This is a genomic window from Pseudomonas sp. P4_D7 (assembly GCF_056401755.1).
The window spans coordinates 57,672-115,342 of the sequence record NZ_JBFUIR010000017.1 but is presented as its reverse complement, the minus strand read 5'-3'; the positions used below and the strand labels follow the sequence as shown (position 1 = coordinate 115,342).

Here is a 57,671-nt window from a genome sequence, read left to right as displayed (position 1 = left end):
CTTCCGCTCAAGCCATGGCCGTTACCGGTGGTGGTGCAACGCTGCCTGCCGCTCTGTACAAAGGCTCTGCCGACAGCATCCTGCCAGCCAACTTCTCCTACGCCGCTGTAGGTAGCGGCGCTGGTAAAACGGCGTTCCTGACCAACGTTGCCACTGGCTTTGGCGCCACCGGCACCGTGCACTTCGCCGGTAGCGACTCGGTACTCAGCGCTTCGGACATCAGCACCTACAACAGCGCTTTCGGTGCTTCGTACGGTCCGCTGATCCAACTGCCGTCGGTGGCCACTTCGGTTGCCATCCCTTACAAAAAATCCGGTCAGACGGCTCTGAACCTGACCAGCGCGCAACTGTGCGACGCCTTCTCGGGCACCGTGACCACTTGGGGCGGCCTGCTGGGCACTGCTGACACCACGCCGATCCGCATCGTTTATCGCAACGTTTCCAGCGGCACTTCGGAAATCCTCACCCGTCACCTGAACGCTGTGTGCCCAACCAAGTTCACCACCAACTCGACGTTCGTCAACGCCCGTCCAGCCGGTTCGACCCTGCCGTCGAACTGGGTCGGCGTCGCTGGCACTGCTGACGTGGCGCCTACCGTTGCAGCCGTTGATGGTTCGCTCGGTTATGTYGGTCCGGACGGCGTGGACGCCACCAGCAACGCCCTGGTTTCGCGCATCAACAACGTACAGCCGACCTCGGCCAACGTTGCCCTGGCACTGGCTTCGGTAACTCCACCGGCGACCGCTGCTCTGGCCGCTGACCCGACTCGCTGGTCGCCAGTGGTGGCTAACCCGGCCATCGGTTACAAACTGGCTGCCTACACCAACCTCATCGTCGGTCAGTGCTACAAGGATGCAGCCGTGGCCAACGACGTGAAGGCGTTCCTGACCACTCACTACAACACCACCACCAACGACCTGGCCGTCAAGAACCACGGTTTCGTGACTGTGCCATCGGCCTGGAAAACCAAGGTGTATGAGACCTTCGTTTCCAACGCTACCGGTTACAACCTGAACATCAACAACACCAGCGTCTGCAACACCATCGGTCGTCCTTTGTAAGGCGCCCGATTCACACCGCAACACGAATGGCAGCCCCTCGGGGTTGCCATTTTTTTTGCCTCCCGGTTTACGGGGCATTCGATAAGGAGATTGAACATGTACAAACACATTGCAAAGGTTGCGCTGCTGTCGGCGGCGCTGATGTCGGGTCACGCGTTGGCGGTGACCGGTGGCGGGGCGACGTTGCCTGCCGCGCTGTACAAGGGCTCGGCCGACAGCATTCTGCCGGCCAACTTCAGCTACGCCGGTGTTGGCAGCGGTGCAGGCAAAGTGGCGTTTTTGAGCAACAACGCTGCGCCGTTCGGTACTACAGGCACTGTGCATTTCACTGGCAGCGATTCGATCCTGACGGCAAGCGAAATCAGCCAATACCAGAGCGCTTTTAACGCCAGTTATGGCCCGCTGATTCAACTACCATCCGTTGGCACCGCAATCGCCGTGTCCTATAAGAAAAGCGGTATCAGCAATCTCAATCTGACGAGCAGCCAGTTGTGCAGGGCGCTGTCGGGTGAGGCTCCAACGTGGGGGCTGCTACTGGGGACTGCCGACACCACACCGATTCGCGTGGTCTACCGGAACAACGCCAGCGGCACCTCGGAAATCCTCACTCGCCATCTCAACTCTGTTTGCCCGGTTAAGTTCTCGACCAATTCCCTGTTCACTGCGGCGCGCCAGCCGTCAGGTTCGACAGTGCCGAGCAACTGGGTCGGCGTGTCGAGCGACAGTGATGTCCTGCCTACGATCAATCAGGTCGACGGCTCAATCGGTTACTCCGGCCCGGACGGTGTACTGGTGAGCGATAACACTGTCGTTGCGCGTCTTAATGGTGTGTTGCCAACCCTGATCAACGTCGCGCTCGGACTGTCGTCGGTTGCGCCACCGGCGTCAGCGTCTCAGGCAGCCAATCCCGCCAATTGGTCGCCCGTGGTGGCGAACCCTGTCAACGGCTACAAAATGGTCGCCTACAGCAATTTGATCATCGGGCAGTGCTACAGGGATGCCAACGTGGCCAACGAGATTCGTGCCTTCCTGACCACCCACTACAGCAATCCTGGCAACAATGCCGCGGTGGTGGCGCACAAGTTACTGGTGATGCCACTGAGCTGGAAAAACGCCGTCACTGCCAACTTCATCACCAACACCACCGGCAACAACCTCGACATCAACAACCCGGCCGTGTGCAACGGCATCGGTCGTCCTCTTTAAAAGTGACTGCCGCCAAACCGATGGCAGCCCCATATAGGGCTGCCATTTTTTTTGAAGGCGCAGAACGGCCCGGCGCGAATACTCCCCCAACATGAAGTTTGTGTGACATCCGTTCGGTCGCGACCGCCGCCAACTGCCTATGACGTAACAGCAGGTTTTTGCACGCCTGCGGCATGTGTGGCAACCAAAGTGTGGCAACCAAAAAGGATCTCGTAGTGATGCTCGCTCGCCCATCCCGTCGTACCAACGTCCAGTCGTTCAAACGTGAAGCCGTGGAGCCGGCGCTGTGGTTGCTCAAACCGCTGGCGCAAGCGGTGGCGTTGTGTCTGGTGGCGGGCAATGCGCACGCGGCAACGGCGTTCAGCTCCAACTGGTTCGCCGCCAAGGGTGCCGCGCAGCAAGCCGCTGCCGCACGGCCGAGCACTGGCGGCTTGCCGGGGATGACGCCACCCCTGGCGCAGCAGCAAAAAGCCAATCAGCAATTGCAGCGCTCGATCCAGACCTTGAACAACACGGTCGCCGCGATTGCCGCGCAGCAGGCGGCTCAGGCGGCCGGTCGTGCCGCTGCGCTGGGTTCGGTGCAGTTTGTCCCGGACGGTCTGGGCGAGGGCGGTCTGAAGGTCGATAACAGCCTCACCCAAGGTTGGCAGAACGCCAAAGGCCCGCAGCAAACCAAGGCTGACGGCAAGACCACGGTGACGATCGAGCAGACCGCCGACAAGGCCATCCTCAACTGGGAAACCTTCAACGTCGGGCGCAACACCAGCGTTGAGTTCGCCCAGCAGGCGAACTGGGCGGTGCTCAACCGGGTCAACGACCCGAACGCACGGGCCAGTCAGATTCAGGGCCAGATCAAGGGCGACGGCACGGTAATGCTGATCAACCGCAACGGCATCGTCTTCAGTGGCAGCAGTCAGGTCAATGTACGCAACCTGGTGGCCGCGGCTGCCAACATCACCGATATCCAGTTCCGCGACCGTGGCCTGTATTTCGACAGCAGCGCCACTCAGCCGACCTTCACCGATGCCGCCGGCAAGGTGTTGGTGGAGCGCGGCGCGAGCATCACGACGCACAAACCGGCGACGTCGACCGATGCCGGTGGTTATGCCTTGCTGCTCGGCAGCGAAGTGCAGAACGATGGCAATATCAGCACCGCCAAGGGCCAGACCGTGCTCGGCGCCGGTGACCGCTTCTACATCCGCAAAGGCGCGGGCACCGAGGGCAATGCGCTGTCGACCACGTTCGGCAACGAAGTCACGCCGGGCTTCAAGGCCGGCGATGTCAGCGGCAAGGTCAGCAACAACGGCTTGATTCAGGCCGCCACTGGCGACATCACTCTGACCGGCCACGAAGTCGTGCAGAACGGCGTATTGCTCGCCAGCACCTCAGTGGCGTCTCGCGGCACGATTCACTTGTCCAATCCCGCGAGCGACAGCGGCGGCAGTGTCACCCTGGCGCAAGGCAGTGCCACGGCGATCATGCTCGACAGCAGCGATCTGACGGCGCTCGACAGTCAGCATCAGGCCGCCCTCAGCGCGGTCACTGCGAACAACCGCATTCGTGGCGATCAGTCGCGCATCGAGATGCAGAGCGGCGGCAGCGTCGAGTTCCAGAATGGCTCCATCACTCTCGCCACCGGTGGCCAGGTGGCAGTGAGCGCGCAGCGTCGCAGTCTGGTGCGCGACGGCGCGATGATCGATGTCTCGGGTGCCCTCGGCGTCAAAGTGGCGATGGAAAACAACAACATCAAGATCAACGTGCAAGGCAACGAGCAGCGCGACGCCTCGGTCAACCGCGACAAAGGCGCGCTCAACAGCAACGATATCTGGGTCGATGTGCGTGAGCTGGTTTACGTGCCGGCGGGCACCAACGGTTATGCCACGGATCGCTGGTACACCGCTGGCGGATTGCTTGAAGTCGGCGGTTATCTCGGCACCCAGGCGCACAGCGTCGGCGAGTGGATGGCGCAGGGCGGTACGGTGAGCTTTGCCGGCAACGATGTGGTCACCGAGAAGGGCTCGTTGATCAATTTGTCCGGCGGCACCCTGGATGTGCAAAGCGGCGAAATCCGCCAGAGCTGGCTGCGCGGTGCGGACGGCAAGCTGTATGAAGTGTCGCGTGCGCCGGGTGATGTGCTTTACACCGGGCTGTACAAAGGTTTCGAGGACAGTAGCGAACGCTGGGGCCAGACCCGCTATTTCTACAACCCGCTGATTGCCCCGCGTTCGCGTTTCGAGTCGGGTTACACCGTGGGCCGTGACGCCGGGCAACTGGTGATTGCCACGGCCAACGCCGCGCTCGACGGGCAGATGCTCGGCGAGGTGTATCAGGGCGAGCGGCAGAACCAGGCGCCGAAGCCGGTGCTCGACGGTTATGAGCAGAGCCAGACCGCACTGGCACGCCGCGCGCAATTGATTGTTGGCAGTTATGACCCGGCGTATGTGGCGGCAGCGGGCGGGGTGTTGTATGCGCTCAATCCGTTGCTGGACCAGGTGCAGATCGGCGGCGAACGACCGGTGGCCAACAATGATCAGGATCTGGCCGGCGCCGTGTCGCAGGCGCGCAAGGGCACGTTGTATCTCGATAACCAGCAGCTCAACGGTTTCCGTCTCGGCGCGCTTAAAGTGGCGGCCAGGGATCAGGTTGTCGTTGACGGCGCGCTCATCGTCGATGCCGGTGGCGATATCACCTTGTATGCCCCGGATGTGCAGGTCGGCGCCGACCTGACGACGCGTGGCGGCAGTCTGCGACTGGGCAACGTTCTCAATCAGTTCACCGGCTCCGAGAGCAGCGACACTCGGCTCACGGCGAAAGCCGACAAGGCGACGCAAGTCCTCGTGGCTGCCGGCGTGCAACTGGATACCCGTGGAGTGTGGAGCAATCTGCGCACCGACCCGGATGATGGCGCGAGCCTGGCCTCCCTCAACGGTGGTTTGATCTCGATCCGTAGCAGTGGCGATATCGATATCGGTGCTGGCAGTCTGCTCGACGTTTCTTCCGGCGGCGCGGTACTCGCCAACGGCAAGACCCGGGGCGGCAAGGGTGGCGATCTGACGCTGGAGTCCAGCGCGATTTCCGCGCCGGGCCAATCGCATTTGCGCCTCGATGGCGATCTGCGTGGCTACGGCGTGACCGGTGGCGGCACCCTTACGGTACAGGCCAACAAGATCCTCATTGGCCAGACCGACAAGCTGCTGGCCGACACCACGCTGCAGCTGTCCGCCGATCTGTTCAAAAAAGGCTTCTCCGCATACAACCTGATTGGCCTTAGTGGTCTGGACGTGGCCGAAGGCACCGCCGTCGAGGTGACGATGCCGGTTTACCGTTTTGCCGACGCTGCGCCAGGCATGGCCAGCGGTGTCGATCCGCAAGCGGCGCTGGAGCTGTGGACGCCAACGCTGTTTCAGGAAAATCCGACCCAAGGCGTGCTGACGCAACGCGCCGGTGCCAGCCTGACGTTGCAAGGCGGCGCCAGCCTGATCAACCTGATCGACGCGGCCAACAGCACGCTGACCCTGGGCCGCGATTCGCGTATCAGCGTCGATCCGGGTCAGAGCATCAAGCTGCGCGGCGCCGGACAGATCACCGTTGACGGTGCACTCAACGCCTGGGGCGGCACGATCGATATTCGCCAGCAACAGTTCGGCTCGATCAAACCGGCCACCTCCAATCAGTTGGCCGACCCGAACGCGCATGACCGTTCGATCTGGGTCGGCGAGCATGCGGTGCTGGACGTGGCCGGGCGAGCCAACACGGCAGTCGATGCCTTGGGTCGCACCTATGGGCAGGTCGGCAAGGGCGGCAGCATCATTCTCGGCGGTGAGATCGACGCGAGACTCGCCACGGCCACCGCCGCCGATGCTTACGTGATTGTGCGGCAAGGTGCGCGGCTGGATGCCTCCGGTGCCGAGGCACTGCTGGATATCGCTGGCCAGGGACCGACGCGCGTGGCGACTGACGGCGGGCGCATTGGCATCGGCTCTTACAAGGGTCTGTTTATCGAGGGTGACCTGCGTGCAGCAGCGGGCGGTGTCGGCGCGGCGGGCGGTCGTCTGGAGGTGGCGCTGGAGACGCCGTTGTACCTCGAATCGGCGGACAACAACGTTCGCGCACCTCGAGAGTTGATCATTGATCAGCGCGCGACGGAGCAGATACTTGCAGCCGGTTTGCGTCCGGGCGAGAGCGATACCGGTCTGCGTTATGGTCAGGCGCGGCTGCATGCCGACAGCCTGATGTCCGGCGGTTTCGACATCCTGAGCTTGTTGAGCAACGGCTTGTTGTCGTTCGACGGTGACGTCAATCTGCACATGAATCAAAGTCTGAGCCTGTATGCCGGTGCGCTGTCCCTTGCCGAGTCTTCCAAAGGCACCGCACGGGTCGATTTGCAGGCGCCGTACCTGCGCTTGTCCGGTGTCGGCAGCTATTACAGTGTGGTCGGCACCGTGCGCCCACGCCCGACCAACAACCCGACCGGTAAACTGTCGGACGCTCGCTTCAGCGCGACGGCGAACCTGCTGGATGTGGGCAACAGCCTGTCGTTCGGCACGCAAGGTTCGATCCTGCAACTCAAGGCGCCGGCCGCCGAATACAGTCGCCGCGCATTTGCTGACGTCAGCCTCGATAGCCGTGGTGATCTGCGCTTCCTGGCGCCAACCGATGGCGATCAGAAAAGCCGACTGTGGACGCCGGGCGATTTGAACTTGAGTGCGGCGCAGATTTACCCCGCTACTGATGTGCAGGCTGAAGTGCGTGTCGGGTATCAGGGCGCGCAGGCGGTGGCCGAGCATACCCTGCGGATCGGCGGTCACGGCCCGGCGCCGGCGGCCGCGCCGTACTCAGCGTTTGGCCAGTTGACGTTCTCGGCCGCGCACATTGAACAGGGGGGCGTGTTGCGTGCGCCGCTGGGCAAGATTGTCCTCGGCGATGACCTGCTGACCACCACCCGCGAAGTGCGGTTGCTGCCGGGCAGTCTGACGTCGGTCAGCGGCGCCGGGCTGGTCATGCCGTACGGTGGCACCACGGACGGTATCGACTACCGCTTTGGCGGCAAATCGGTGGTGTTGAATGGCATCACCGGTGAAACATCGGGTGTGTCGATGAGCACCCAGTTCATTGATGTGCAGAGCGGTGCGGTCATCGATCTGTCCGGCGGTGGCGATTTGCGCGGCGCCGGTTTTGTTTCCGGGCGCGGTGGTTCCACGGATGCGCGGTTCAACCCGCTAGTGCGCAATGCCACCGACGGCACCTTCAGCCTGCCGGGGCTGGCCAGCAATCCCGTGTATGCCATCGTGCCGGGTAATCAAAGCGCCTACGCGCCAGTGCTGGCCGAGGCGGGCGCGGTGGATCCGCGCATTGGCCAGCAGATCACCCTCGGCGCCGGGGTTCCGGGGCTGGCAGCGGGTACTTATACGTTGTTGCCGTCGACGTTCGCGTTGCTGCCGGGCGCCTTCCGGGTCGAGGTCAATGGTCAGGCGACAGCGGGCACAACCACGGGCGCGCTGCCACTGCGTAACGGTTCATGGACCGGCAGCGGACAGTTGTCGATTGCCAACACCGGCCAGCGGGACAGTCTGGCCAAACAGGTCATTCTGACCTCGGCCGATGTACTGCGCCGTTACTCGCAATACAACGAAACCAGTCTCAGCCAATTCATCCAGAGCGATGCGGTGCGGCGCGGGGTGCCTCGAGCGTTGGCACCGCAGGACGGCAAGACGCTGGATCTGCGCCTGGTTGACGGTGGCGAGCAGGATGTCGCGTTGTTGTTCAAGGGCCAGGCGCGGTTCGACGCTGCGGCGGGCGGGCTGGTCGGAACGGCCGTGGTGCGCAGCGGCAACGCGCGCAGCAGTTTTGAAATTCTCGGCACCGGGCAGGCGCCCACCGAGGGCTTCAGCGGCATTTCGCTGTATGCCGACACGCTCAATAACCTCAACGCCGGGCGTTTGACCATCGGTGCGATGCCGACCGTCAGCTACAGCACGGCGGGCAATATCATTGGCTTCACCGGCGACACCGCCAGCATCGTCCTGCGTGACGGTGCGCAGTTGGCGGCACCGGAAGTGTTGTTGCGTACCAACTCGATCAATGGCGGCATCACCGTTGAAGCGGGCGCTGGGATCAACGCTCTGGGGCGCGGCAACGTGGCGTATGACTCGACGGTCGGGTACATCTATCAACCGGGCGCGTCCAGCGTGGTGGTGGTGTCGAACGGCTGGACCAATGTCCTGGCGCCGGAGGCGGGCGGCGGTTTCACCGGCGCCGGCAGCATTCGCATCGGCACCTGCGCCGTGGCGGTTTGCAGCAGTCCGGCGCTGTTGTATTCCAATGGCAGCATCACCGCCGCGACGGACAACCAGTTCGAACTCGGTGAAGCCGTGCGTTTCGGCACGCGTCATCTGGCTCTGGCAGTCGGCGCGGTCAACGCCGGTAGTGCCGAGGCCTTGGCCGCCGCAGGCAACCGTGTGCCGGCCGGTCTGACCTTGAACCAGAATGTGCTGGATCGTTTGCTGCGCGGCGATAATCAGTTTGGTGCGCCAGCCCTGGAGACGCTGAGCCTGACCACGCGCGATGCCTTCAATCTGTACGGCAGCGTGACCCTCGATACGTTCGATGCGCAGACCGGTCAGAGCAAATTGCAGAACCTGGTGCTCGCCACCCCGGCGATTTACGGCGCGGGCGATGCCGACGATGTGGCGACGATCCGCACCGCCCAACTGATCTGGAACGGCGCCACTCAGGATCCGGGCAGTGTGATCAACGGCGGCGCCGGTACTGGTAGCGGCACGCTGGATATTCAGGCACAACGCATCGAATTGGGTTACGGCCCGATGCCACAAGCCAACGGCCTCGATCAGAACAACCGGTTGGCGCTGGGTTTTGCCAACGTCAATCTGAGCGCCAGCGAGCGCATCACCGCTAATCACAAGGGCAGCCTGGCGGTGTATCAACAGCAGGGCGCCTTCGATCCGGTCAAAGGCTATGCCTACAGCGGCGGCAATCTCACGCTGCGCACACCGTTGCTCACCGGTGAAGCGGCGTCGGTCAACCTGCTCAAGGCTGGCAACAGGCTCACGCTCAGCGGTGCCGGTGCTGCTGGCGTGGCCGATGCCCTCGGCGCAGAACTCAATCTGCAAGCCCGCGACATTGTGCTCGACAGCCGCATCGCGTTGGCCAGCGGCAAGCTCACGGCCAAGGCCGAGCACGACTTGACCCTGGCCGGCGGCGCGCAACTGGACATGGCCGGACGCACTTTGCCGTTCAACGACGTGAGCAAGTACAGCTGGGGAGGCGATGTGTCGCTGTTGAGCGCCGCAGGCGATATACGCCAGCTCGCTGGCTCGCGCATCGATCTGTCGGCGAAAAACAATCAGGCCGGCAACCTCAGCGCCGTTGCCTTGGCAGCGGATGCCGGCATCGTCGATCTGCAGGGCGAGATTCTCGGTGCCAGCAGCGGTTATTACGATGCCGGCGGCACGCTGGTGCCGTACAAGGCCGGTGGCGTGGACATTCGCGCGCAGCAACTGGGCGGTGAGGCGAGCGCCCAGTTCGCGGCACTCAACCAACGCTTGAACGCAGGCAAAGTGTTCGGCAGTCGCAGTCTGCAACTCAAGCAAGGTGATCTGTTGATCGGTGACGGGCTCAAGGCCGGCGAGGTCAATGTCTCGGTGGACAATGGCAGCCTGACGGTCAATGGCTTGATCGATGCCAGTGGCGAACGGGTCGGCAGCATTCGTCTGGCGGCGCAGAACGGCCTGACCCTGGCCGGCGACAGTGTGCTCGATGCCCACGGCCGCGTACTGCGGGTCGACAGTTACGGCAAGATCATCGACGCGCCAAACCGGGCCATGGTCGAGCTGAATTCCGGGGCCGGGGTGTTGACCCTGGCGTCCGGTACGCGCATCGACTTGCGCCATGGCACCGATGCAGTGCCGGGCTTTCTCGCCGGGCAGAATGATCAGATGTTGCGCGGCACCCTGGAGCTCAACGCGCCGCGTCTGGGCGCCGGCGACATCGCCATCGATGCCAGCGGCACGGTCAATATTCAGGGCGCGCGTTCCATCGGCCTCAATGGCACGCGCCGTTACACCGATGCGCGTGATGGTGTCGATCCGGCGGTCAGTGGCCGGCCGTATCAGGTGATCGATCAGGCGCTGTTGACCCGCATCGACGGCGACAACACCACGTTCATCGACGCCGCGCTGACAAACGCCGATCTGTTGCAACGCAAGCTGGCGGGTCTGAACAACGCGACCTACGCCGATGCCTTCCACCTGCGCCCCGGCGTGGAGATCGCCAGCAAGACAGCGGACGGCGACCTGGTGGTGGAGGGTGATATCGATCTGTCGCGCTACCGCTACGCCAGCCTCAATCGGCACACGGGCAAAGTCGATGGCGTCTACGGTTCCGGTGAATCCGCCAGCCTGGTGATCCGTGCCGGCGGCAATCTTGATATTTACGGCAGCATCAACGACGGTTTCGCGCCGCCACCGGAGACCGTCGACGACGCTGGCTGGAAACTGTTGCCAGGCGTGCAGCCATTCGGCGGCGATCTGGTTGTACCGGGGAGCGGGGTGACGCTGGCGCCGGGCACGCAATTCCCGTCGGGCGTGACCCTCAATTACGATTTGCCGATTCAGGACACGACGTTGGTCAGCGGTACGCTGTTGCCGGTTCAGGTGGAGCTGGCCGCGCCGTACACCTTCAGTGCCGGCACCGTGCTCGCGGGGGCGGTGCATGACGCCTCGGGCAATCTTTTGTATGCCGCCGGAACACTGCTCGACAGTGACCTGACCGTGCCGGCCAGCAGCCGACTGGGTGCCGGGATTCGCTTGAATCGCAACACCGCGTTGAAGGCGATGAACTGGCCCAAAGGTGTGCCGTTGCCGGGCGCCTTCGATGCCGACACCGGCAGCAGCAAGAATTTGATGTTGAGCAGTTCTCTGGCGCTGTTGCGCGGTTCGTTGATTCCGTCGATGACCAATGTGGTGCTCGCTGACGGCGCCGCGTTTGTCGAGTTGCGTGGATTCAATGGCACACAGCAGGGCGCCAACTGGGCACTGGCGAGCATGTTGCCGTCGGGCAGTTCGTCGTGGTCGATCCGCGCGGTGGCGGGGGCGGATCTTTCCGCCGCCGATAGTCGTGCGGTGAAACCGCTCACCACCGAGGGCAATTTGCGTCTGGCGGACACTCATTACGGTGCGAAGATCACCGAAGGCAATCCACGCGCGGTGTGGTCGGAAACCAACCAGTACGGTTTCCCCGCCTTCGAACCGGTGCCCGAGGAATACCTGATTCTCTGCGAAACCGATCCCGGTGCCTGCGCCCCGATGGCGCGCTGGACCTGGGCCCCCGGCAACCAGTTCGGCTTTCAGGATTACGCGCCGATTCCCGAGGAATACCTGACGCTGTGCGACAGTTACCCCGAGGTGTGCGTCGAGAGCAATCCGGCGAAAAGCGCCAGCATCCACAGCCAGATGTTCAGTGTCCTGCGTACCGGTACCGGCGATCTTGATTTGCTCGCTGCCGGCAATCTGAGCATGGCTTCGCCGTTTGGTGTGTACACCGCTGGCACCCAGTCGGCCGATGTCGATCCGCGCTTCAAGCAGATGCGCGGACGCTTGTCGGACAAGGATTCGGTATTGGGCAGTGCCGGTGGCGACGTGGAAAAATGGGTCAACGGTGGCACCGACAGTCTCTATCAAGCCTGGTATCCGCAGCTCGGCGGCAACCTGACGATCAATGCCGGCGGCTCTGTCTCCGGTGACACTCTTGGGCGAAAAACCGCCAATACCGGCGGTTACCGTGAACAGGTGCCTGGCGTGGCGGTGGGCAACTGGTTATGGCGTCAGGGCACCGGCAGTGATGACGTGCCGACCGCCTGGTGGATCAATTTCGGCAGCTATGCGACGCAGCCGCTGCCCGACGCCGACATGGACGCGGCGCCGTACCTGGTGGGCTTCACCGGTTTTGGCACTTTGGGCGGTGGCAACATCAGCCTGCGCGCCGGAGAAGATGCCGGCATGCTCAGGCCGATGGGGGATGCGCGGACCAACCCACGCAGCCAGGGCCTGATCGTGGCGGTGGGTAGCACCGGTCGTGTCGGCAGCGACGGTAGTCTGCAATTGACCGGTGGCGGCGACATGGACATTCGCATCGGTGGTTCGCTCAATCCGTCCCTGCAAGCGCGCGCCGGCAACAATGGGATCACGCCACCCAAGCATGATCTGCAAGGCGCGCTGATCAACCTGCGCGGCGCGGCACAGGTGAGTGGCAGTGCGGTCGGCGGCATCAATCTGCAATATGGCGCCAACAGCGTGTTGCATGATGCTCGGGAAACCCGCGCGCTGGACCCGTTTACCGCGACCACCGGCAATGCCTCCGGCGGGCTGGTGCTGATCCCCGGCGATTCGGGCATGCGCATCAACACCCGTGGCGATCTGGTCCTGGGCGGCGCGGCGGACCCGGGCCGCGTGCGTTTGCAGAACGCCACGCCGCTGTTTGACGAGGCGGGGAACGTCAGCCAGGGCGGGATTTTGAGTGGCTTCTCGCTGTGGACCGAGCACACGGCCATCGATCTGTTCTCGGCGGGTGGCAACCTCACGCCGAGTACCCAGTTGGCCGAGACGGACACCAACGGGCCCATCAAAGGGCAGAACACTTCACCGACTGACAGTCGTTTTGTTTATCCGTCGATTCTGCGCGCCGTCGCCGGTCAAGGCTCGATCTACGCAGGTTCATCGGCGGCTTACAGCGTCGGCAATACCGCTCCCGCCACCGCTTACTCGCTGCTGTTGGCGCCTTCGGCTTCAGGTCAGCTGGAGCTGTTGGCCGGTGATTCGATTTATGCCGGCGGCTATGCGATCAACCAGTCCGGGGCCAGTCCACTGGCGATTGCCACGCCGTTTGCGCCGGCATTCAACGGCTATGCCAGCAACTCGGCGCAAATCCCGTTCATCTCCAACAGCGGCAGCGATGGTGTCGCCGCAGAACCGAATCTGCGCTTCCCATTGTTCGCCTTCGGCAGCAACTCGTACTCCGGCCTCAGCGATGTCATGGGGCCGGCGCGAATCTACGCGTTGACCGGCGATCTGGTCGGCATCCGCAGTGGCGAGTCACTGCGTGCAAGCGATTCGCAGCGAACCTGGTACGAAGCAGCCGGGCCGGTGTGGATGATGGCCGGTCGCGACATCGTCGCCTCTGGCACCAACCTGGGCCAACCGACGATTTCGCCGAAAGATGGCGTCGGCACCACCAAGGACACGATTTACTCCACCGGCAACCTGTTCGTGCATAACGACCCGAGGGATGTGTCGAGAGTGTCGGCCGGGCGCGACATCCTTTACAGCAGCTTCGACGTCGCCGGTCCCGGCACGCTGGAGATCAATGCCGGGCGCAATATTCTGATGGAGGACCGTGCCAGCATCACCAGCCTTGGCTCGTTGCTGGCCGGTGATCAGCGTCCGGGGGCCAGCGTGGTCTTGCAGGCCGGCGCGGGCGCGCAGGGGCCGGATTATTCGCGGTTTATCGCGCACTACCTGAACCCGCAGAACGTGGCGAGCGCGGACGCAGCCCTCAGCGCGCAACCGGGCAAAGTGGTCAAGAGTTACCAGGACGAATTGCAGAGCTGGCTGACCTTGGGCTACGGCTTCAGCGGCAACGCCGAACAGGCACAGGCGTTCTACGCCGCGCTGCCAAGTGGCGAGCAGGCGATCTTTGCCCGCCAGGTGTACTTCGCCGAACTGCGCGCCGGTGGCCTGGAATACAACGATGTCGATGGCCCGCGCAAAGGCAGTTACCTGCGTGGTCGCAACGCCATTGCTTCGCTGTTCCCGACCACCGATGTGGCCGGCAATCCGATCCGCTACGACGGCGACATCACGCTGTACGGCGGCGCCGGGGTCAAGACCCTGTTCGGCGGCGATATCCAGATGCTCACCCCGGGCGGCGGTCAGGTGTTCGGCATCGAAGGTGCGGCACCACCGTCGACGGCGGGGATCATCACCCAAGGTTCGGGCAACATTCAGCTCTATTCGCAGGGCAGCATTCTGCTCGGCCAGAGCCGGATCATGACCACGTTCGGCGGTTCAATCCTCGGCTGGTCGGCCGAGGGCGACATCAACGCCGGTCGCGGTTCGAAAACCACCGTGGTCTACACCCCGCCGAAACGGGTTTACGACACTTGGGGCAACGTCACCCTGTCGCCGTCGGTGCCAAGCACCGGCGCCGGTATCGCCACGCTCAACCCGATTGCCGAAGTGAAGCCCGGCGACATCGACCTGATCGCGCCGCTGGGCACCATCGATGCCGGCGAGGCGGGGATCCGCGTGTCGGGTAACGTCAACATCGCCGCGCTGACGGTGGTCAACGCCGCGAACATCTCGGTGCAGGGCAAGGCAACGGGTGTGCCGGTGGTGTCGGCGGTGAACACCGGGGCGATCACCTCGGCCAGTTCCGCCGCATCGTCGGCCACGCAAGCGGCGGAAGATGTCGCGCGTCAGCAGCAAGCAGCGTCGCGGCAGAATCAGGCGTCGGTGTTTACCGTGCAGGTGTTGAGTTTCGGCAACGAACAACTCGCGCCGACCCGCGATGGCGCCAGCCGCGCACCGGCCCCGGGTTACAACCCGAACAGCCCGGTGCAGGTGTTGGGGGCAGGGGCGCTGGATGAACAGGCGAAGCAGCAGTTGACCGAGGAGGAGCGTGGGCAACTGACGCTGTAAAAGACTCTCGTGTAGTACGTTTGGGCGGCCGGTTGGTCGCCCTTTTTTTATGTTGATGAAGTTGAAGGGTATTTTTGTCGGGCGTGAAGCACCCTCAGTATTCTGATGCGCCCATTCACTCGATAGACCAGCAGATAGTTCGGATGAATCACCATCTCACGAGTACCAGGCACTCGGCCAGGTCGGTAACCGTAAGGTATTGATGAAAGCCGTTGTGCTGCCGCACCAACCTTGTGTCTTAGCGAAATTGAAGCGTTGGTGTTGTGTTGCTCGATGTACTTGAAAATGTCAGCCAGTTGACGCGAGGACTTGCTGCTCCATTCAAGCAGCAGAGCGGCGCTTCCTGCGCATCTCTTCCAGCATCTGGTCGAGCATCGCCATAGCCTCATCATGGGGAATACCAGGACTAGGATCATCGAGTGCATCCTGTACCTCTGCCCGAAACCAGCGATCGTAGCTCTCGGCCTCTTCTTCGGATTCGAAGTCAGAGTAAAACGGGGAAAGTAATATGCTCATAGTGATCTCCGTGATCAATCTCAGCAGTTTAAGGGGGGAATGGCCCATTGTCGTCACTGGCAGACGATGCACCCCATGAGCCCTTGAAGATCCATGGGATAACGGAGCCCAGTATCTGCAAGCGCACCCTTTAAATCTGCCAGACGTTTCCCCCTGTTGTCCGGTAATCTCGACCGCCGCTGTAGGCGTATTCCTCCCCTCCGTTTTTCAGGTTTTCAGGCTACAAAACCGGGTGTTCTTTCCTACAAATACACTCAGAACGCATAGGGAATACTCACCTTCGCCCACAACATTTCCCCTTCCGGCCGGTTCTCCACATCAAACTCTTTGGCCCAGCGAATCTCCGCACTGGCGTACTTGAGAAAGGTGAAGTGCAGCGCCGGGCCAATCGCGAACACCTTGCCGCGCACGCCATCATCAACGTCCTGCCCGGCAAACTGCACGGTGTGGCCGAACTGTTTGTCGTCGGTGGCCTGCTTGAGGAAGTAGCCGTTGACGCCGAGCATCAGGTCGTCGGTGATCTTGTAGCTGGCGGAATAATCGAAGTGGAAAATCTGCCCGGACTTGTAATCGGTGTCCTTGTTCTTTTCGTTGAAGCTGTAAGTGGTCTTCATCGAGACTTCGGTGCGTTCAGTCGGCAGCCAGGTGAACGAGAACAGCGGCTTGTAGGTGTAGAAATTGTTGCTGGTGTTGGCCAGCCGATCGACGCTGTATTCGCCGGTGGGCACGGTGACTTCCACGGCGGCGCCAAGGGTCAGGTTTTTGCCCATGTCCCACAGAATGATCGGCGCGAAGGTGGTATCGCCCATGCCTTCGCGGGTGTCGCTCAGGCCGAACACCGAGACTTCCTGCTTCAACCACGGCTGGGCGATGTAGCCGGCCAGGCGTCCGCCGAACACGCGCACGGGGCTTAAATAATCGAAACGCGGAATCACCGCGGTGGATTCGATTTCGACATTCGGCACCTTGCCGCCCAGCGAGCTGATGTTGAGCTTGGTCGATTTGTAATGGTTGTAGTAGAGGTTGAACGCGACCATGTTCTGCGGAAGGCTGTCGACTTCCAGCGGCAGCATGAAGAAACCGTCGGTGCCGGTGCCGATGTTGTCGACCCCGGCTTCGGTGGCCAGGGCGGGCAACGTCAGAGTGCAACCTGCGATGAAAAGGGCGCGGGGCAAGAAGGATTTCACGCGGTTCGGGCTCATGACTGTCCTCATTATTATTGTGATTGGGACCCGGTATCGGTCGCTCGGAGCGCCGGTACGCTAGAAATAAGCGTTTGGCGTACGTTGGGGCAGGGTATTGGCGGACACTGAGGGGGGCATCTGCGGACAGTCCGTAAACCTTGTGCTAACTTCCATCGACACAACCGGTTACAAAAATAACAATCAAGCGTGATCCGGAATGTCAGCCCCCATGAACGTAAAAGTCCAAGACCCGACCTTTGAATTGGCGCTGGTCTCGCCGTTTCTCCTGCAAACCCTCGCCGAAGTCGTGCAGAACAGAGGAGTCGATTCCCAGAGCCTGTGCCGTGGTCTGGGTTTCACCCTTGAGGATCTGCAGGATCCGGCGCAGCGGATTTCCTATCGCCAGGCCGTAGCGATGATTCAGCGCGCACTCAAAGTGCTGCCCAATCAGGGTTTGGGGCTGTGGGTCGGGGCGCAGAACGTACTCGGCACACTGGGCCTGCTCGGGCACGTGTTGTCACTGTGCAAGACCTTGCGCGATGCCTTTGCCCTCGGCATTCGTCACCAGCACACGTCGGGCGGCATCGTCGTGTCCAGCGTCGATGTGGTCGGTGGGCAGGTGCATCTCGATGCTGAATGCCGCCTGCCATTTGCCGACGTGCAGGTGTTTGCGGTCGAGGAGTTCTTCGCCAGTTTGCTGGTGTATGGCCGCGCACTGGTGGGGGCTGAGTTCAAGGCGATTGCCGTGGAATTTGTGCATGCCGCGCCGGATTACCTGGCCGAATATCACCGCCTGCTCGGGCCGGATGTGCGCTTCGGTTGCCTGCACAATCGCATGCTGATCGATGCGCAGTGGTTGGACGTGCACCTGCCTAATCATCATTCGCTGGCGTTGCGTCAGGCCGTTGCATTGCTGGAGCTGGAAGCAGCGCAGGTGCATCAGAAGCTCGATCTGATTCAGGCCGTGGAGCGGGCGATCGCCCGGGACCTGAGCAGCGGCAGTCACATTGAAAAGATTGCCGGTGATTTGAATATGAGCAGCCGCACGTTGCGCCGGCGTTTGACTGAGCATGCGTTGACGTTTGAGGCGTTGCTGGAGCAAGTGCGGCAGGCACGGACCTTGAGTCTGCTGGCCAATCCCGATATGCCGATTGAACGGATTACCGAAGAGGTGGGCTACAGCGATGTGCGCAGTTTTCGGCGGGCGTTCAAGCGCTGGACGGGGCTGAGCCCTAGCGCTTGGCGTAATGACGCTAACCCTCACCCCAGCCCTCCCGAAACGTCGGACCGCCCGTAGGGAGAGGGAGCCGACCGGGGTGTCTTGCGAGTTACATCGACCTGAAAGATTTTTGTCGATTATGGATTCACCGATGCACGCTCAATTCAGTGTCTTACCTCGATCATCCCCTCACCCCAGCCCTCTCCCGGAGGGAGAGGGGGCCGACCGAGGTGTCTTGCGAGTTGCATCGACCTGAAAGATCTTGGTCGATTATGGATTCACCGATGCACGTTCAAGTCGGTGTAGATCTCTAATATCCCCGAATCAGTTCCCTCTCCCCCCGGGAGAGGGCTAGGGTGAGGGTGCTTTTGACTTCCATCCAAACCCACACAAACCCTCCGGCCACAGGTAAACTCCCGCGCACTTTCCCAAGGAGTTCACATGAGTTACTACCAGCCGGGCATTCTCGCCACCCCTGTTCCTGCGCAAGCGCGTCACCTGTTTTTCGCCCTTGAGTCGGTTGAAGCCCTGCCGCAGGCGCTCGACAGCCTGCTCAATCAGGTGGACGGCAAGTCGGCGGTGGTCGGTTTTGGTGAATCCCTGGTCAAGGCGCTCAACGTGCAGATCGGCGGCCTGCGCAGCTTCCCGGCGCTGACCGGTGTTGGCGTCGAGAACCCGTCGACCCAGCACGCACTGTGGGTGTGGCTGCATGGCGTCGACCGTGGTGAACTGCTCAACCGCTGCAACGCTCTCGAAGCCGCACTCGCACCAGCCCTGCGTCTGGTCGAGATGCAGGAAGCCTTCCGCCACAAGGACGGCCACGACCTCACCGGCTATGAAGACGGCACCGAAAACCCCCACGACGAAGCCGCCATCGCTGCCGCTTTGCAAAGTACAGGCACTGACGGCATGGTCGGCGGCAGCTTCGCCGCGATCCAGCAATGGCAGCACGACCTCAAGGGTTTCCACAAACTCTCGTCCGAGGACAAAGACAACATCATGGGCCGTCGCCTCAGCGACAACGAAGAGATCGACGACGCGCCAGTCTCCGCCCACGTCAAACGCACCGCGCAGGAAAGCTTTGCCCCAGAAGCGTTCGTCGTGCGCCGCTCGATGCCGTGGATCGAAGGTGATCGTGCCGGTCTGATGTTCCTCGCCTTCGGTTTCTCGCTGGATGCCTTCGAAGCGCAACTGCGCCGTATGAGCGGCCTGGAAGACGGCATCACCGATGGCCTCTATCGCATCAGCCGCCCAATCACTGGCGGCTACTACTGGTGCCCGCCGCTCAAGGACGGTCACCTCGATCTGCGCGCCTTGCGCATCGGCTAAAGGAAGAGACATGGACGTGGTGCGCTGGGGCATGATCGGTTGTGGCAGCGTCGCCGAGCGCAAGAGCGGGCCGGCCTTCTACAAGGCGCCCGGTTCGGCGCTGGTGGCGGTAATGGGCCGACGCCTCGAAGCCGTAACCGACTACGCTGCGCGCCACCGCATCGAGCGGGTCTACACCGACGTCGATGCACTGATCAACGATCCTGAGGTGGACGCGGTGTACATCGCCACGCCGCCCGACAGCCACCACGCCTACAGCCTGAAAGTCGCTGCGGCCGGCAAACATTGCTGTGTGGAAAAGCCCATGGCGCTGAATGCCGGGCAAAGTCGCGAGATGCAAAAAGCGTTTGCCGACGCCGGTTTGCACTTGTTCGTGTCCTACTACCGCCGTTCGTTGCCGCGCTTTGCACAGGTGCGGCAATGGTTGGAGGAGGGGCGCATCGGTGACGTGCGGCACTTGAGCTGGACGCTGACCAAGGCGCCTTCGCCGGCGGATCTGGACGGTCGCGACAACTGGCGCACCGATCCGGCAGTGGCCGGTGGCGGTTACTTTGCCGATCTGGCCAGCCACGGCTTTGACCTGTTTCAGTATCTGCTCGGTGACATCGTTGAAGTCGCTGGATTCACCGCGCGTCAGGCTGGTTTGTATGCAGCGGAAGATGCCGTCAGCGCCAGTTGGCGGTTCGCCTCCGGGGCGCTGGGCATGGGCTGCTGGAGCTTTGTCGCGGATCGGCGTGAGGATCGGGTCGAGATCATTGGCAGTCTCGGGCGGATCAGTTTTTCGGTGTTTGATGAGCATCCCGTGCAGTTGCATGCCGATGAACACCTCAGCCTGGAAATCCCCCATCACGAGCACATCCAGTGGCATCACGTGCTCGGAATGAATGCGCATATTCGTGGAGATTCCAAACATCCCGCCGTCGCCGAACAAGCGCTCAAGACCGACTGGGTCATGGACCAGATCCTCAAACGCCAGTAGCGCACAATTCCCCCTGCTCGCGATAGCGGTGTGTCAGACAACACATCAATGACTGACCCACCGCTATCGCGAGCAGGCTCACTCCTACAAAAAGCGACCGTGTGAAGTATCTAAGGTTATGCCCAAACAATATTTCTCAACCTTGTCATAACATCTCTAAGATCACGTCATAACTCGTTATAACAAGTGATCCCGTGATGACCGATAACGTTCTCTCCCTAAGCAGTGTCCCGCTGCACACCCAACTGCGCGACGTCCTCCGTGCGCGGATTCTCGACGGCGAATACCCGCAAGACAGCCAGATGCCCTCCGAAAGCGAACTCGGTGTGCTGTTCAAAGTCAGCCGCATCACCGTGCGCCAGGCGCTGGGCGATCTGCAAAAAGAAGGGCTGATCTTCAAGATCCACGGCAAAGGTACCTTCGTCGCCAAACCGAAAACCTTTCAGAACGTCAGCAGCCTGCAAGGCCTCGCCGAGTCGATGACCGGCCGTGGCTACGAGGTGATCAACCGCCTGCGCAGCTTCAAATTCATCCCGGCCGACAAGCGCGTCGCCGAGCGTTTGCAAGTCGCCGAGGGCGAGATCGTTACGCAGATCAAACGCGTGCGCCTGATCAATCGTGAACCGATCTCGCTGGAAATCACCTACCTGCCCAAAGCCGTCGGCGAGCGGCTGGAGAAGGCCGATCTGGTCACCCGCGACATCTTCCTGATCCTCGAAAACGACTGCGGCATCGCCCTCGGCCACGCCGATCTGGCCATCGACGCAGTGCTGGCTGACAGCGATCTGACCCAGGCGCTGAACGTCGAGGCCGGCTCGCCGATCATGCGCATCGAGCGTCTGACCCACGACGCGCAAGGCCAGCCGCTGGACTTCGAACACCTTTACTACCGTGGCGATGCGTTCCAGTACCGCCTGCGGATCGACCGGCAAAAAGGGGAGCAGGCATGACCCGCAACGTGCTCGAACAGGAATACGACATTGTCGTCATTGGTGGTGGCACTGCCGGCCCGATGGCCGCGATCAAGGCCAAGGAAAAGAACCGCGACTTGCGCGTGCTGCTGGTCGACAAGGCCAACGTCAAACGCAGCGGCGCGATCAGCATGGGCATGGACGGCCTGAACAACGCGATCATTCCCGGCCACTCGACGCCCGAGCAGTACACCAAGGAAATTACCATCGCCAACGACGGCATCGTCAATCAGGCCGCCGTTTACGCCTACGCCACCCACAGTTTCGAAACCATCGAGCAGCTTGATCGCTGGGGCGTGAAGTTCGAGAAGGACGAAACCGGCGACTACGCGGTGAAAAAAGTCCACCACATGGGTGCTTACGTGCTGCCGATGCCGGAAGGGCACGACATCAAAAAAGTCCTCTATCGGCAGTTGAAACGTGCGCGGGTGAGCATCACCAATCGTCTCGTCTGCACGCGGTTGCTGACTGACGAGGAGGGCACCGTCAATGGTGTGATGGGCTTCGATTGCCGCACGGCCGATTTCCATGTGATCAAGGCCAAGGCTGTAATTCTCGCTTGTGGCGCTGCCGGGCGACTCGGTCTGCCTTCGTCGGGCTACCTGATGGGCACCTACGAGAACCCGACCAACGCTGGCGACGGTTACGCGATGGCCTATCACGCGGGCGCCGAACTGGCCAACCTCGAGTGCTTTCAGATCAACCCGCTGATCAAGGATTACAACGGCCCGGCCTGCGCCTACGTGACCGGTCCGCTGGGTGGCTACACCGCCAACAACAAGGGCGAACGCTTCATCGAGTGCGACTACTGGAGCGGGCAGATGATGTGGGAATTCCACCAGGAACTGGAAAGCGGCAACGGCCCGGTGTTCCTCAAACTCGATCACCTGGCCGAGGAAACCATCCAGAACATCGAAGAGATTCTGCACAGCAACGAGCGCCCGAGTCGCGGCCAGTTCCACGCCAATCGCGGCACTGATTACCGCACGCAAATGGTCGAAATGCACATCTCCGAAATCGGTTTTTGCAGCGGTCACTCGGCCTCCGGGGTGTGGGTCAACGAACGCGCCGAGACCTCGGTGAAAGGCTTGTATTCGGCCGGTGACATGGCCGCTGTGCCGCACAATTACATGCTCGGCGCCTTCACCTACGGCTGGTTTGCCGGACACAACGCGGCGGATTTTGTCGCCGGGCGCGAGTTTTCTGCGCTGGATGCCGCGCAGATCGAAAAGGAAAAGGCCCGGGTCTACGCCCCGCTGGATCGCGAACACGGTCTGCCGCCGGCGCAGGTCGAGTACAAGCTGCGGCGCTTCGTCAACGATTACCTGCAACCGCCGAAAGTCACCAGGAAAATGCAGATCGGCCTGCAACGCTTCAGCGACATCGAGCGCGATCTCGAGCAGATGAAGGCCAACAACGCCCATGAACTGATGCGCGCGATGGAAACCAGCGTGATTCGCGACTGCGCCGAAATGGCTGCACGCGCCTCGCTGTTTCGCGCCGAAAGTCGCTGGGGCCTGTACCACTATCGCGTCGATCACCCGCAGCGCAACGACAGCGAGTGGTTCTGCCACTGCCATCTGAAGAAGGGCGAGGACGGCCGGATGATCAGTTTCAAGAAAGCCGTCGAGCCTTACATCATTCCGCTCGATGCCGAAGAAATGCAGGCGTACGACCGCTTGCGGGTTGGCGCTTTCGCCGCTTGATGCACCCCTAAAAGAGAATCCGGACCATGGCCTATCAAGCTCAGGAAATCTTCTTCCGCTCCAACGCCCCCGTCACCGTGGACGAGGACAAATGCATCGCCGAAAAGGGCTGCACCGTGTGTGTCGACGTCTGCCCGATGGACTTGCTGGCGATTAACCCGGCGACGCAGAAGGCCTATATGGCGTTCGACGAGTGCTGGTACTGCATGCCGTGCGAGAAGGATTGCCCGACCGGCGCCGTCAAGGTCGACATCCCCTATCTCCTGCGTTGAAACCCGGACCACTGTGGGAGCGAGCCTGCTCGCGAATGCGGTGATCCAGCTAGCACATCGACACCTGACACACCGCTTTTGCGAGCAGGCTCGCTCCCACAGGGATTTGTGGCAAGCCATTAGCCATCCGGAAACACCGGACGCTGGATTCACCGACAACCCCTCGTTTCCCACCGCGCCCTGATCGCGGCGGAGACGAACTCAAATAAATGATTCGAGGGGAAACACTCATGTTGCGTGCAGCAATCGCCGGTCTGGTACTGGCTTCGTTCACTTTGTCGGCCTCAGCCGAAACCATCCGCATCGCCATCGGCACCCAGGACACCACCATCAATTGCGCCGCTGGCGGTCTGTTGATTCGTGAACTCGGTCTGCTCGACAAATACCTGCCCCACGACGGCACTTACAAAGACGCCAAGTACGACGTGCAGTGGAAAAACTTCACCAGCGGCGCGCCACTGACCAACGAGATGGTCGCCGGCAAACTCGACTTCGGCGCCATGGCCGATTTCCCAGGTGCGTTCAACGGTGTTGCGTTCGAAACTGCCGGCAAGCACAGCCTGTTCATCAGCGTACTGTCGGGGAGCATCAAGGGCAGCGGCAACGGCATCGTCGTGCCGAGTGCGTCCGGCGTGCAATCGCTCAGCGAACTCAAGGGCAAGACCATTTCCGTGCCGTTCGCCTCCACCGCCCACGGCATGTTGTTGCGTGCGGTGGCGGAGCAGGGCTGGGATCCGCTCAAGGACGTCAACATCATTGCCCAGCCACCAGAAGTCGCCGGCTCGGCGTTGCAGGCCGGCAAGATCGACGCCCACGCTGATTTCGTGCCGTTCGCCGAGCTGTTTCCGAGCCGGGGCTTCGCCCGCAAGATCTACGACGGCGCTCAGGCCAATGCGCCGACGTTCCACGGTGCGCTGGTGGATCAGGCTTATGCGAAGAAGTATCCGGAGATCGTCGTCGCGTACCTGCGGGCGAGCATCGAGGCCAATCAACTGCTCGCCGCCGAGCCTGAGAAGTACAGCGAACTGATCGCCAAAGTCACCGGTGTTGATGCCGAAGTGAATTACCTGTTCCACGGCCCGCTCGGCGTGCAGACCCGCGACTTGAGCTGGAAGCCGGAATATCGTCAGGCGGTTGGTACGGCCATCGATACGTTGAAGCTGTTGAAGAAGGCTGATCGTGGCCTCGATCTGAATACGTTCATCGACGATCAATACATCCGCGCCGCGTTCAAGGCGTCGGGTCTGGACTACACGGCGCAGCTGGCCAACTACGCACAGACGCCACTGAAGGCTACGGATGCGACGACGGGGAAAGCGATTACTGACTTCAGTCATGTCGCGGAAATCTGGGTGCGCGGTGAGGACAAAGTGCGCCGCTATGCCTCCGCCGAGGCCGCTTTCACTGCGTTGGCGGCGTTGAAGCAGGAAGGCAAAAACATCCGTGCCGTGTATGCACAGGCGAGTGACAGCGGGATCAAGTTGCTGGCTGAGCAGGCGTGGTTTGCCAGTGATGCGAAGGGCCGGTTGAGTGCGTTTTTGCTTAAGGGGCAGGCTCAGCAATATGCGTCGGCGCAGGGTGGCAAGGTTCTCGATTTTACGGATGCCACGACCCAGGCGGTCGTCGCCCGCTAGTTGAAGATCAAGAGCCCCTCACCCTAGCCCTCTCCCAGAGGGAGAGGGGACTGACCGTGGTGTTTGGACTCGCTACGCCGACTTGAAATACCGAGTCGAACGCAGGTTTTGAAAAGCACGCAGGTCGGCTCCCTTTCGAGCCGAACGCAGGTTTTGAAAAGCACGAAGATCGGCTCCCTTTCCCCCTCGCCCCCCTTGGGGGGAGAGGGCTGGGGTGAGGGGGGTAAATATCAGCCATCACACAGATCCAGAACCGGAAACCCGCTCCATGAAAACACCCATCCGCTGGACATCAAGAGCCGCCTCCTTGCTGCTCTGCCTGCTGTTCTGGCAACTCGCCGCCAGCCACCACTGGAACCTCGGCCTGGTCACCTTCGCTAACGTGCCAACACCCATCGCGGTGATCGAAGCGGCGCTCGGTTTGGGCGATTCTGGCAAGTTGCTCCAGCACCTGACCGCCAGCCTCAGCCGCGTCTTCGCCGGCTATCTCGCGGCGCTAGTCATCGGCATCGCCCTCGGTCTGGCCATCGGCCGTTCGAAGTGGGCCGAAGACCTGCTGCTGCCACCGCTGGAAGTCCTGCGCCCAATCCCCGCCGTTGCGTGGATTCCATTGGCGATCCTGATGTTCCCATCCTCCGAACTGTCGATGGTCTTCATCACCTTCACCGGCGCGCTGTTCCCGATCCTGCTCAACACCGTACACGGCGTCGAAGGCGTCGACCCACGCCTGATCGCCTCGGCGAAAAGCCTCGGGGCAGGGCGCCGGGCGATCCTGCTGGAAGTGATCCTGCCCGGCGCCGCACCCAGCATCATCACGGGCCTGGCGATCGGCATGGGTACCTCATGGTTCTGTCTGGTCACCGCGGAAATGATCTCCGGTCAGTTCGGCATCGGTTATTACACCTGGGAGTCCTACACGATTCAGAACTACGCCGACATCGTCGTCGGCATGCTGCTGATCGGCGTGTTGGGCATGGGCAGCAGCCTGCTGATCAAACGCCTCGGCGGGCTGTTCACGCCCTGGCATCGACCGCGAGGAAAAGCCTGATGAGCGTGATGCAAACCCCGGAAGGGCGGATCGACATTCGCCAGTTGTCCATCGTCCTCGGCGCAGGGCGTGAAGCGTTCGAAGCCGTGCGTGAACTTGATTGCCAGATTGAGCCGGGCCAGTTCGTGTGCATTCTTGGTCCGTCTGGTTGTGGCAAATCGACCTTGCTCGGCGCCTTGGCCGGGCATCTGAGTGCGCATGCCGGCAGTCTGAAAGTCGATGGCGCGGCGGTGTCCGGGCCGTCTCCACAGCGCGGCATGGTGTTCCAGCACCACACGTTGTTTCCGTGGCGCACGGTGCGTGACAACGTGGCTTTCGGCCTGAAAATGCGTGGCATCGGCAAGGCTGAGCGCCACCGCGCCGCCGATGACATCCTCAAACTGGTCGGCCTCGAAGGTTTTGCCGAACGCTGGCCCGATCAGCTTTCCGGCGGCATGCAGCAACGCGTCGAGATCGCCCGAGTGTTGGTCAACCGTCCGCGCTTGCTGCTGATGGACGAACCGTTCGGCGCGCTGGATGCGCTGACCCGGCTGAACATGCAGGAACTGCTGCTGGACATCTGGACGCGGATCCGCACCACGGTGGTGTTCGTCACCCATGACATCGACGAGGCGCTGTTTCTCGCTGACCGCTTGCTGGTGATGAGCGCGCGACCGGGGCGAATCATCGAAGACTTGCGCCTGGATTTCGCCCGGCCACGCACCAGCGAACTGGTCACCAGCCCTGAATTCTCCCGACTCAAACGCCACTGCCTCGATCTGCTGCGCCACGACAACGACCGACCGCTGCCGCGCCTCAACCCGCTCGGTCTGCCTCCCGAAAACCCTTTGCCGCGATTTGCCCTATGACCTCTATATTTGCTGTGACCGATAACCAGGACATTCTCGATCTGCAACCGCGCCTCACCGCTGAAGACGCCGGTGTGCGACGCATTGCGCTGATTGATCTGGCGGATCTGGAAGAACCGGATGGCTTGCTCTGGCTGGTTGATCGCCTGAGGCAAGATCCCGCCGAAGAGGTTCGCGCTGAAGCCGCACGTTTGCTGGAAGCCTGGGAAGATGAGGGCGTCGTGCAGGCCTTGTGTGAAGCCTTGACCGACCCGTCGCCCGCCGTGCAATCGGCCGCCGCGCAGAGCCTGAGCTTGCTCAAAACGGAAGCGGCGGGGCAGGTGATTTTGCCGTGGACCGATCACGCCGACGTCAGTGTGCGTATCGCCGCATTCCGTGCCTTGCGTGAGTTGCGTTTCGCCGCCGCCGCGCCGGCAGCGGTTTCGGCGCTGAACGATGCCGACGCCAGCGTTCGTCGTGAAGCCGTGGGCGTGCTCGGCTGGCTCAAGCAGTTCGACGCTTTGCCCGCGCTGGCACGATTGGCCAGCGCTGACCCCGACACCGAAGTACGCCGTGCTGCGACTGGCGCTTTGGGCTTGGCCTCCAGCGCCGAAGTGTTGCCAGCCCTGTGCCAGGCCTTGCGGGATGACGCCTGGCAAGTACGCGAAGAAGCCGCGACGACCTTGGGCAAGGTCGGCCACATTGACGCTGGTTCCGCGCTCGTCGAAGCCTTGAGCGATGATTATTGGCAAGTGCGCCTGCGCGCCACTCGCAGCCTCGGCCGTTTGCGTTTCGCCCCGGCGCTGGACGCCCTGATCGACACCCTCGGCCATCGCATCAGTAACCTGCGAAAAGAGGCCGCGCTGGCCTTGGGCGAACTGCATGATCGCGGCGCCGTGGCCGCGTTGCAGGCCGCGCAGGACGACGGCGACCCGGAGGTGCGCAAAGCCGTGCGCATCGCCTTGAGTCAGTTGCAATGAACCCGCTGTCGATGGCTAATTCGCAAAGCGAAGGCGCCTTGCGCTTGAGCTGGCCGGATGGCCGCGAACAACAGCTCAATCACGCCGAACTGCGCCGTCAGTGCCCATGCTCGCAATGCCGCGCGTTTCGCCTCCAAGGCATGACACCACGGGTGGATGATCGCGTGCGCCTGATCGAACTCAACCCGCAGGGCTACGGCGTGCAACTGATCTTCAGCGACGGCCATCAACGCGGCATCTACCCGTGGGCCTATTTGGCAAACCTCATCCCCTGATCCACCACATCCCCCTGTAGGAGTGAGCCTGCTCGCGATCGCGGTGTGTCATTTAACAATGATGTTGGCTGATCCACCGCTATCGCGAGCAGGCTCACTCCTACAAGGGATCTGCGCAGCATCCAGGTTATTGCGCAGCCGTCATCGAAGGCCGGCAGCCATGAAAAATATCCAGCCCCGGCTGATACACCGACGTCCTCACATCAAACAACCCCAGCACCGAGTGGAACAGGTTGTCGTGGCTCAGATCGGCCTGCCCGGTCTTGCCTTGCAAACAACCGCGATCGATCCCTTCACTGGCGAGCGTGCCATTGCCAAACCACATCACCATCGGCACATGGGTCTGCGCTTGCGGCGCCAGCGCATACGGCGCCGCATGCAGGTACAGCCCGTTCTCGCCCAGCGATTCGCCGTGATCGGAAACGTAAACCATCGACGTGTCCAGTGAGTCCTGATTGCGCTTGAGCAGTTCGATGACCTTGGCAAGGAAATGGTCGGTGTACAGAATCGTGTTGTCGTACACGTTGACCAGTTCATCGCGGCTGCAACTGCCCAACTGGTTGGTGTGGCAGATCGGTTTGAAGCGCTCCATCTCTTTCGGGTAACGCTCGTAGTATTCCGGGCCGTGACTGCCATCGGCGTGCAGGACAATGATCGCGTGGCCCTTGAGGCTGTCGATGTAGCTTTGCAGGTCTTGCAACAGCGCCTCGTCGAGGCAGTTGTTGCCATCGCAGAATGGCCCCGGCTGATTCTTCGAAATGTCGCGATGCGGTACGCGCAGGCAGGTGCCTTTGCAGTCGCTGTTGTTGTCCAGCCAGAGCACTTGCACGCCGGCACGCTGGAGGATATCGAGCAGGCCTTGGTAGGTTTTGCCTTTCTTGTCGCTGTAATCCTCACGCGGGAACATCGAGAACATGCACGGCACCGAGACGGCCGTCGACGTGCCGCAGGAATGCACCTGAGTGAAGTTGAGGATGTCGAGTTTGCTCAGTTCGGGATTGGTCTCGCGCTCGTAGCCATTTAGCGAGAAATGATCGGCGCGGGCGGTTTCACCGACCACGAAGACCATCAGCGATTTCCTCTCGCGGCTGGCCGCGTTGGCGCTCATCACCGCGTCTTCGCCGATGGCCTGCACCACGAAATGTTTTTTGATGCCCAGGCGTTGCTTGGCGTACTTGCTGATCGCGTAGATATAGTTGGTCGGGTTGATGAAGTGGGTGAGCTTGTCTTCTTCGCGGAAGATTGGTGCGTAGGTCGAATAGAACGCGCCCACCGACGCGGCGATCACCAGCACACAGGCGATGATCACCAGCACCTTGTTGAGCAGGCCGCGAAAGAACGGTCGATAACTCACCGGCCAGCGCCAGATCAGCGCCGCCGGCAACACCCCGAGCAGCAGCAGGTAAGCCAACAGCTTGCCGCTGAACAGCGCGGTGGCTTCGGCGGGGTTGGTTTCGAAGACGTTCTGAATCATCACCGTGTCGATGGTGATGCCGTATTCGTTCATGAAATAGGCAGCGCAGGCCGAGAGCAAGGCGACCAGGGTGAGCGCCGGTTTCAGTGTCCAGCGAAACGACACCAGGGTCAGCAGCAGGGTGATCGCGGCCCACAAAAACAGCGCGAATGAGGCGAAAAACGCCAGTTTGTGCGCACCTTGCAAAGTGATCAGGGTGCCCAGCGCCTTCCAGGTCGCCAGGTTGTACAACGCCACCAGCGCCAGAGAAAACAGCAGCACCAGTCGGGTAGGAGTGATGGACGGTAAACGCAGTCCGTTGCCCAAAGCCATGTCAAACATTCCTCTACTTGAATAGAAAACCACGCGGTTGCGCGTGTAACTGTAGAAGAACATTAGTAAAAAATTCGTAAACATCCTGTAACAACTAACGAATTCGAAGCAAATCCTTGTAGGAGTGAGCCTGCTCGCGATAGCGGTGTGTCAGGTGTCGATGTGGTGTGTCAGGTGTCGATGTGTTGTCTGACACACCGCTATCGCGAGCAGGCTCACTCCTACAATGGATCTCGGTGGGGTCAGAAAGATTTGCTGACGCTGGCGACGACGGTTGCCGTGCAGACATCTTTGAAGCCCCAATTGCTCAGGCATTGGGTTTGTGAGAGATCGGTGTCGATGTAGCTCAGGCCCAGTACCACGCCGGCGAGGTTATGGGTGAGTTTGACTTCCCACTCGCGATAACTGTCCTCGGCCTGCCCGGACGCCGAGTACAGATGCGGATCCTTGAAGTCCATATTGCCGTAACGCAGCTTCAGTCCCGAGTCGAACGGCAACTCGGTTTCATAACCAATGTAGCTGTACAGCGAACTCTGCTTGCTATCGATCCCCGGCGCATCACTGGAGTAATACGCCGCCAGCTTCACCCCGTAAACCCCGAGAATCCCGTAGACCTCGCTCTGGTTGAACTGGCTTTCCTTGGGGTAGGCGTACTTGATGTAGCCCAGATCGAGGCTGACTTCCTCGGTCGCCTGCCACAGCCAGCCGCCGTAGTAATCGACTTCCTGACGGGTTTTCAGACCACCACCGAAATCGACGTTGGAACTCCACGCGCCGAGGTACAGACCGCTGCTGTGCGCGAGGGTGAGACCGGCTTGCACGGCAGGGTCGTTTTGCGTTTGCGAGATGCCCCGCGTGCGGTAGTCGCTGGCGAGGGCCAGGTCTACCTCCAGCGCAAAGTCATCGTTCAAGGGGATCGCAAAACTGCTCAAGGGCAGCACGCTCAAGAAACTCAGGGCGAACAGGGGCAAGGCTTTCATGTGAGGTCCCGATGTTGTGATTATTTTTGGGCAGTACGAAAACTGTGTGTGGGAATGCCATATCGGCCACTCTCACAAAACAGGTGGGAGCGAGCTTGCTCGCGAAGGCGGTGGGTCAGTCAGTGAAGATGTTGAATGGACTGGCCTCTTCGCGAGCAAGCTCGCTCCCACAGGGTGGGATGGTTGTTGTTATTGGGTGGCGGTATAGACCTGACGGCCGCCGAACCAGGTCTGCAAAACCTGGGTGTCATGCAGGGCTTTGTTGTCGACGCTGAACACATCGCGGTCGAGCACGATAAAGTCAGCCTGCTTGCCCGGCGTCAGCGAGCCGATCTGCTTTTCCAGGCCAATGGTCCGCGCGGCGTTGACGGTGTAGGCGTAGAACATGGTTTCACGGTCCAGACGCTCATCGGCATTGAGCACACCCAACGGTCCGACACGGGTAATCGCCTGGGCCATGGCGTTGAACGGATTCGGTGTCGACACCGGCCAGTCACTCGCGCCGGCGATCGTCGCGCCCTGTTTCAGCAGCGAATGCGCCGGGTACTGGTAGCGGAAGGCGAGGGCGCTGACGTAGGGCTTGATCATGTCGGTGGTGTAGTCGTCGGCGCTGGCCCACAGCAGTTGCATTGAGGCAATGACATTGAGCGGTTTGAAGCGGGCGAACTCTTGCGGGTTGACCATTTGCAGGTGAGTGATCGAGTGGGTCACGCCGCTCTGACGATCCTTGCGCGCCTGAGCAATGCCGTTCAGCGATTCCCGCACCGCACGGTCGCCGATCGCGTGGATGTGCACCAGCCAGCCGCGCTGGTCGATGGCGCTGACCAGTTCGCCGAAATGCTGCGGATCGATCAGCAGTTCGCCCTGTTTGTGCGAGTTGCTGTACGGGTCGATCATCGCCGCGCTCTGCGCCGGGAATTCAATCACGCCGTCGGCGAAGATCTTGATCCCGGGCAGGGTCAGGTTGGGAATGCCCTGGAATTGCTGGCGCACCTTGTCCAGCGTATCGAGGTCGGCGGGTAGGCTTTTCGGGTTGGCCACCAACAGCGCCGCGACGTGCACGCTCATGTCGCCGCTTTCCGACAGGGCTTTATAGGCCGGCAGCACGCCGACGGTTTTCTCGGTCGGTTTGAGGGCGAACACCGCTTCCCCCGGTGCGGCGTTGGCGGCTGGATCCATCCACGCGGTGATGCCCAGGCTGTTGTTGTAGCGCACCGCTGATTTGGCGGCGTTCAACATGTCGGCAGGGCTTGGCACTGGCATTTTCGAGGCGACCCGGTCCCAACCGGCGTCGACCACAAAGCCGTTCGGCTCACCATTGGCCAGTTTGCCGATGGTGTCTTTTTCTGCGTCGGGCAGGGTTTTCAGCAGAGCCGCATCAATCCCGGCGCGCTTGAGCATGACGTTGTTGGCCCACGCCGTGTGGTGGTCGCTGCCGATAAACACCACTGGCACATTGGCCCATTCGCCGTTGTTGAAGGTGTTGCCCAAGGCTTCGGCCTGCGCCCAGTAAACCGAACTCATGCCGGCAATGCTCAGCACATCGCCGTGCCTGGCCTTGCCGTCTGCACGCCAGCCACGCAGGCGTTTTTGCAGTTCGTCGAGGCTGACGACTTCGTCTTCCATGTTCGCCGAGACCATTTCCAGTCCGCCGAAAATCGCGTGGGAATGGCTGTCGATCAGGCCGGGCATCAGCGCTTTGCCTTTGAGATCGATGACTTGGGTGCCGGATTCGATCAGGGCTTTGATCTGCGCGTCGGTGCCGACCTTCAGCACTTTGCCGTTCTCTACGGCGAGTGCTTGCGCCTTGGGTTGTGCGCGGTCGGCAGTGAAAATCTTGCCGTTGAGCAGGATCAGATCAGCAGCGGCCATGGCTTCCATCGAGGCAAAACTTACAGCGACTACCAACAGACTCGGGATGAATCTTTTCATTGAAGATTTCCTTGTTATTGCGTCTGATGGCGAGATTAGTGGCTGACAGCGGCCGACAGAACGCCTCCCTCACGAAAAACGTTTTTGCCTGAATGGAAAAAGTATGGATAAGCTGGGTGCATTGAAAATGTTCGTGGTCACCGCGCAGCTCGGCAGTTTCAGCCGCGCCGCCGAGCAGTTGGGCAAGACCCCGTCGGCGCTGACCAAAGCGGTCAATCACCTGGAATCTGAGCTGGGTGCGCGCCTGTTTGAGCGCAGCACACGGCGGATCCTGCTTACCGAAATCGGTCGGGTGTACCTGGAAACCGCACGGCTGGTGTTGCAGCGGCTGGACGAGGCCAACGAGGAAATCGAGCAGTTGCAGCACGGCTTGCGCGGCAACCTGAAAATCACCGCGCCGCTGGCGTATGGACGGGCGTTTCTCGATCAGGTGTGTGACGGCTTTCTGCAGCAATATCCGCAGATCAGTCTGCAAGTGGACCTGTGCGATGCCTTCGTCAACCTGCTGGAAAGTGGTTATGACCTGGCGCTGCGTGAAGGCCACGATGACTTGCCGGGGCTGATTGCGCGGGTGGTGGGTAGCAATCGACTGGCCCTGTGCGGCAGTCCGGAGTACCTGGCGCGCAAGGATTTGCCGGTGACTCCGCAAACCCTTGAGCAGCATGAGTGGCTGCTCTATCAGCACCCGTTGCTCAGCCGCGAATTCTGGTGGGCCGAGCGCGACGGGCAGCGCTTGAGTCTGGCGCAACCGGCGGCGCCGCGGTTGCGCAGCGACAATTACGACTTGCTGCTGGCCAGTGCTTTGGCCGGGCGCGGTTTGCTACACACGCCGCTGTGGAGCGCCGCACCGTACATTGCCGACGGGCGACTGGTGCGGGTCATGGCTGATTACGACATCGACCCGGATACCTTCGGCCCGCATATTCTCGCGGTGTACCCGAGCCATCGGCGGGCCACGGCGAAGGTGGTGGCGTTCATCGATTACATCTCGGCATTCCTCACCGAACGTGGCCTGAGCTGACAGCCCATTCCTGCGTAGAAGTAGCCTTCGGCAGCTCCTGACGGGGCGTTATGCCAGGACGGTCAGCCATGCCGAGAGCAGCAGCAACAACGCCAGTGCCGCATTCATGCGTTTGAACGCCCGTGGCGAACCCATCAACCGTGCGCTGCCCACACCCAGCAATGCCCAGAACGTCATACACGGCAGCGACACCAGCAAAAACGCCAGTGACAACACTAGCAGCCGCAGGGGCTTGTCACCCCCGCCAACAAACACGCTGACCACTGCCACCGCCATCATCCATACCTTGGGATTGACCAGTTGCAGCATGGCAGCGCTCAGCACGCTGAAACGTTCTTCCTGGGCATCCGCCGGGTTCAGTGATGGCGGCGTGCTGCGAAAGATCTGCCACGCCAGCCAGCTCAACCAGAGCACGCCGCCCCAGGCCATGGCTTGCTGCACTCGCGGGTAGCGCAGCAACGTTTCGCCGGCACCGAGGCCGACCACCAGCACGATCAGGGCCGCCGCCGCGCAGGCGCCAAAAATGATCGGCAACGTGGCGAGCAGGCCTTGGCGCGAACTGTGGCTCAACACCAGAATATTGGTCGGCCCCGGCGTGATCGAGGCAACGAAAGCAAACAGCAGGAAGGGCAGTAATGACGCCATGATCGGGATTCCCTGAAAATCAACACAGGTATCCATGATCGCCAGACGGCGTGCGTCAGTCTGGAAGGTTTGAGCAGCGTTTGCGGTAATCCGCCGGCGTCAGTTGATAGGCGCGCCGGAACCAGCGACCGAGGTGGCTCTGATCGGCAAAACCGAGCACGCTGGCGACTTGCGCCGGCGTTTCACCGCGCGCCAGCAACTGCCGCGCCTTGGCCAGGCGCAACTGGATCAGGTAGGCGTGCGGCGCCAGACCAAAGGCAGACTTGAACGCCCGGCTGAGACGGAAACGGTCCACCCCGCAGACCCGCGCGAGATCATCGAGACCGATATCTTCATAGGTGTGCGCGTGCAGGTAATCCCGCGCCAGTTGCGCCACCAATGGCAGGCGCGGATCGAAAACCTGGCGCTTGCGCCAGTCGAGATGACGCGTGAGCGAGTTCAGCAGACCGTCGATGGCGGTCTGCCGGACGATGCGCAGATCGCCGTCATGCAAGGCATGGAAAGCGTGATTGATCGCTGTGGCCAGACGCGGATCCTGACTCAGCGTGTCGGCAAAACCGGGCTGGCTGTCGGACGGTGCGTCTTCGAACAGCGCGTGCATTTCACGCTCCAGCCAGTGCGGATCGAGGTAGAGCATCGAATAGGTAAAACCTTCCTCGGTCGGCGCCTGGCCATCGTGGATTTCCCCCGGCTCCAGCAGGAACACATTGCCCGGGGTACTGCGATGACGCACGCGGCGGCAGTTGAACTGCTGCACACCTTGCTCGGTGACGCCGACGAGGAAGCTGTCATGCCAGTGCGGATCGTAGGCATGCCCCTGAAAATGAGCACGAATCGATTCAATCCCGGTGTCGGCATCCTGGGACAGCTCGATCCAGTTGCGTTTATCCACGAAAGCTCCAGTGTTCGCCATTGAAAGGTGCGGCCCCATAAAATACCGCGCAATGCTCATCGAGGTTTAGAAGATTTGTGCAGATGAGGGGGCTAGACTCAACAGGTTACGACCCCTTTGGCGACAGGTGGAATACGATGCTCAACCGATGCTCGCTCTGGGGCATGCTCACCCTGATCGGCCTTAGCCTGATGTTTACCGCAGGTTGCTCCAGCCGAAAACATTATCCACCTTCAGGTGTTGGCGATGCCTGCTACGCCAAAGCCCTGCCGTCGGTCGGCGAGGGCGGTCTGGCCTGGGGTTCCAGTTTGAACATGGCCCGGCAGAAGTCGATGAACAACTGCATTCGCTATGCCGGACGCTCCGGGGGCACGCCGGATACCTGTCAGGTGGTGTTGGCCAAGTGCCGATAGCTTTCTGTTGACATGGTTGCTTTTGGCAAATATATAGTTGCTTTAAGCAATTAATTGAGCATTTGTCATGTCCAGCAGCCATCTCCTCGAGCAAGCCGACGTCGTGCGCGGTTTCAACCGCTTCTACACCCATCAGATCGGTGTATTGCAGGAGCATCTGCTGCAAAGCGACTACTCGCTGACCGAGTTGCGCATTTTGTATGAACTGGCGTCGCGCGGTGACCTGACCAGCGCTGAACTGCGCCAGATGCTCGGCCTCGATGCCGGCTACATGAGCCGCATCATCAGCGGTTTCGAAAAGCGCGGCTTGATCCAGAAAGTGCCGTCGCCTACGGACGGCCGCGCTGCGCAATTGCACCTCACCAACCTCGGGCGCGAAATTCTGGTCCCGCTGGAAAAGGCTTCCCGCGAACAGATCGTCGCCATGCTCGAGCGATTGCCAGAACCGCAGCAGAAACAACTGATCGGCGCCATGACGCTGATCCAGACACTGCTGCAAGGCAACAAAGACTCAACCTACGTATTACGCGATCCGCAACCCGGCGACATGGGTACGGTGATGCAACAGCAAACCGCACTGTATACCCGCGAATACGGCTGGAATTCGGAGTTCGAGGTGCTGGTGGCCGAGGTGGTCGCCAAGTACCTGCGCGATTACGACCCCACCTGTGAGCGCTGCTGGATTGCCGAAAAGGACGGCAAGGTCATCGGTTCGGTGTTCATCGTCCGCCAGGATGAAACGACCGCCAAACTGCGCATGCTCTACGTCGACGCCAGTGCGCGGGGCTTAGGTATTGGCAGTCGTCTGGTCGAGGAGTGCCTGCGTTTCGCCCGTCAGGTTGGTTACCAGAAAATGACCTTGTGGACGACCAGCAACCTGACGGCTGCACGCAAGATTTATCAGCAGGCCGRGTTTGAGTTGGTGGAGGAGGAGGCGGTTCACAGCTTTGGCAAGGACCTGGTAAGTCAGACGTGGGCGCGCGCGTTGTGAGCTGTTTTTCGTCGGCGGGTGCAGTGAAAAGGCAGACGAAAAAAAACCGCCTTTGCGGGGCGGTTTTTTTGTAAACCTTGGTTTGCGACCGAGGTTTGTTGCTTCACTAGCCGAACTGACGTGTGAGGATAGTATGAGCCTTTGCGCCACCTTGCAACGGTAATAGCTTTTTTTGAACGACTTTTTCCAGATCTGTTTATTTTAATAAACAGGCAGAAATAACGGTTTACAAAGGCAATAGAACTCTCTGCATGAAATCTTTTTATTGAGGTTATGATGCAGGCGCTCATATGTTAGTTCGGTAGTGAGGTCTGGCTGGAAAACTTAACAGTTTCATTCCCTTTGACACGGTTTTGCACCCGTGCCGGGATGATGGCTCAGAGGGCTTTCAACCGGCCGCCTCACTAGTCGAACTGACGTTCAGGCTGAAAGCAAGCATGGTCCGGTAAGCTTGCTGGAGGTTTGGCCCCCAGCCCTGGAGGCCAAAACGTATGAAGCTTTTGCTGCGTACGCTGAGCCTTGTATGGAGATTGTTTAAAGCCTTTCGCTTTTACGAGTTCCTGCGAGACCACTTTGACGACCTGAAGTAACGGCCGTTGAGGTGGGAGAAGCCCGTTTCAGTTTCGACTGAAACGGGCTTTTTTTGTTTTATAAAACTGTCATAAGTAGGATTTTTTTGTATCGGGTTTTTTGGYGTGTAGGGGATTTCTTCGGCAAGTGTAGGCGAAGTTCAAACCAGTCTGTAATCCGCAAAAAGTGTTCGATTATCGAGTACCCAAACCTTCGTCCAATTGCCCCCTCCGACACTCCGGCGTACTGTGGCTCGATGTGCCTGAAACCCCATGAAACCAAAATAACGACAACAACGAGCAACGCCCCATGGACAGCCATCTGCTGAGCGATCGCAGCAGCGTATTTCGTCACGCTGACCCTTATGCCGTCTCCGACTACGTCAATCAGCACGTCGGCCAGCACTTCATCGGCCTGTCCAGAACCACCCACCCGCAAGCCAGCCTCAACCATCGCAAACTCGCCGATCTCGATCTGGCCCGCATCAGCTATGGCGGCAGCGTACGCGTGACCTCCGTGGCCCTGGAGACCGTTTACCATCTGCAAGTGCTGCTGCAAGGCAATTGCCTGTGGCGCGGGCACAAGCGCGAGCAGCATCTGGTGCCGGGCGAGTTGCTGTTGATCAACCCGGATGATCCGGTCGATCTGACTTACTCGGATGATTGCGAGAAATTCATCCTCAAGGTGCCGGTCAGCGTGCTTGAATCGGTGTGTGACGAGCAGCGCTGGCAGCGTCCGGCAAGCGGTATCCGTTTCCTGCGCAATCACTATCGGCTGGATGAACTGGAAGGCTTCACCAACCTGCTCGCGATGATCTGTCAAGAAGCCGAGGCCAGCGATCCGTTGCTGCGGGTGCAGGAGCATTACGCGCAGATCATCGGCAGCAAACTGATCTCGCTGATGAGCACCAACGTCAGTCGTGAATGCCTGAGTGCACCGAACATCAGCTTCGAACGCATCGTCGATTACATCGACCGCAACCTGAAACGGGATTTGCCGGCTGAACATTTGGCCGCACAGGCGAGCATGAGCCCGCGCTCGCTGTACACCTTGTTTGAACGCCAACTGGGCGTTACGCCGATGCAATACATCCGCCAACGCAAGCTTGCGCGCATCCACGCCTGCCTCAGTGACCCAAGCTGCCCGGTGCGCAACCTCACCGAGCTGGCGCTCGACTACGGCTTCCTGCACCTGGGCCGTTTCTCCGAAAGCTATCGCCAGCAGTTCGGTGAACTGCCGTCGCAGACCTTCAAACGCCGCCACTAACACTCCCCGCTGAAACTTCCCCGAATCACCTGCCGCGCCATCCTGCACAAATCGGATAGCGATCTGCAGGATTCGGCTATTGCCTCCTGCATCGCCTCCCTAATCTGACCTGGCCTGAACAATAACAATGGAGGCCCCGGCCATGTCCCTGGGAATCGACTACCTCAATGCCATGCTTGAAGAAGACAAGGAGAAGGGCGCCTACCGCTGCAAGCGGGAGATGTTCACCGATCCGCGGCTGTTCGAACTGGAGATGGCGCACATCTTCGAAGGCAACTGGATTTACCTCGCCCACGAAAGCCAGCTCCCCAACAACAACGATTTTCTGACCACGACCATGGGGCGTCAGCCGATCTTCATCGCGCGCAACAAGGACGGTGTGCTCAATGCGTTCCTCAATGCCTGCAGCCATCGCGGCGCCATGTTGTGCCGGCACAAGTCCGGCAACCGCTCCAGCTACACCTGCCCGTTTCACGGCTGGACGTTCAACAACAGCGGCAAACTGCTCAAGGTCAAAGACCCGAGCGAAGCCGGTTACCCGCAAGGTTTCAACTGCGAAGGCTCCCATGACCTGACCAAAGTCGCGCGTTTCGAGTCCTATCGCGGCTTTCTGTTCGGCAGCCTGAATGCCGATGTGAAATCCCTCACCGAACATCTGGGCGAGTCGGCAAAAATCATCGACATGATCGTCGACCAGTCGCCAGAAGGCCTGGAAGTACTGCGCGGTTCCAGTTCCTATATCTACGAAGGCAACTGGAAACTCACCGCCGAAAACGGTGCCGACGGTTACCACGTCAGTTCGGTGCACTGGAACTACGCCGCCACCCAGAACCAGCGCCAACAGCGCGAAGCGGGCGAAGCGATCAAGACCATGAGTGCCGGCAGCTGGGCGAAGAAGGGCGGCGGTTTTTACTCCTTCGACCACGGCCATCTGCTGCTCTGGACCCGCTGGGCCAACCCCGAAGACCGTCCCGCCTACGAGCGCCGCGATGAACTCGCCCGGGATTTCGGTCAGGCTCGAGCCGACTGGATGATCGAAAACTCGCGCAACCTGTGCCTGTACCCGAACGTGTATCTGATGGATCAGTTCAGTTCGCAGATCCGCATCGCCCGGCCAATCTCGGTCGACAAGACTGAAATCACCATTTACTGCATCGCCCCCAAAGGCGAGAGCGCCGAGGCCCGCGCCAAGCGCATTCGGCAGTACGAAGATTTCTTCAATGTCAGCGGCATGGCCACGCCGGATGACCTGGAAGAGTTCCGCTCGTGCCAGACCGGTTACGGCGCCGGGCGTGGCTGGAACGACATGTCCCGGGGCGCGACCCACTGGGTTGAAGGCGCCGACGCAGCAGCCGAAGAAATCGACCTTAAACCACTGCTCTCCGGCATGCGCACCGAAGACGAAGGTCTGTTCGTGCTGCAACACAAGTACTGGCAGGAAACCATGCTCAAAGCCGCTGCCAGCGAATCACAACTGATCCCTGTGGAGGCCGTGTGATGAGCAACCTCTACGACAGCGTGCGCGATTTTCTCTACCGCGAAGCGCGCTATCTCGATGACGGCCAGTGGGATCAATGGCTGGAGCTGTACGCCGCCGACGCGACCTTCTGGATGCCGGCCTGGGACGACAACGACACCCTCACCGAAGACCCGCAAAGCGAAATCTCGCTGATCTGGTACGGCAACCGTGGCGGCCTCGAAGACCGCATCTTCCGGATCAAGACCGAGCGCTCCAGCGCGACCATTCCCGACACTCGCACCTCACACAACCTGAGCAACATCGAGATCGTCGAGCACAGCGAAGGGCAATGCCAAGTGCGTTTCAACTGGCACACCTTGAGCTTCCGCTATCAGGTCACCGACAGCTACTTCGGCAGCAGTTTCTACACCCTCGATCTGCGTGGCGAACAGCCGCTGATCAAGGCCAAGAAAGTCGTGCTGAAAAACGATTACGTCCGTCAGGTCATCGACATCTACCACATCTAGTCGACACGGCGAGGTGCACCATGAATTTCCAGATTGCGCTTAATTTCGAAGACGGCGTCACCCGTTTCATCGAGGCCGGCGGCCATGAAACCGTCGCCGACGCGGCGTATCGCCAAGGCATCAACATCCCGCTGGACTGCCGCGATGGCGCCTGCGGCACCTGCAAATGTTTCGCCGAGGCAGGGCGTTACGACATGGGTGACAATTTCATCGAAGACGCCTTGAGCGCCGATGAACTCGCGCAAGGTTATGTGCTGACCTGCCAGATGCGCGCTGAAAGCGATTGTGTGGTGCGAGTGCCGGCCGGCTCGCAGGTGTGCAAGACCGAACAAGCGAACTTCCAGGCATCGATCAGCACTGTCCGGCAATTGTCCGAGAGCACTATCGCGCTGTCGATCAAGGGCGAGGCGCTGAGCAAACTGGCGTTTCTGCCGGGCCAGTACGTCAATCTGCAAGTGCCCGGCAGCGAGCAGACCCGCGCTTATTCCTTCAGCTCATTGCAGAAAAACGGCGAGGTCAGCTTTCTGATTCGTAACGTGCCTGGTGGCTTGATGAGCAGCTTTCTCACCGGGTTGGCCAAGGCCGGCGACAGCATGAACCTGGCCGGGCCGTTGGGCAGTTTCTACCTGCGCGAAATCAAGCGGCCGCTGCTGTTGTTGGCGGGCGGCACAGGCCTGGCACCGTTCACCGCGATGCTGGAAAAGATCGCCGAGCAGGGCTGCGATCATCCCGTGCATTTGATCTACGGCGTGACCAACGATTTCGATCTGGTCGAACTCGATCGTCTCGAAGCCTTCGCCGCCCGCATTCCCGACTTCAGTTTCGGCGCCTGCGTGGCCAACCCGCTGAGTGCGCATCCACTCAAGGGCTACGTCACCCAGCACATTGAACCGCGCCACCTCAATGAAGGCGATGTCGACGTGTACCTGTGTGGCCCGCCGCCGATGGTCGAAGCGGTCAGCCACTACATCCGCGAGCAGGGCATCACCCCGGCGAACTTCTACTACGAAAAGTTCGCTGCTGCGGCTGCCTGAAACCCTTCTTTCGAGGTTGTCATGAACAACAGATTCTCCAACAAGATCGCGCTGGTCACCGGCGCGGCGCAGGGTATCGGCCGCCGCGTCTGCGAACGCCTGCTGAACGAAGGCGCACAAGTCGTCGCCGTCGATCGCTCTGAACTGGTTCACGAACTGCAAGACGAGGGCGTTCTCGCGCTGACCGCCGACCTTGAGCAATACACCGATTGCGCGCGGGTCATGGCTGAAGCCATCAACACCTTCGGCCGTCTCGACATTTTGATCAACAACGTCGGCGGCACGATCTGGGCCAAGCCGTTCGAGCATTACGAAGTCGAACAGATTGAAGCGGAAGTGCGCCGTTCGCTGTTCCCGACGCTGTGGTGCTGCCACGCAGCGCTGCCGTACATGCTCAAGCAAGGGCGCGGCGCCATCGTCAACGTTTCATCGATTGCCACCCGCAGCGTCAATCGGGTGCCGTACGGCGCCGCCAAGGGCGGCATCAACGCACTCACAGCATGTCTGGCCTTCGAAAACGCAGAGCGCGGCATTCGCGTCAACGCCACGGCTCCGGGCGGCACCGAAGCGCCGCCCCGGCGCATCCCGCGCAATGCCGCCGAACCGTCAGCGCAGGAGCAGGCCTGGTATCAAGAGATCGTCGCGCAAACCCTCGACAGCAGCCTGATGAAACGTTACGGCAGCCTCGACGAACAGGTCGGCGCGATCCTCTTTCTGGCTTCCGATGACGCCTCGTACATCACCGGCGTGACCCTGCCGGTCGGTGGCGGCGACCTTGGTTGATCACTCTGTAAAGGACACAGACATGCAGCGAATTCTGATTGAAAACCTGACGACGATCATCGTCGACCTGCCGACCATTCGCCCGCACAAACTGGCGATGCACACGATGCAGAAGCAGACGCTGGTGATTCTGCGACTGCGCTGCAGCGATGGTATTGAAGGCATCGGCGAAGCCACCACCATCGGCGGTCTCGCTTACGGTTATGAAAGCCCGGAAAGCATCAAAGCCAATATCGATGCGCATCTGGCGCCGGCGCTGGTGGGTATGGACGCCAACAACATCAACGTGGCGATGCAGCGGCTCGACAAGATCGCCAAGGGCAATACTTTCGCCAAGTCCGGCATCGAAAGTGCACTGCTCGATGCCCAGGGCAAGCGCCTCGGTCTGCCGGTCAGCGAGTTGCTCGGCGGCCGCGTGCGAGACAGCCTTGAAGTGGCCTGGACCCTGGCCAGCGGCGACACCGCCCGCGACATTGCCGAAGCCGAACAGATGCTCGACGCGCGCCGCCATCGCATCTTCAAATTGAAGATCGGCGCCAACCCGCTGGAGCAGGATCTCAAGCACGTCGTGGCGATCAAAAAAGCCTTGGGCGAGCGCGCCAGTGTGCGGGTCGACGTCAACCAGTATTGGGATGAGTCCCAAGCGATTCGCGGCTGTCAGGTGCTCGGTGACAACGGTATCGACCTGATTGAACAGCCGATTTCGCGGGTCAACCGCTCCGGGCAGATTCGCCTGAATCAGCGCAGCCCGGCGCCGATCATGGCCGACGAATCGATCGAAAGCGTCGAGGATGCTTTCAGCCTCGCCGCCGACGGCGCCGCCAGTGTGTTCGCCCTGAAAATCGCCAAGAACGGTGGCCCGCGTGCTGTGTTGCGCACCGCGCAGATCGCCGAGGCTGCCGGCGTCGCGCTTTACGGCGGCACCATGCTCGAGGGCTCCATCGGCACGCTGGCCTCGGCGCACGCCTTCCTCACACTCAAGCAACTGACCTGGGACACCGAACTGTTCGGCCCGTTGTTGCTGACCGAAGACATCGTCACCGAAACGCCGCAGTACCGCGATTTCCACTTGCACGTCCCGCGAACTCCAGGCCTGGGTCTGACGCTGGACGAAGAGCGTCTGGCGCGTTTTCGTCGCCACTGAATCAGGAGAGTCACCATGCTGTTCCACGTAAAAATGACGGTGAAATTGCCCGTCGACATGGACCCGTCATTGGCCACCCGGCTCAAGGCTGACGAGAAGGAACTGGCCCAACGGCTGCAACGCGAAGGCATATGGCGACACCTGTGGCGCATCGCTGGGCATTACGCCAATTACAGCGTGTTCGATGTGCCGAGCGTCGAGGCCCTGCACGACACGCTGATGCGCTTGCCGTTGTTTCCCTACATGGACATCGAGGTCGACGGCCTGTGCCGGCATCCGTCGTCGATCCACAGCGACGACCGCTAATTCTGAGCTCGCCGCATTTCCCTTGTGGGAGCGAGCTTGCTCGCGAAAGCGGTGAGCCAGTCACCATAGATGCTGAATGACACAACGCATTCGCGAGCAAGCTCGCTCCCACAGGGGAAGTGCGCTGAATAAGAGAACTGCGCCAACAAAACAACAAGATGAGGTAACCACCATGACCGTGAAAATTACCCACACCGCCGAGTTGCAAGCCTTCTTCAAAGAAGCCGCCGGTTTCGCCAACGACGAGGGTAACTCCCGGCTGAAAACCATCGTTCTGCGGATCTTGCAGGACAGCGCGAAAATCATCGAAGACCTCGAAATCAGCGAGGACGAGTTCTGGAAAGCGGTCGACTATCTCAACCGTCTGGGCGCTCGTTCGGAGGCGGGATTACTGGTCGCCGGCCTTGGCATCGAGCACTTCCTCGACCTGTTGCAGGACGCCAAGGATGCACAGATCGGCTTGACCGGCGGCACACCACGCACCATCGAAGGCCCGCTGTACGTGGCCGGCGCGCCCCTGTGCGAAGGTGAATGCCGAATGGATGACGGCAGCGAGGAGGGTGTCGCCACCGTCATGCACCTCGAAGGCCAGGTGTTCGATCTGCATGGCCAGCCGTTGTCCGGTGCCACCGTTGACCTGTGGCACGCCAACACCAAGGGCACCTATTCGTTTTTCGATCCGAGCCAGTCTGAGTACAACCTGCGTCGACGCATCATCACCGACGCCGAAGGCCGCTACCGCGCTCGCAGCATCGTGCCGTCCGGCTACGGCTGCGACCCGCAAGGGCCGACCCAGGAATGCCTGAACCAACTCGGTCGCCATGGCCAGCGTCCGGCCCATGTGCATTTCTTTATCAGCGCGCCGGGGCATCGGCACCTGACCACGCAGATCAATCTGTCGGGTGATCAATACCTGTGGGATGACTTCGCCTACGCGACCCGTGAAGGCTTGGTCGGGGAGGTTGTGTTCCGTGAAGACGCAGCGTCGGGGCGTTATGCCGAGCTGAAGTTCGACTTCCAGCTGCAACCGGCGCCGGACGCCAGTGCCGAACAACGCAGCCAACGGCCACGTGCGTTGCAGGACGCTTGATACCGAGTCGTCTGATTCCCTCACCCTCACCCTAACCCTCTCCCAGAGGGAGAGGGGACTGACCGGGGTGATCTTGAGCGCTACGTCGACCTGAAAGACCGAGTTGATTATGGATTCGGTGAGGCAAATACAGGTCGAGGTCGATTATGGATTCGGTGAGGGAAGTACAGGTCGAGGTCGATTATGGATTCGGTGAAGCAAATTCAGGTCGGCGTATCCCTCCAATATCCCCGGATCGGTGCCCTCTCCCTTTGGGCGGTCCGACGTTTCGGGAGGGCTAGGGTGAGGGGCTTCTGATTCTAGAAGGACACCTCCGCCGGCCGCGAAATATCACCTTGCAAGGACGAACTGGCGGGATCATGGGTGTGAACGGACGCAGGAGGAGGGCTGGCGCAACCGGCGACAGCGAGGAACGAGGCCGCCAGTAAAAGACGTTGAGGCATGGAACATCCTTATTGGACGACGGGTGAACCGCTTGAGTAAAAGGTTGCGCTCTGACCGCCAATAAAGACCGAAAAGGCAGGCATTTAGGCGCTTCGGGAATAACCCGATCAGGTCGTCCCGGCCGGTTTCGCCAACGCGATTCCCGCCGCTCCAAGGCGCTTGAGAATCTCGAACAACAAATCACTTTTGGTCACCCCGACAATCCTCGGACTGCCCACATAACCAGTCACCGTCAAGGTAATCCCGTCCGGCGACAACTTGCTGAAGCGCACAAAAGGGGCTGGCTTATCGAGGATGGTTTCGTTCTCCTTGTACGTGTTGAGCAACAGTTCCTTGACCTCTTCGGGATCGATATCCAGCGGGAACACCAGTTCCAGTGACGCCACGCCTTGCGCGCTGCCGCCCAGCGTGACGTTGCGCAGGTTCTGCGAGATCAGTTGCGAGTTGGGCACGATGACGATCGAGCGGTCGCTGAGCTGGATTTCCGTGGCGCGCACGTTGATGCGGCGGATGTCGCCTTCGACGCCACTGATGCTGATCAGGTCGCCGACCTTCACCGGTCGTTCAGTCAACAGAATCAGGCCGGAGACGAAGTTCTTCACGATCTCTTGCAAACCGAAGCCGATACCCACCGACAGCGCACTGACGATCCACGCCAGATTGGTCCACTGCACGCCCAGCGACGACAGCGTCAGCAGAATCACGAAGGCGTAACCTATGTTGGAAAACAGCGTGCTCAACGAGGCACACATGCCGGGGTCCATGTCGGTCCTGGGCAGGAACTCGTTGTCGAGCCAGCGACTCAGGGCGCGGATCAGCCAGATGCCGATCATCAGCGCCAGCACGGCATTGAGCAGGTGGCCGGGGACGATGTTCAGCTTGCGCAACCCGGCGCCGCCAAGGATCGCCATGATGTTGCTCGCCAGTTGCCCGAGCGTGGTGCCGATGCCACCGACAAACAGAGCGATCACCGCCAGCAGCATCAGCGCGGCCCGACTGAAGCCGGACAGCAGGATCGAGATCTGATCGAGGCGGCGATCACCGATGCCCAATAACTGTTTGAGCGCCTTGCCGCTCGCATGTCTGGGTGAAAATACGTGCTCGCAGGCGTCCTTGATCAACTGGATCAGCAGGTAGAAACCCGACAAGACGATGTAGGCCCACACCAACTCATAACTGATGAATCGCGCCAGCGACACGTAGCCGGCGAGCAAGGCAATCGCCGAGACAAACATCGAGACGCTGGCGATGGTGTAAATCACCCCGGCAAACGTACTGTTCGCTGCTGCCGCATCATTGGCCGCGACCAGCGCCTTGCGCACTTTGCCGACGCGCAACAACAGGACCGTCACGATCGCCAGCACAACGATCGAAATGACCCCGCGTCCGGCAATCACGATCTGGCTGCTCATGCCGGTGGCATTGCTCACCTGCACCAGCGTCACCAGCACCAATAACGTGCAGGACAGAATGCGCGGGTAGGGCCTGAGCGCCAGCGCCACCTGATCGGCAATCGCCGGCAGGCGCCACGAGGGATGTTCGGTCGACAGCAACGCGCGACTCAACCCGGTGAGCAGTACGCAGGCATAGACGACCTTTTCGAACTCTTCGGAGAAGGTTTCCAGCACTGGCGGCAAAGGTTGATGACGGGTGCAGGCGTAGAACAGTAATTGCAGGGCAATGGCGGTGGTGGCGATGGTCGCCAGCGCCGAGGCGAACGCCAGCGCACTGCGGCGCAGACGTCCCTCGGGCATGCGGTAAATGCACACCCAGGTCAGACCGCGTTCGGCCAGCCGGCGACCGAAGGTCCAGATGATCAGCGCCACTAGCACCAGGATACTGGTGAAGAGGCGTTCGCCTGGCGCCCAAACCGTGGCCCAGGTATCACGTACTTGATCGACGAAAAAACGCAGACGCTGACGATCATCGTCGGTCGGATTCACCAGCGGTGACCAGAAACTCGGACTCAGCACGCTGTCAGTGCCCAAGGTCAACTCGCTCTCGAGCAACGTGCGACGAATGCCGGCGATCTGCGTAATCAGGTCCGCCGCGCTCTGCTTCAACGCCGCCAGGCTCTTCAGGGTTCCGTCGACCTTGCTTTTCTGCTCTGCCAGCGCTGCCCGTTGCACTACGATATCCGCCTGTTCCGCCGCCAGATCAGCATCCGGCGCCGCGCCGAGCACCCCCAACTGCACCGCCAGTTGCGCCTGCTGCGGCAACAACGCCGTCGACAACCGATCGACATCCAGAATGAACGCCTGCACCCGATCCTGCGGGCCTTCGAGCTGGTTGTAATTGTTCGCTGCGGAAATCTGTTGCTTGAGGCCGTCGAGGCGTTGTTGCAGCGCCTGCAGTTCGCTTTGCGAAATCACCGGCAGCGGCGCGGCGGCGGTGGTTGCCGGCGCCGGCAAGTCGGCGGCCAATAGCGTCGGACTGCCGCCAACCAGCAGCATGAATGCGACAAAAAACAACGACTTCAATGTGTTGCGCATGGGTGAGGCGGCTCGAATGGATCACACAGTCTATGAGGTTAGGTGATCGAGGCGATTGGCGAGGAAAAGTTTCCGGCAGAGCAGGGTAGGTGAGCAGAACTTGCAGACGCAAAAAGCCCGACGGGTGAGGTCGGGCCTTTATTCGGTGACGGCGGTAAAGCGCTGCACTCAGACGGCGCGGCGTTCGAGCAAACGGTCGGAACCCCCTTCGGCAACGGCATCGCTGAACAGCGGATCAGTCTGGGTGGCGGCGGCTACTGCGTCGCTGAACAGCGGATCGGTTTGAGTCGCGGGAGCGGCAACAGCGTTCAGGGCGAACAATGAGAAAGCGATGCTGAGAAGGGCTTGGCGTTTCATGAGTGTGTGCTCCTTGGGGTAGTGGTCAGGTCTGGAGCCGATGTTACGCCGTGCTATTGATAAGAGAACTTCATTGAATCAATGGTTGTTATTGATGCGGTTAATGGCTGTGCTTTGTGAAGGCGCAACCCTGCACTCAGTCATAGCCGATCTTGACCTGCGCACTGATCAGCTCGGCCAGCATCCGTACAGGTTCGGTGAAGGTCTGGCGCGATCGGTGCACCAGCCCGATATCACGGTGGAACGTGTGCTGACCGAGGTCGAGCACCCGGACGCCGGCAGGCCAGGCAAAGTCGGGCGCCGTCTGCGGCACCAGCGCCACGCCGACACCGTTTTCGACCAGTTTGATAATTGCCTCCAGTTCATCCAGCTCGCAGACCTCGTGCAGGGTGAAATGCATCTGCCGTAAAAAGCGGTCGACCTGCCTGCCTCCGAAAGAGGAGCGGTCGTATCGAATGAATGGCTGGCTGGAAAGCAATTGGGCCCAGTCATCGCCCGGCACATCGCGTGGCACGATCAACCGGTAAGGCTCCAGCGCCAGCGTGGTCCAGCGCAGATCACTTTGCAGTGAGAAGGGGGGTCGGATGATCACGGCCATGTCGATCTCGCCAGCATCCACCAGGTTGACCAGTTCCATCGACAACCCCGGAACGATCCGGGATCTGCACTGCGGGCAGTGCTGGTGAAACTTCGCGAGTGCATCGGGTAGATAAGAGCGCTGCACCGACGCAATGGCGCCAATGTTGACCAGCACGCTGGGCGGCAGCCCCACCGTTGTCGAGCCGAGGCTGTCGTAGAGCCTGAGCAGTTCTTGCGCTTGCAGCAGTATCTGGTGGCCCATTCTGTTGAGGTGTGCCGAGCGCCCCTTTCGGTCGAAAAGCTCGAAGCCGAGTTCGGCTTCCAGGCGCTGGATCTGGGCGCTGACGGCAGCCTGCGTGAGGCCGATCCTGTTGCCGGCTGCAGCGAAAGTACCTTCGCGTGCTACGGCGATGAGTGTCTTCAGTTCTTTGATCATTCACAAATATTAATTGTGTTTCTAAGAAATATATATTGATTTTTATGTTTGGTTTTCCGCCCTAGGATGTTTCCCATCCCCCGGCAGCGGCTGAACCCAAGGCGCCGATGACGGCAGGAATGTTCACCAACCAACAAAAACATGATTGGAGTTTCTGATGAGCCTCTCGCCTTTTCACCTCGCTATCCCCGTTTACGATCTGGCTGCAGCGCGCACCTTTTACGGTGAAGTCTTTGGTCTTGAAGAAGGGCGCTCCAGTACTCAGTGGGTCGATTTCGACTTTTATGGCCACCAACTGGTGATTCATGAACACCCGAAAACCGCGTCCCAGGAAAGCGTTCACAGCAACCCGGTCGACGGTCACGACGTCCCTGTTCCGCACTTCGGCATCATTTTGGGATGGCAACAGTGGGAAGCATTGGCCGAACGTCTGAAGTCCTTTGGCACCGAGTTTGTGATCGAACCTTACATCCGCTTTCAAGGGCAGGTGGGTGAGCAGGCCACCATGTTCCTCTTTGATCCTTGCGGTAACGCCCTGGAGTTCAAGGCGTTCAAGGATATGAGCCAGCTCTTCGCCAAGTGACAACCGTCATGGCACAACCCGGTTGTGCCATTTGGTCCCTAGTGAGCTGGAAGCTCATGACTCTAGCAACTGCCGCTGACGCAGACCTTTCCTTCCAACAAAAAGGCTAGACATGAAACGTATTCCCCTGGTGTGGCAAATCGTTGYCGGGCTGTTGCTTGGCGTGCTCGTCGGTTGGTATTTCAATACCCATCCGCAATATCAAACGTGGGTCAGTACAGAGATCCTCAAGCCCCTCGGTGACATCTTTATCAAGATGATGAAGATGGTGGTTGTACCGATTGTCTTCTGTTGCATGATTCTGGGCATCGCTGGCGGTGGCGATAACAAGTCGTTTGGCCGCATGGGCATCAAGTCGCTGGGTTATTTCTTTGCTATTACCGCGCTGGCCATTGTCATCGGCTTGTGTTTCGCAAACCTCTTTGAACCGGGTAGCGGCACCGATATTTCCGGCCTTTCGCATGGCACGGCATCGATCAACATGGAGCCCTCGAAAGGCGCGCTGGTGATCGTGCAGAACATCGTGCCGGATAATGTTCTGGTGGCGATGTCGGAAGCGAAATTGCTCTCGGTACTGTTCTTCGCCGTGCTGTTCGGCCTCGCTTTGAATGCGCTGCCAAGAGAAAAAAGTGCGCCAGCCATCGCGGTGGTTCAGAGCATTTCCGATGCGATGTTCAAAGTGGTCTCTATTGTCATGGCCTACGCGCCGGTTGGTGTCTTCGGCATGATTGGCGCCACGGTCGCGACCTTTGGTTTTGCCTCGCTGTTGCCATTGCTCAAGTTGATCGGGGTGGTTTATCTGGCGCTGATTGTGTTCGCTCTGGTGATACTCGGCGGCATTTGCTACTTGATTGGGGAGAACATTTTCAAATTGATTCGCTACTTCCGCAGTGAATTGATTCTGGCGTTCTCAAGTGCCGCATCCGCCGCCGTCATGCCGCAGTTGATGAGCCGTTTGGAGCGCTACGGTGTACCGCGGCGGATCGTCAGTTTCGTGGTGCCGGTGGGTTATGCATTCAATCTGGATGGCGCTTCGATCTTCCTCGGCGTCGCGACGATCTTCGTCGCGCAGCTCTATGGCATCGACCTGTCGCTGTCGCAGCAGATCCTGCTAGTGGTGACGATGGTCCTGACGTCCAAAGGCGCGGCGGGGGTGCCCGGGTTTGCCATCATCATCCTCTCCGCTACGTTGGCTTCGGCCGGTCTGCCCCTGGAAGGCGTGGCATTGATCGCGGGTATTTTCAGGATCATCGACAGCGGTACGACCACGCTGAACGTATTGGGCAATGCCATCGCACCGCTGGTGATTGCCAAGTGGGAAAGGGCAGCGCTTGAACCGTCAGGTGTTCATCCCGCTGCCGAAGTGTGAGCCTTCAAGCGTCGGACCCTCACGTTTGAAACCGCACCGATAACGAGTGCACGCCCGCTGGCGCAGGGGCGTTTTTTTTGGGTTGCTTTACTAGACGACCGGTCTATTGAATAGGAGTGCTTATGATTGATAACGCTGTTGATACCGACCTTTTTTCGCCCATGCAGATGGGCGCGCTGCAATTGGCCAATCGAATTGTCATGGCCCCCGTGACGCGCAGCCGGATGGCCGACGACGGCGTACCGAATGAAATGCATGCGACTTACTACGCTCAGCGTGCGAGTGCAGGTTTGATCATCGCCGAGGCGACGAACATTTCCGCTCAGGGACGTGGCTATGCGATGACGCCGGGCATCTGGTCGCAAGCGCAGGTCGCCGGGTGGAAACAAGTCACCGATGCGGTGCACGCGGCCGGCGGAAAAATCGTCTGCCAGCTGTGGCACGTGGGGCGTTTTTCCAGTGTCGAGTTGCAGCCCAATGGCGAAGCGCCGGTCGCACCCTCGGCCATCAAGGCTGAGGGCAGCACGTATACCGAGAAAGGTTTTGTCGAGGTATCGATGCCTCGCGCGCTTGAGATCGCGGAAATTCCCGGAATCATCGAGCAGTACAAACTCGCCGCCGAGAATGCCAAGCGAGCCGGCTTCGATGGCGTCGAAGTGCATTCGGCCAACAGTTATCTGCTCGACCAGTTTCTGCGTGATTCGACCAATCAGCGCACGGACCTCTATGGCGGCTCCATCGAGAACCGTGCGCGGCTGACGCTGCAAGTGACGGAAGCGGTGGCGTCCATCTGGGGCAGCGACCGTGTCGGTATCCGCCTGTCTCCGGTAACGCCCGATGCCGGCAATACGCCGCCCGACAGCAACGTCATGGCGACTTACGGCTACCTGATCCAGCAACTCAATCGATTCAATCTGGCCTACCTGCATTTCGTCGAAGGCGCCACGGCCACTTCTCGCAGCGTTCCTGCGGGCGTGGATCTTGACGCGCTGAGTGCGCAGTTCGACGGCGCGTTCATTGGCAACAACAACTATGACCTGGCGATGGCGCTTGAGCGTCGGGCGCAGGGCCGTATCGATGCGGTGGCGTTTGGGCGTTTGTTTATTGCCAACCCCGACCTGGTCGAGCGCTTACGCCATGGTCTCGAACTGACCATTGCCCCGCGTGAGAGTTACTACGGCGGTGGCGCGAAAGGCTACATCGATTGGCCAACCGCTAACGCCTGAATGGCAACCCTGACACCGACCGGGCGCAATCGCATTCACTGCAAAGAGGAACGAAACATGAATTATCTACACAACAAAGTCGCCATCGTCACCGGTGCATCTTCCGGTATCGGCGCGGCCACGACGCGTGCGCTGGCGGCACAAGGGGTTCGTGTGGTTGTCGCTGCGCTGGACGAAAAGGGCTTACAGGCTTTCGTCGCCGAGTTGCGTGAGGCCGGCCATGACGTGGTCGCTTTTACTGCTGATGTGACCCGGCTTGAGCAAACCAGAGCACTCGCCAGGTTCGCGCAGGACACCTATGGCGGTGTCGACATTCTGGTGAATAACGCCGGGCTGATGCTGTTCTCCAATTGGGTCGATCTGGTCGTGGAGGATTGGGAAAAGATGATCGACGTGAACATCAAGGGTTATCTCAACGCTACTGCGGCAGTGCTGCCTGTGATGCTGGAGCAGCGGTCCGGGCAGATCCTCAATATGGACTCGGTGGCCGGCCATCAGGTCGGGCCGGCGGCGGGTGTTTACAGCGCTACCAAATTTTTTGTGCAGGCCATGACCGAGTCCATGCGCAAGGAACTGGGCGTACAGCATGGCATCCGCGTCAACACGGTCAGCCCCGGCGTTATCAATACCGGTTGGGCGGACAAGGTCAGTGATCTGCAAGGGCGCAAGGCCGCCCAGGAACTCAACCGCATCGCCATCGCGCCTGACGATGTTGCCCGTGCGGTGATCTATACGCTCAACCAGCCGGAAAACGTCACCGTCAACGACCTCATCATTTCGCCGACGCGCCAGGACTGGTGAGTGTTGGCTGCTGCAGCCACCGGGTGCCAGCCTTGGCTTCCGGTGGCCTTTGTAACTCACCCCCAACGAAAGGAAACAACCATGTCGAAGAACATCAAGGCTGTACCGACCGCCGAATACACCGCTGTCATCGCCACCGCCAATCAATACGTCGAAGGTCTTCGGGTCGGTGATGCTCAAGGCGTTGCTCAAGCCTTCCATAAAGAGGCGGTGATGTACGGTTTCACCAACGGCGAATTACTCGGCGGCCCGATCAAGAACCTGTTTGATTTCGTCGAGAAAAACGGTGCTGCCCCGCAAATCAGCACACGTCTTGACGTGCTGGCGATCACACCGACCACCGCAGTGGTGCGCGTGGACATGGAAACCGATGCGATCGGTGCTGACTACAACGACTACCTGACCCTGATCAAAATTGGCGGCGTCTGGAAGGTCATCGCCAAGGTTTATCACCAGTTCGAGGCCTGAGTCTCGGTCGATCCCGGTAGTCCGTTGCCGGGATCGGCGGATGATCAATTACAAGGGGATACGAGATGAAGGTTAAGTTTTCCGCTGTCGTGGAAGGCGCTGCACAACAGGTCTGGAACGTGGTGAAGCAGTTTGGCGAGATCAAGAACTGGCACCCTTCGATTGTGGACAGTCATATCGAAGGCGCAGGTCCCGAGATTGTGGGCTGCATTCGCACGCTCACGTTGAGCGATGGCGCCGTTGTCAGAGAGCGCTTGTTGTCGGTTGATGACTCGGCGTTGAGGCTGTCCTACCGTTTTGAAGAGTCGCCCTTACCGCTGGACAACTACGTGGCCAGCGTGGAACTGGTTGCTTTGTCAGGCCAGGACAGAACACTGGTCAGTTGGCTGGCCAGTTTCGATCTTCGAGAACCGAACAGTGCCGAGCACTATCAGGCACTGATTCGCAGCCTGATCGTCGACGGCCATGGTGGGCTGCAGGCGCTGCTTGCTCGGTAATACAAAACCCAGGTTCACATGCCCCGCATTCCCGCAAGGAATGCGGGGCATGAAGCGAATGAATTTTCCCTCTCGCGCTCTTCGGCGTAGCGTGCTCGAAAAACCAGGAGCATTGCCGTGAGCCAAACCTCGACCAGCCCCGCAGAAAAATTCGACACCTCCCGCGCCAGCGAATACGCCCGCCAAAGCCGCATAGCGCTGGCCGGCTACGACGCCTGTCATGAACTGGCGGCCTGCATGTTGGCGGCGAGCCTGGGTTCGCGTCCGGCCAACATACTGGTGGTCGGCGCTGGCGGTACGGCGCAGGAAATCATTGCGATGGCGGCGCTGGAGCCGCAATGGCATTTCACCGCAGTCGACCCTTCCGTACCGATGCTGGAAACCGCGACAGCGCAACTGCAGGCCAACGACTTGCTGCACCGAACCCAGCTGCATCTTGGCCACGTTGAAGATCTGCCGGCTGCTGCCTCATTTGATGCGGCAACGTTGATCGGCGTGCTCCATCATCTGAACGGTGATGAGCCCAAGCGCCAGATCCTGCAAGCGATTCAGGCGCGGCTCAAACCGGGCGCGCCGCTGATTGTCGCCGGCAACCATTACGCCTATGCCAGTCAGCCATTAATGCTCCAGGCGTGGGGGCAGCGTTGGCGGCAGCAGGGCGTCAGTGCGCAGGAGGTGAAGGCCAAGCTGGGCAAGATTCTGCAAGGCGCGGACCCGCCGCATTCCGAAGCGGCGGTTCAGGCACTGTTGCATGAGGCCGGGTTTGGCGAGGCGACGCGGTTTTTCAGCAGTTTGTTCTGGGGGGCTTGGCTGGCGTGTAAAACGCCTTCTTGATGCGGACTGGCTCGCAAGGTGTGCTCAGACATGCCATTAACGTCACCGTCGGCGTTCGATCCATTGTTCCTTGGTCAGCCCATAGCACTTGCACAGGGCCGGTGCACCGGAGAGGCTCAACTCGGTGTCGTACAAGTGCACGGCACCGATTTTCAACGCCGCTTTTTGCGAGCGAATATTGGCGGGACCAATGTGAAAATAGACGGTGCCGTAGACTTCGAATACATGTTCCAGCATCAGTGCCTTCAACTCACGATTGGCATCGCCACCCCATTTTGCCCGCACCAGAAAGGTGTAGCCGATGGCAATACTTTCGGGCTGATCGGGTGGCGTGTAGTAGCTCGACATACCGACGATTTGCCCCGATTCGATATCGATAACGACGAGTGCTTTTCCGCTGGCCAGTCGAGCGGCAAAGTACCTTTCAAACACCTGCCGTTCATAGCGATCGCGGGCAGGATGGCCGGCCCAGATGAGCGGGTCACTCGCCGCTGAAAACAACGCTTCAAAGTCACTGGCGGTCAGCGCCCTGAGCTTTAGCGTGCGTCCCTGAAGAACGGGTTGGCAGTCGAATTCGCATACCGGCATGGTTTCTTCCTGATCGACCTGAGGAGTGTGACCAGTCTAGGGTGGCAACAGGCTAAGGAAAGATCCAATTCGGTGGGAATTCATGGAGCCAACGGTTGTACCCATGACAATTTATTGATTGTGTTGATTTTGCGACTCTACGATGAGCTTTCGGCTATCTCGCTCGAGGCTCGGCATGCACATTGCCATTCTGACTGTCGAAGGTTTCAACGAACTCGATTCACTGATTGCCTACGCCATGCTCAACCGGGTTCGGCAGCCGGACTGGCGCGTGTCCATCGCCAGTCCCACAGCCAAGGGCGGTCAATGAACGGCCTGGTTCATCGCACGGCTTGTCGGTTTGCAAGCCGCACGCGATGCGCTGCATGACGTGGCGCCGGTGGCGGAGAAAGACCGCTACATTGAGCGGGCGCTGGCGAATATTGCGCCGTTCTTGTAGGGCAGGGATCAGCTCTCGCGGGTATCGGTTGATTCCACCGCCGCCTCAGCCTCCAGTTTCGCCCGCTCAGCCTTGCTGATGTACTTGGGCTTTTTCGGCGCCAGTTTGGCGCTGGCCTTCTTGGCCTTTTCCTTGAACAACTGCTGCAGTTTCTTTTGACGATTCATGTTTTCTGTCCGGCCTGCTCTTGCGCGCAAAAGGGGCGAATCCTGACGTAAGCGTCGGGCCAAGGCAATGCCCATTCTTCACATTGCGATAAAGTCGCGCACTGCCTTGATGGTCGGTGCCGGCGCCTCTTCCATCAACCAGTGTCCGGCTGCCGGAATCACCACCTCGGTAACGTTGTCCGCGGCATTGCGCATGACGATCGCTTCGTTGTTGCCAAAGGACTTTTCACCGCCCACGGCGAGCACCGGCATGGCCAGGTGTTTCTGCAGAACGGGGGCGTTGTCGAGGGCGTCCTGACGAATGCTGCGGAACTGGGCGAATGCGGCGTGCATGGCGCCGGGGCGGGCGTAGAGCTTGGCGTAATGCTGGCGGGTGCCTTCATCGACTTTGGCCGGGGTGCCGGCGAACTCGTTCCAGAAACGGTCGAGGTAGATGCGTTCGCGCCCGGCAACCAGACGCTCCATGTCCGCGCCGCCGAAGTCGAAGTGCCAGAGCATCGGCGAACGAACGATGTCGTTCCACGGTGTGATGCCGGGTACGGGCGCATCCATCACCACCAGGCGCTCGGTCAGCTCGGGATAGCGCGCGGCATAGGCGAACGCGACCATGGTGCCGATGTCATGCCCGATGACCACCGAGCGCTCGATCTTCAGCGCGCTCAACACCTGACGAATGTCGCCGGCCTGGGTCTTCTTGTCGTAACCGTCCTGCGGAATCGATGACAAACCCATGCCGCGCAGATCCGGCACCACTACGGTGTGGTCGCGGGCCAGATCCGCCGCCAGCGGTGCCCACATGTCGCCGGTATCACCGAAACCATGCAACAGCACCACGGCCGGACCCTTGCCACCAACTCGCACATGCATTGTCGCGCCTTCGACTTTGATGTCCAGAGTGTGGAAGGTGGCGGGGAAGGGGGTGATGTCGGCGTGGACCTGGAAACTCAGGGCGAGCAGGGCGAAGCCAGTCAGCAGCAGGCGGGGCATGGCGAAGTCTCCAGGCGTGGTGGCGATGGAGAGAGCGTAGACGTATCGATCAGGGGCGGCGGAGTTTCATCCGCAAGCAAACGCCGCCTCGATAAATGCCCCCAGCGCCTTCTCTTCGAGAATTTCGATCGAGAAATGCCCGAAGCGCTTGGGCAACCAGATGATGCGGGTTCCGGAGGGCGATTGCAGGTTCTCGCGGGTCAACGGCTGGCCGTTCTCGTCTTCCGGCTGAACTCCGTTGGCGAGCAGTTCGTCGTAGGCCAACTCGATATCAGGGGTCGTGTAGCAATGACGGTAAATCATGCCTTCGCCCACCGTATCCAACAGTTCCTTGAGATTCCCCGCCAGCGGCTGGACCAGCATAAAGCGTTCCTGACCGATCAACGCCACGGCATAGCGTACGTGCAGACCCCCGCGATTCCAGGTCTGCGTTGTGGAGATCCGCGCCTGAAGGATCTGCGCGTAATAGGCACAGGCTTCTTCAAGGTCTTTGACCAGTACGTCGATGTGGCTGAACTTCAAATCCATGAAATAGCTCCTGTCAGGCAGTGTCGATGGGCTGGGCGTAATCGACGATCGGTCAGCCGGAATAAACTAAGCTGATGTGTAACGTCAAGATGACACAGGAGCAACCCACCATGAAGG

47 protein-coding genes and 1 pseudogene (1 of these 48 only partly in view) are annotated in these 57,671 nt (G+C 60.4%); 33 read left to right on the top strand and 15 right to left on the bottom strand.

The window, feature by feature from the left end; all coding sequences use genetic code 11:
- The 3 genes from AC1DVF_RS13715 to AC1DVF_RS13705 all read left to right on the top strand — a co-directional run.
- Nucleotides 1-1,061, top strand: the 3' portion of a protein-coding gene (locus tag AC1DVF_RS13715) for a substrate-binding domain-containing protein (RefSeq protein WP_099758879.1). The gene continues 49 nt to the left of window position 1, outside the view; the window shows 1,061 of its 1,110 coding nt (coding positions 50-1,110); its start codon lies off the left edge, out of view; its stop codon occupies nt 1,059-1,061.
- 96 nt (nt 1,062-1,157) lie between these two features.
- A complete protein-coding gene (locus tag AC1DVF_RS13710; protein WP_477782617.1) occupies nt 1,158-2,267 on the top strand; it encodes a substrate-binding domain-containing protein in 1,110 nt (369 codons plus the stop codon).
- A gap of 218 nt (nt 2,268-2,485) precedes the next feature.
- A complete protein-coding gene (locus AC1DVF_RS13705) occupies nt 2,486-14,980 on the top strand; it encodes a filamentous haemagglutinin family protein (protein ID WP_477782616.1) in 12,495 nt (4,164 codons plus the stop codon).
- A gap of 47 nt (nt 14,981-15,027) precedes the next feature.
- Here the strand turns inward: AC1DVF_RS13705 and AC1DVF_RS13700 are convergent, their stop codons facing one another.
- The 3 genes from AC1DVF_RS13700 to AC1DVF_RS13690 form a co-directional block, all read right to left on the bottom strand.
- The gene (locus AC1DVF_RS13700) at nt 15,028-15,369 is read right to left on the bottom strand and encodes a type II toxin-antitoxin system RelE/ParE family toxin (protein ID WP_127930382.1); all 342 of its coding nucleotides are present in this window, start codon (nt 15,367-15,369) and stop codon (nt 15,028-15,030) included.
- Nucleotides 15,302-15,496, bottom strand: a complete 195-nt coding sequence (gene relB, locus AC1DVF_RS13695) for a type II toxin-antitoxin system RelB family antitoxin (RefSeq protein WP_122600383.1) — start codon at nt 15,494-15,496, stop codon at nt 15,302-15,304. Before relB ends, AC1DVF_RS13700 begins: the two co-directional genes overlap by 68 nt.
- Before the next feature lie 254 nt (nt 15,497-15,750).
- Nucleotides 15,751-16,698, bottom strand: coding sequence for a SphA family protein (locus AC1DVF_RS13690; RefSeq protein ID WP_477782615.1), 948 nt, complete (start codon nt 16,696-16,698; stop codon nt 15,751-15,753).
- Between the two features lie 211 nt (nt 16,699-16,909).
- On the opposite strand from AC1DVF_RS13690, the gene AC1DVF_RS13685 reads away from it, so the two are divergent.
- From AC1DVF_RS13685 to AC1DVF_RS13635, 11 genes are all read left to right on the top strand, one after another.
- A complete protein-coding gene (locus AC1DVF_RS13685) occupies nt 16,910-17,977 on the top strand; it encodes an AraC family transcriptional regulator (protein WP_477782614.1) in 1,068 nt (355 codons plus the stop codon).
- 363 nt (nt 17,978-18,340) lie between these two features.
- Entirely contained in the window at nt 18,341-19,228 is an 888-nt protein-coding gene (locus AC1DVF_RS13680) for a Dyp-type peroxidase (RefSeq protein ID WP_477782613.1), read from the top strand.
- 10 nt (nt 19,229-19,238) lie between these two features.
- Nucleotides 19,239-20,207 carry a Gfo/Idh/MocA family protein gene (locus AC1DVF_RS13675; RefSeq protein WP_477782612.1) on the top strand — a complete coding sequence of 323 codons (969 nt, stop codon included), beginning with the start codon at nt 19,239-19,241 and terminating at the stop codon, nt 20,205-20,207.
- A 197-nt stretch (nt 20,208-20,404) separates the two neighbouring features.
- Nucleotides 20,405-21,157 carry a GntR family transcriptional regulator gene (locus AC1DVF_RS13670; protein WP_477782611.1) on the top strand — a complete coding sequence of 251 codons (753 nt, stop codon included), beginning with the start codon at nt 20,405-20,407 and terminating at the stop codon, nt 21,155-21,157.
- A complete protein-coding gene (locus AC1DVF_RS13665; RefSeq protein WP_477782610.1) occupies nt 21,154-22,884 on the top strand; it encodes a fumarate reductase/succinate dehydrogenase flavoprotein subunit in 1,731 nt (576 codons plus the stop codon). The genes AC1DVF_RS13670 and AC1DVF_RS13665 overlap by 4 nt, the downstream gene beginning before the upstream one ends.
- A 26-nt stretch (nt 22,885-22,910) precedes the next feature.
- Entirely contained in the window at nt 22,911-23,156 is a 246-nt protein-coding gene (locus AC1DVF_RS13660) for a 4Fe-4S dicluster domain-containing protein (RefSeq protein WP_003225615.1), read from the top strand.
- 209 nt (nt 23,157-23,365) lie between these two features.
- Nucleotides 23,366-24,790 carry an ABC transporter substrate-binding protein gene (locus AC1DVF_RS13655; protein WP_477782609.1) on the top strand — a complete coding sequence of 475 codons (1,425 nt, stop codon included), beginning with the start codon at nt 23,366-23,368 and terminating at the stop codon, nt 24,788-24,790.
- Between the two features lie 268 nt (nt 24,791-25,058).
- The gene (locus AC1DVF_RS13650) at nt 25,059-25,838 is read left to right on the top strand and encodes an ABC transporter permease (protein WP_102901951.1); all 780 of its coding nucleotides are present in this window, start codon (nt 25,059-25,061) and stop codon (nt 25,836-25,838) included.
- Entirely contained in the window at nt 25,838-26,686 is an 849-nt protein-coding gene (locus tag AC1DVF_RS13645; protein WP_427120567.1) for an ABC transporter ATP-binding protein, read from the top strand. The genes AC1DVF_RS13650 and AC1DVF_RS13645 overlap by 1 nt, the downstream gene beginning before the upstream one ends.
- Nucleotides 26,683-27,645, top strand: a complete 963-nt coding sequence (locus tag AC1DVF_RS13640; RefSeq protein WP_477782608.1) for a HEAT repeat domain-containing protein — start codon at nt 26,683-26,685, stop codon at nt 27,643-27,645. Before AC1DVF_RS13645 ends, AC1DVF_RS13640 begins: the two co-directional genes overlap by 4 nt.
- Nucleotides 27,642-27,920, top strand: a complete 279-nt coding sequence (locus AC1DVF_RS13635; protein ID WP_460090675.1) for a DUF971 domain-containing protein — start codon at nt 27,642-27,644, stop codon at nt 27,918-27,920. The genes AC1DVF_RS13640 and AC1DVF_RS13635 overlap by 4 nt, the downstream gene beginning before the upstream one ends.
- A 127-nt stretch (nt 27,921-28,047) precedes the next feature.
- Here the strand turns inward: AC1DVF_RS13635 and AC1DVF_RS13630 are convergent, their stop codons facing one another.
- The 3 genes from AC1DVF_RS13630 to AC1DVF_RS13620 form a co-directional block, all read right to left on the bottom strand.
- Nucleotides 28,048-29,700 (bottom strand): phosphoethanolamine transferase, encoded by a 1,653-nt coding sequence (locus tag AC1DVF_RS13630; RefSeq protein ID WP_477782623.1) that lies wholly within the window; start codon nt 29,698-29,700, stop codon nt 28,048-28,050.
- A 248-nt stretch (nt 29,701-29,948) separates the two neighbouring features.
- On the bottom strand, nt 29,949-30,686 hold the full coding sequence (locus tag AC1DVF_RS13625) for a TorF family putative porin (protein WP_257358355.1): 738 nt from the start codon (nt 30,684-30,686) through the stop codon (nt 29,949-29,951).
- Nucleotides 30,687-30,875: 189 nt separating this feature from the next.
- Entirely contained in the window at nt 30,876-32,618 is a 1,743-nt protein-coding gene (locus AC1DVF_RS13620) for an amidohydrolase (protein ID WP_460128341.1), read from the bottom strand.
- Nucleotides 32,619-32,721: 103 nt separating this feature from the next.
- On the opposite strand from AC1DVF_RS13620, the gene AC1DVF_RS13615 reads away from it, so the two are divergent.
- Complete coding sequence (locus tag AC1DVF_RS13615) at nt 32,722-33,639, top strand: LysR family transcriptional regulator (protein WP_460090680.1); 918 nt, start codon at nt 32,722-32,724, stop codon at nt 33,637-33,639.
- Between the two features lie 48 nt (nt 33,640-33,687).
- On the opposite strand, the gene AC1DVF_RS13610 is transcribed toward AC1DVF_RS13615, so the two are convergent.
- On the bottom strand, nt 33,688-34,284 hold the full coding sequence (locus AC1DVF_RS13610) for a LysE family translocator (RefSeq protein ID WP_477782607.1): 597 nt from the start codon (nt 34,282-34,284) through the stop codon (nt 33,688-33,690).
- Nucleotides 34,285-34,339: 55 nt separating this feature from the next.
- Nucleotides 34,340-35,176 (bottom strand): AraC family transcriptional regulator, encoded by an 837-nt coding sequence (locus AC1DVF_RS13605; protein WP_116255677.1) that lies wholly within the window; start codon nt 35,174-35,176, stop codon nt 34,340-34,342.
- Nucleotides 35,177-35,313: 137 nt separating this feature from the next.
- On the opposite strand from AC1DVF_RS13605, the gene AC1DVF_RS13600 reads away from it, so the two are divergent.
- From AC1DVF_RS13600 to catA, 10 genes are all read left to right on the top strand, one after another.
- On the top strand, nt 35,314-35,589 hold the full coding sequence (locus tag AC1DVF_RS13600; protein ID WP_116255676.1) for a hypothetical protein: 276 nt from the start codon (nt 35,314-35,316) through the stop codon (nt 35,587-35,589).
- A 67-nt stretch (nt 35,590-35,656) separates the two neighbouring features.
- The gene (locus tag AC1DVF_RS13595) at nt 35,657-36,580 is read left to right on the top strand and encodes a bifunctional helix-turn-helix transcriptional regulator/GNAT family N-acetyltransferase (protein WP_477782606.1); all 924 of its coding nucleotides are present in this window, start codon (nt 35,657-35,659) and stop codon (nt 36,578-36,580) included.
- An 879-nt stretch (nt 36,581-37,459) separates the two neighbouring features.
- Complete coding sequence (locus tag AC1DVF_RS13590) at nt 37,460-38,416, top strand: helix-turn-helix domain-containing protein (protein ID WP_477782605.1); 957 nt, start codon at nt 37,460-37,462, stop codon at nt 38,414-38,416.
- Nucleotides 38,417-38,558: 142 nt separating this feature from the next.
- Nucleotides 38,559-39,914, top strand: coding sequence for a benzoate 1,2-dioxygenase large subunit (gene benA, locus AC1DVF_RS13585; RefSeq protein ID WP_034155477.1), 1,356 nt, complete (start codon nt 38,559-38,561; stop codon nt 39,912-39,914).
- Complete coding sequence (gene benB, locus AC1DVF_RS13580; protein WP_093433479.1) at nt 39,914-40,402, top strand: benzoate 1,2-dioxygenase small subunit; 489 nt, start codon at nt 39,914-39,916, stop codon at nt 40,400-40,402. Before benA ends, benB begins: the two co-directional genes overlap by 1 nt.
- Before the next feature lie 20 nt (nt 40,403-40,422).
- Nucleotides 40,423-41,436 carry a benzoate 1,2-dioxygenase electron transfer component BenC gene (gene benC, locus AC1DVF_RS13575; protein WP_093433476.1) on the top strand — a complete coding sequence of 338 codons (1,014 nt, stop codon included), beginning with the start codon at nt 40,423-40,425 and terminating at the stop codon, nt 41,434-41,436.
- Between the two features lie 21 nt (nt 41,437-41,457).
- Nucleotides 41,458-42,219, top strand: coding sequence for a 1,6-dihydroxycyclohexa-2,4-diene-1-carboxylate dehydrogenase (locus AC1DVF_RS13570; RefSeq protein ID WP_477782604.1), 762 nt, complete (start codon nt 41,458-41,460; stop codon nt 42,217-42,219).
- Between the two features lie 22 nt (nt 42,220-42,241).
- Complete coding sequence (locus AC1DVF_RS13565; protein WP_477782603.1) at nt 42,242-43,363, top strand: muconate cycloisomerase family protein; 1,122 nt, start codon at nt 42,242-42,244, stop codon at nt 43,361-43,363.
- A gap of 15 nt (nt 43,364-43,378) precedes the next feature.
- Entirely contained in the window at nt 43,379-43,669 is a 291-nt protein-coding gene (gene catC / locus AC1DVF_RS13560) for a muconolactone Delta-isomerase (RefSeq protein ID WP_116255671.1), read from the top strand.
- A gap of 172 nt (nt 43,670-43,841) precedes the next feature.
- Nucleotides 43,842-44,759 (top strand): catechol 1,2-dioxygenase, encoded by a 918-nt coding sequence (gene catA / locus AC1DVF_RS13555; RefSeq protein WP_477782602.1) that lies wholly within the window; start codon nt 43,842-43,844, stop codon nt 44,757-44,759.
- A 551-nt stretch (nt 44,760-45,310) separates the two neighbouring features.
- Here catA and AC1DVF_RS13550 read toward each other — a convergent pair.
- The 3 genes from AC1DVF_RS13550 to AC1DVF_RS13540 all read right to left on the bottom strand — a co-directional run bounded on the left by AC1DVF_RS13550 (nt 45,311) and on the right by AC1DVF_RS13540 (nt 49,067).
- A complete protein-coding gene (locus AC1DVF_RS13550; protein WP_477782601.1) occupies nt 45,311-47,695 on the bottom strand; it encodes a DUF3772 domain-containing protein in 2,385 nt (794 codons plus the stop codon).
- A gap of 168 nt (nt 47,696-47,863) precedes the next feature.
- Nucleotides 47,864-48,052 (bottom strand): hypothetical protein, encoded by a 189-nt coding sequence (locus AC1DVF_RS13545; protein WP_186624177.1) that lies wholly within the window; start codon nt 48,050-48,052, stop codon nt 47,864-47,866.
- A gap of 136 nt (nt 48,053-48,188) precedes the next feature.
- Nucleotides 48,189-49,067, bottom strand: coding sequence for a LysR family transcriptional regulator (locus AC1DVF_RS13540; protein WP_093433422.1), 879 nt, complete (start codon nt 49,065-49,067; stop codon nt 48,189-48,191).
- A 157-nt stretch (nt 49,068-49,224) separates the two neighbouring features.
- Here AC1DVF_RS13540 and AC1DVF_RS13535 point away from each other — a divergent pair, with 157 nt between their 5' ends.
- The 7 genes from AC1DVF_RS13535 to AC1DVF_RS13505 all read left to right on the top strand — a co-directional run bounded on the left by AC1DVF_RS13535 (nt 49,225) and on the right by AC1DVF_RS13505 (nt 54,845).
- Entirely contained in the window at nt 49,225-49,650 is a 426-nt protein-coding gene (locus AC1DVF_RS13535) for a VOC family protein (RefSeq protein WP_026000724.1), read from the top strand.
- 112 nt (nt 49,651-49,762) lie between these two features.
- Nucleotides 49,763-51,019 carry a cation:dicarboxylate symporter family transporter gene (locus AC1DVF_RS13530; RefSeq protein ID WP_477782600.1) on the top strand — a complete coding sequence of 419 codons (1,257 nt, stop codon included), beginning with the start codon at nt 49,763-49,765 and terminating at the stop codon, nt 51,017-51,019.
- Nucleotides 51,020-51,141: 122 nt separating this feature from the next.
- Nucleotides 51,142-52,245, top strand: coding sequence for an alkene reductase (locus AC1DVF_RS13525; protein ID WP_460090697.1), 1,104 nt, complete (start codon nt 51,142-51,144; stop codon nt 52,243-52,245).
- 57 nt (nt 52,246-52,302) lie between these two features.
- Nucleotides 52,303-53,046, top strand: a complete 744-nt coding sequence (locus AC1DVF_RS13520; RefSeq protein WP_477782599.1) for an SDR family oxidoreductase — start codon at nt 52,303-52,305, stop codon at nt 53,044-53,046.
- Nucleotides 53,047-53,127: 81 nt separating this feature from the next.
- Complete coding sequence (locus tag AC1DVF_RS13515) at nt 53,128-53,514, top strand: nuclear transport factor 2 family protein (protein WP_095049886.1); 387 nt, start codon at nt 53,128-53,130, stop codon at nt 53,512-53,514.
- 65 nt (nt 53,515-53,579) lie between these two features.
- Complete coding sequence (locus AC1DVF_RS13510) at nt 53,580-54,011, top strand: SRPBCC family protein (protein WP_320336949.1); 432 nt, start codon at nt 53,580-53,582, stop codon at nt 54,009-54,011.
- 117 nt (nt 54,012-54,128) lie between these two features.
- Nucleotides 54,129-54,845, top strand: coding sequence for a class I SAM-dependent methyltransferase (locus AC1DVF_RS13505; RefSeq protein ID WP_477782598.1), 717 nt, complete (start codon nt 54,129-54,131; stop codon nt 54,843-54,845).
- 42 nt (nt 54,846-54,887) lie between these two features.
- Here AC1DVF_RS13505 and AC1DVF_RS13500 read toward each other — a convergent pair whose 3' ends face one another.
- Nucleotides 54,888-55,433, bottom strand: a complete 546-nt coding sequence (locus AC1DVF_RS13500; RefSeq protein WP_477782597.1) for a GNAT family N-acetyltransferase — start codon at nt 55,431-55,433, stop codon at nt 54,888-54,890.
- A gap of 175 nt (nt 55,434-55,608) precedes the next feature.
- Between AC1DVF_RS13500 and AC1DVF_RS13495 the strand changes: the two are divergent.
- Nucleotides 55,609-55,754 (top strand): annotated as a pseudogene (locus AC1DVF_RS13495) (AraC family transcriptional regulator); the annotation flags it as partial.
- A 126-nt stretch (nt 55,755-55,880) separates the two neighbouring features.
- Here the strand turns inward: AC1DVF_RS13495 and AC1DVF_RS13490 are convergent.
- From AC1DVF_RS13490 to AC1DVF_RS13480, 3 genes are all read right to left on the bottom strand, one after another.
- Nucleotides 55,881-56,039, bottom strand: a complete 159-nt coding sequence (locus AC1DVF_RS13490) for a DUF2986 domain-containing protein (RefSeq protein ID WP_093433404.1) — start codon at nt 56,037-56,039, stop codon at nt 55,881-55,883.
- 78 nt (nt 56,040-56,117) lie between these two features.
- On the bottom strand, nt 56,118-57,026 hold the full coding sequence (locus AC1DVF_RS13485) for an alpha/beta fold hydrolase (protein WP_477782596.1): 909 nt from the start codon (nt 57,024-57,026) through the stop codon (nt 56,118-56,120).
- 66 nt (nt 57,027-57,092) lie between these two features.
- Complete coding sequence (locus AC1DVF_RS13480; RefSeq protein ID WP_460128370.1) at nt 57,093-57,554, bottom strand: VOC family protein; 462 nt, start codon at nt 57,552-57,554, stop codon at nt 57,093-57,095.
- Nucleotides 57,555-57,671 lie beyond the last annotated feature (117 nt).

Bases quoted from the DNA above. Each gene is read 5' to 3' on its own strand.
- AC1DVF_RS13535 (WP_026000724.1), top strand. From the start codon at position 49,225: ATGAGCCTCTCGCCTTTTCACCTCGCTATCCCCGTTTACGATCTGGCT.
- catC (WP_116255671.1), top strand. From the start codon at position 43,379: ATGCTGTTCCACGTAAAAATGACGGTGAAATTGCCCGTCGACATGGAC.
- AC1DVF_RS13680 (WP_477782613.1), top strand. From the start codon at position 18,341: ATGAGTTACTACCAGCCGGGCATTCTCGCCACCCCTGTTCCTGCGCAA.
- AC1DVF_RS13660 (WP_003225615.1), top strand. From the start codon at position 22,911: ATGGCCTATCAAGCTCAGGAAATCTTCTTCCGCTCCAACGCCCCCGTC.
- AC1DVF_RS13550 (WP_477782601.1), bottom strand. From the start codon at position 47,695: ATGCGCAACACATTGAAGTCGTTGTTTTTTGTCGCATTCATGCTGCTG.
- benC (WP_093433476.1), top strand. From the start codon at position 40,423: ATGAATTTCCAGATTGCGCTTAATTTCGAAGACGGCGTCACCCGTTTC.
- benB (WP_093433479.1), top strand. From the start codon at position 39,914: ATGAGCAACCTCTACGACAGCGTGCGCGATTTTCTCTACCGCGAAGCG.
- AC1DVF_RS13610 (WP_477782607.1), bottom strand. From the start codon at position 34,284: ATGGCGTCATTACTGCCCTTCCTGCTGTTTGCTTTCGTTGCCTCGATC.
- AC1DVF_RS13625 (WP_257358355.1), bottom strand. From the start codon at position 30,686: ATGAAAGCCTTGCCCCTGTTCGCCCTGAGTTTCTTGAGCGTGCTGCCC.
- AC1DVF_RS13675 (WP_477782612.1), top strand. From the start codon at position 19,239: ATGGACGTGGTGCGCTGGGGCATGATCGGTTGTGGCAGCGTCGCCGAG.
- AC1DVF_RS13520 (WP_477782599.1), top strand. From the start codon at position 52,303: ATGAATTATCTACACAACAAAGTCGCCATCGTCACCGGTGCATCTTCC.
- AC1DVF_RS13525 (WP_460090697.1), top strand. From the start codon at position 51,142: ATGATTGATAACGCTGTTGATACCGACCTTTTTTCGCCCATGCAGATG.
- AC1DVF_RS13665 (WP_477782610.1), top strand. From the start codon at position 21,154: ATGACCCGCAACGTGCTCGAACAGGAATACGACATTGTCGTCATTGGT.
- AC1DVF_RS13635 (WP_460090675.1), top strand. From the start codon at position 27,642: ATGAACCCGCTGTCGATGGCTAATTCGCAAAGCGAAGGCGCCTTGCGC.
- AC1DVF_RS13620 (WP_460128341.1), bottom strand. From the start codon at position 32,618: ATGAAAAGATTCATCCCGAGTCTGTTGGTAGTCGCTGTAAGTTTTGCC.
- AC1DVF_RS13590 (WP_477782605.1), top strand. From the start codon at position 37,460: ATGGACAGCCATCTGCTGAGCGATCGCAGCAGCGTATTTCGTCACGCT.
- relB (WP_122600383.1), bottom strand. From the start codon at position 15,496: ATGAGCATATTACTTTCCCCGTTTTACTCTGACTTCGAATCCGAAGAA.
- AC1DVF_RS13710 (WP_477782617.1), top strand. From the start codon at position 1,158: ATGTACAAACACATTGCAAAGGTTGCGCTGCTGTCGGCGGCGCTGATG.
- AC1DVF_RS13640 (WP_477782608.1), top strand. From the start codon at position 26,683: ATGACCTCTATATTTGCTGTGACCGATAACCAGGACATTCTCGATCTG.
- AC1DVF_RS13615 (WP_460090680.1), top strand. From the start codon at position 32,722: ATGGATAAGCTGGGTGCATTGAAAATGTTCGTGGTCACCGCGCAGCTC.
- AC1DVF_RS13500 (WP_477782597.1), bottom strand. From the start codon at position 55,433: ATGCCGGTATGCGAATTCGACTGCCAACCCGTTCTTCAGGGACGCACG.
- AC1DVF_RS13510 (WP_320336949.1), top strand. From the start codon at position 53,580: ATGAAGGTTAAGTTTTCCGCTGTCGTGGAAGGCGCTGCACAACAGGTC.
- AC1DVF_RS13480 (WP_460128370.1), bottom strand. From the start codon at position 57,554: ATGGATTTGAAGTTCAGCCACATCGACGTACTGGTCAAAGACCTTGAA.
- catA (WP_477782602.1), top strand. From the start codon at position 43,842: ATGACCGTGAAAATTACCCACACCGCCGAGTTGCAAGCCTTCTTCAAA.
- AC1DVF_RS13685 (WP_477782614.1), top strand. From the start codon at position 16,910: ATGAACGTAAAAGTCCAAGACCCGACCTTTGAATTGGCGCTGGTCTCG.
- AC1DVF_RS13540 (WP_093433422.1), bottom strand. From the start codon at position 49,067: ATGATCAAAGAACTGAAGACACTCATCGCCGTAGCACGCGAAGGTACT.
- AC1DVF_RS13645 (WP_427120567.1), top strand. From the start codon at position 25,838: ATGAGCGTGATGCAAACCCCGGAAGGGCGGATCGACATTCGCCAGTTG.
- AC1DVF_RS13655 (WP_477782609.1), top strand. From the start codon at position 23,366: ATGATTCGAGGGGAAACACTCATGTTGCGTGCAGCAATCGCCGGTCTG.
- AC1DVF_RS13490 (WP_093433404.1), bottom strand. From the start codon at position 56,039: ATGAATCGTCAAAAGAAACTGCAGCAGTTGTTCAAGGAAAAGGCCAAG.
- AC1DVF_RS13485 (WP_477782596.1), bottom strand. From the start codon at position 57,026: ATGCCCCGCCTGCTGCTGACTGGCTTCGCCCTGCTCGCCCTGAGTTTC.
- AC1DVF_RS13570 (WP_477782604.1), top strand. From the start codon at position 41,458: ATGAACAACAGATTCTCCAACAAGATCGCGCTGGTCACCGGCGCGGCG.
- AC1DVF_RS13670 (WP_477782611.1), top strand. From the start codon at position 20,405: ATGACCGATAACGTTCTCTCCCTAAGCAGTGTCCCGCTGCACACCCAA.
- AC1DVF_RS13650 (WP_102901951.1), top strand. From the start codon at position 25,059: ATGAAAACACCCATCCGCTGGACATCAAGAGCCGCCTCCTTGCTGCTC.
- AC1DVF_RS13690 (WP_477782615.1), bottom strand. From the start codon at position 16,698: ATGAGCCCGAACCGCGTGAAATCCTTCTTGCCCCGCGCCCTTTTCATC.
- AC1DVF_RS13700 (WP_127930382.1), bottom strand. From the start codon at position 15,369: ATGAGGCTATGGCGATGCTCGACCAGATGCTGGAAGAGATGCGCAGGA.
- AC1DVF_RS13515 (WP_095049886.1), top strand. From the start codon at position 53,128: ATGTCGAAGAACATCAAGGCTGTACCGACCGCCGAATACACCGCTGTC.
- AC1DVF_RS13705 (WP_477782616.1), top strand. From the start codon at position 2,486: ATGCTCGCTCGCCCATCCCGTCGTACCAACGTCCAGTCGTTCAAACGT.
- AC1DVF_RS13565 (WP_477782603.1), top strand. From the start codon at position 42,242: ATGCAGCGAATTCTGATTGAAAACCTGACGACGATCATCGTCGACCTG.
- AC1DVF_RS13600 (WP_116255676.1), top strand. From the start codon at position 35,314: ATGCTCAACCGATGCTCGCTCTGGGGCATGCTCACCCTGATCGGCCTT.
- AC1DVF_RS13545 (WP_186624177.1), bottom strand. From the start codon at position 48,052: ATGAAACGCCAAGCCCTTCTCAGCATCGCTTTCTCATTGTTCGCCCTG.
- benA (WP_034155477.1), top strand. From the start codon at position 38,559: ATGTCCCTGGGAATCGACTACCTCAATGCCATGCTTGAAGAAGACAAG.